This window comes from Comamonas sp. JNW (assembly GCF_003105075.1).
In the GTDB taxonomy this organism is placed as follows: domain Bacteria; phylum Pseudomonadota; class Gammaproteobacteria; order Burkholderiales; family Burkholderiaceae_C; genus Comamonas; species Comamonas squillarum.
Map to the genome: position 1 here is coordinate 1 of NZ_QETI01000014.1, position 57,536 is coordinate 57,536.

50 protein-coding genes, 2 tRNA genes and 2 pseudogenes (1 of these 54 running past the window's edge) are annotated in these 57,536 nt (G+C 62.4%); 35 read left to right on the forward strand and 19 right to left on the reverse strand.

Going from position 1 to position 57,536, the window contains the following annotated elements; genetic code table 11:
* Positions 1-720 precede the first annotated feature (720 nt).
* Genes DCO45_RS17990 through DCO45_RS18005 form a run of 4 tightly spaced genes read left to right on the forward strand, consistent with a single transcriptional unit; the run spans position 721 to position 3,172 of the window.
* Positions 721-1,737 carry a CsgG/HfaB family protein gene (locus DCO45_RS17990; protein WP_207788096.1) on the forward strand — a complete coding sequence of 339 codons (1,017 nt, stop codon included), beginning with the start codon at positions 721-723 and terminating at the stop codon, positions 1,735-1,737.
* The gene (locus DCO45_RS17995) at positions 1,734-2,078 is read left to right on the forward strand and encodes a hypothetical protein (RefSeq protein WP_165841224.1); all 345 of its coding nucleotides are present in this window, start codon (positions 1,734-1,736) and stop codon (positions 2,076-2,078) included. The genes DCO45_RS17990 and DCO45_RS17995 overlap by 4 nt, the downstream gene beginning before the upstream one ends.
* Positions 2,079-2,090: 12 nt before the next feature.
* Positions 2,091-2,525, forward strand: coding sequence for a DUF4810 domain-containing protein (locus DCO45_RS18000; protein ID WP_116927116.1), 435 nt, complete (start codon positions 2,091-2,093; stop codon positions 2,523-2,525).
* Positions 2,522-3,172: a GNA1162 family protein gene (locus DCO45_RS18005; RefSeq protein ID WP_116927117.1), complete on the forward strand. Its 651-nt coding sequence runs from the start codon at positions 2,522-2,524 to the stop codon at positions 3,170-3,172. The genes DCO45_RS18000 and DCO45_RS18005 overlap by 4 nt, the downstream gene beginning before the upstream one ends.
* A 274-nt stretch (positions 3,173-3,446) precedes the next feature.
* On the opposite strand, the gene DCO45_RS18010 is transcribed toward DCO45_RS18005, so the two are convergent.
* Both DCO45_RS18010 and DCO45_RS18015 read right to left on the reverse strand, forming a co-directional pair.
* Positions 3,447-4,370: a hypothetical protein gene (locus DCO45_RS18010; RefSeq protein WP_133248196.1), complete on the reverse strand. Its 924-nt coding sequence runs from the start codon at positions 4,368-4,370 to the stop codon at positions 3,447-3,449.
* Positions 4,371-4,634: 264 nt separating this feature from the next.
* Positions 4,635-5,153, reverse strand: a complete 519-nt coding sequence (locus DCO45_RS18015) for a MarR family transcriptional regulator (RefSeq protein ID WP_116927119.1) — start codon at positions 5,151-5,153, stop codon at positions 4,635-4,637.
* 81 nt (positions 5,154-5,234) lie between these two features.
* Here DCO45_RS18015 and DCO45_RS18020 point away from each other — a divergent pair, with 81 nt between their 5' ends.
* The 4 genes from DCO45_RS18020 to aliA are packed head-to-tail and all read left to right on the forward strand — an operon-like array spanning position 5,235 to position 9,682.
* The gene (locus DCO45_RS18020) at positions 5,235-5,999 is read left to right on the forward strand and encodes a glucose 1-dehydrogenase (protein WP_116927216.1); all 765 of its coding nucleotides are present in this window, start codon (positions 5,235-5,237) and stop codon (positions 5,997-5,999) included.
* Between the two features lie 29 nt (positions 6,000-6,028).
* Positions 6,029-6,811: a 2-ketocyclohexanecarboxyl-CoA hydrolase gene (badI, locus tag DCO45_RS18025; RefSeq protein WP_116927120.1), complete on the forward strand. Its 783-nt coding sequence runs from the start codon at positions 6,029-6,031 to the stop codon at positions 6,809-6,811.
* A 24-nt stretch (positions 6,812-6,835) separates the two neighbouring features.
* Positions 6,836-7,987: a cyclohexanecarboxyl-CoA dehydrogenase gene (gene aliB / locus DCO45_RS18030; RefSeq protein WP_116927121.1), complete on the forward strand. Its 1,152-nt coding sequence runs from the start codon at positions 6,836-6,838 to the stop codon at positions 7,985-7,987.
* Between the two features lie 60 nt (positions 7,988-8,047).
* The gene (aliA, locus tag DCO45_RS18035) at positions 8,048-9,682 is read left to right on the forward strand and encodes a cyclohexanecarboxylate-CoA ligase (RefSeq protein ID WP_116927122.1); all 1,635 of its coding nucleotides are present in this window, start codon (positions 8,048-8,050) and stop codon (positions 9,680-9,682) included.
* Here aliA and DCO45_RS18040 read toward each other — a convergent pair.
* From DCO45_RS18040 to DCO45_RS22760, 3 genes are all read right to left on the reverse strand, one after another.
* Entirely contained in the window at positions 9,679-10,176 is a 498-nt protein-coding gene (locus DCO45_RS18040) for a YetF domain-containing protein (RefSeq protein WP_116927123.1), read from the reverse strand. The two genes, aliA and DCO45_RS18040, sit on opposite strands and share 4 nt — an antisense overlap.
* Before the next feature lie 250 nt (positions 10,177-10,426).
* Positions 10,427-11,692 (reverse strand): glutamate carboxypeptidase, encoded by a 1,266-nt coding sequence (locus tag DCO45_RS18045; protein ID WP_232539418.1) that lies wholly within the window; start codon positions 11,690-11,692, stop codon positions 10,427-10,429.
* A 515-nt stretch (positions 11,693-12,207) separates the two neighbouring features.
* Positions 12,208-12,465: a hypothetical protein gene (locus DCO45_RS22760; protein ID WP_133248197.1), complete on the reverse strand. Its 258-nt coding sequence runs from the start codon at positions 12,463-12,465 to the stop codon at positions 12,208-12,210.
* Positions 12,466-13,226: 761 nt separating this feature from the next.
* Between DCO45_RS22760 and DCO45_RS18055 the strand changes: the two are divergent.
* Positions 13,227-13,493: pseudogene (locus DCO45_RS18055) on the forward strand (integrase core domain-containing protein); the annotation flags it as partial.
* A gap of 720 nt (positions 13,494-14,213) precedes the next feature.
* Complete coding sequence (locus DCO45_RS23395; RefSeq protein ID WP_347707648.1) at positions 14,214-14,468, forward strand: mechanosensitive ion channel domain-containing protein; 255 nt, start codon at positions 14,214-14,216, stop codon at positions 14,466-14,468.
* Between the two features lie 1,221 nt (positions 14,469-15,689).
* Here DCO45_RS23395 and DCO45_RS18065 read toward each other — a convergent pair.
* Positions 15,690-17,831 (reverse strand): IPTL-CTERM sorting domain-containing protein, encoded by a 2,142-nt coding sequence (locus DCO45_RS18065; RefSeq protein ID WP_165841226.1) that lies wholly within the window; start codon positions 17,829-17,831, stop codon positions 15,690-15,692.
* Positions 17,832-19,084: 1,253 nt separating this feature from the next.
* Here DCO45_RS18065 and DCO45_RS18070 point away from each other — a divergent pair.
* Positions 19,085-19,957 (forward strand): annotated as a pseudogene (locus DCO45_RS18070) (IS3 family transposase); the annotation flags it as partial.
* A 468-nt stretch (positions 19,958-20,425) separates the two neighbouring features.
* On the opposite strand, the gene DCO45_RS18075 reads toward DCO45_RS18070, so the two are convergent.
* Positions 20,426-21,121, reverse strand: coding sequence for a VIT family protein (locus DCO45_RS18075; protein WP_116927128.1), 696 nt, complete (start codon positions 21,119-21,121; stop codon positions 20,426-20,428).
* A 36-nt stretch (positions 21,122-21,157) separates the two neighbouring features.
* Complete coding sequence (locus tag DCO45_RS18080; RefSeq protein WP_347707649.1) at positions 21,158-21,664, reverse strand: cytochrome b; 507 nt, start codon at positions 21,662-21,664, stop codon at positions 21,158-21,160.
* Between the two features lie 1,054 nt (positions 21,665-22,718).
* Between DCO45_RS18080 and DCO45_RS22765 the strand changes: the two genes are divergently transcribed.
* The 5 genes from DCO45_RS22765 to DCO45_RS18105 all read left to right on the forward strand — a co-directional run bounded on the left by DCO45_RS22765 (position 22,719) and on the right by DCO45_RS18105 (position 25,720).
* Positions 22,719-23,735 carry a hypothetical protein gene (locus DCO45_RS22765; protein WP_133248198.1) on the forward strand — a complete coding sequence of 339 codons (1,017 nt, stop codon included), beginning with the start codon at positions 22,719-22,721 and terminating at the stop codon, positions 23,733-23,735.
* 14 nt (positions 23,736-23,749) lie between these two features.
* Positions 23,750-24,520, forward strand: coding sequence for an IPTL-CTERM sorting domain-containing protein (locus tag DCO45_RS18090; RefSeq protein ID WP_116927130.1), 771 nt, complete (start codon positions 23,750-23,752; stop codon positions 24,518-24,520).
* A 310-nt stretch (positions 24,521-24,830) separates the two neighbouring features.
* Positions 24,831-24,920 (forward strand) — tRNA-Ser (locus DCO45_RS18095).
* Between the two features lie 15 nt (positions 24,921-24,935).
* Positions 24,936-25,012: transfer RNA gene (locus tag DCO45_RS18100), tRNA-Arg, on the forward strand.
* A gap of 336 nt (positions 25,013-25,348) precedes the next feature.
* Positions 25,349-25,720 (forward strand): response regulator, encoded by a 372-nt coding sequence (locus DCO45_RS18105; RefSeq protein ID WP_182343134.1) that lies wholly within the window; start codon positions 25,349-25,351, stop codon positions 25,718-25,720.
* 3 nt (positions 25,721-25,723) lie between these two features.
* Here DCO45_RS18105 and DCO45_RS18110 read toward each other — a convergent pair whose 3' ends face one another.
* From DCO45_RS18110 to DCO45_RS18145, 8 genes are all read right to left on the reverse strand, one after another.
* Positions 25,724-27,703 carry a response regulator gene (locus DCO45_RS18110; protein ID WP_116927131.1) on the reverse strand — a complete coding sequence of 660 codons (1,980 nt, stop codon included), beginning with the start codon at positions 27,701-27,703 and terminating at the stop codon, positions 25,724-25,726.
* 5 nt (positions 27,704-27,708) lie between these two features.
* Positions 27,709-28,557, reverse strand: coding sequence for an ATP-binding protein (locus DCO45_RS18115; RefSeq protein WP_243419420.1), 849 nt, complete (start codon positions 28,555-28,557; stop codon positions 27,709-27,711).
* A 94-nt stretch (positions 28,558-28,651) separates the two neighbouring features.
* Entirely contained in the window at positions 28,652-29,668 is a 1,017-nt protein-coding gene (locus DCO45_RS18120) for an ATP-binding protein (RefSeq protein WP_116927133.1), read from the reverse strand.
* Entirely contained in the window at positions 29,659-30,063 is a 405-nt protein-coding gene (locus DCO45_RS18125; RefSeq protein ID WP_207788097.1) for an anti-sigma regulatory factor, read from the reverse strand. Before DCO45_RS18125 ends, DCO45_RS18120 begins: the two co-directional genes overlap by 10 nt.
* Positions 30,053-30,427: an STAS domain-containing protein gene (locus tag DCO45_RS18130; protein WP_116927135.1), complete on the reverse strand. Its 375-nt coding sequence runs from the start codon at positions 30,425-30,427 to the stop codon at positions 30,053-30,055. Before DCO45_RS18130 ends, DCO45_RS18125 begins: the two co-directional genes overlap by 11 nt.
* A 2-nt stretch (positions 30,428-30,429) precedes the next feature.
* Positions 30,430-31,275, reverse strand: coding sequence for an STAS domain-containing protein (locus tag DCO45_RS18135; protein WP_116927136.1), 846 nt, complete (start codon positions 31,273-31,275; stop codon positions 30,430-30,432).
* A gap of 403 nt (positions 31,276-31,678) precedes the next feature.
* The gene (locus DCO45_RS18140; RefSeq protein ID WP_116927137.1) at positions 31,679-32,311 is read right to left on the reverse strand and encodes a LysE family transporter; all 633 of its coding nucleotides are present in this window, start codon (positions 32,309-32,311) and stop codon (positions 31,679-31,681) included.
* A gap of 92 nt (positions 32,312-32,403) precedes the next feature.
* On the reverse strand, positions 32,404-33,240 hold the full coding sequence (locus tag DCO45_RS18145) for an AraC family transcriptional regulator (RefSeq protein ID WP_116927138.1): 837 nt from the start codon (positions 33,238-33,240) through the stop codon (positions 32,404-32,406).
* Positions 33,241-33,545: 305 nt separating this feature from the next.
* Between DCO45_RS18145 and DCO45_RS18150 the strand changes: the two genes are divergently transcribed.
* From DCO45_RS18150 to DCO45_RS18180, 7 genes are all read left to right on the forward strand, one after another.
* The gene (locus DCO45_RS18150; protein WP_116927139.1) at positions 33,546-35,906 is read left to right on the forward strand and encodes a catecholate siderophore receptor Fiu; all 2,361 of its coding nucleotides are present in this window, start codon (positions 33,546-33,548) and stop codon (positions 35,904-35,906) included.
* A gap of 63 nt (positions 35,907-35,969) precedes the next feature.
* The gene (locus DCO45_RS18155; protein WP_116927140.1) at positions 35,970-36,650 is read left to right on the forward strand and encodes a Fe2+-dependent dioxygenase; all 681 of its coding nucleotides are present in this window, start codon (positions 35,970-35,972) and stop codon (positions 36,648-36,650) included.
* A gap of 131 nt (positions 36,651-36,781) precedes the next feature.
* A complete protein-coding gene (locus DCO45_RS18160) occupies positions 36,782-37,429 on the forward strand; it encodes a PepSY-associated TM helix domain-containing protein (protein WP_116927141.1) in 648 nt (215 codons plus the stop codon).
* 34 nt (positions 37,430-37,463) lie between these two features.
* Positions 37,464-37,985: a DUF2271 domain-containing protein gene (locus DCO45_RS18165; protein ID WP_116927142.1), complete on the forward strand. Its 522-nt coding sequence runs from the start codon at positions 37,464-37,466 to the stop codon at positions 37,983-37,985.
* 33 nt (positions 37,986-38,018) lie between these two features.
* On the forward strand, positions 38,019-38,819 hold the full coding sequence (locus DCO45_RS18170; RefSeq protein WP_116927143.1) for a DUF4198 domain-containing protein: 801 nt from the start codon (positions 38,019-38,021) through the stop codon (positions 38,817-38,819).
* Positions 38,820-38,876: 57 nt separating this feature from the next.
* Positions 38,877-40,007, forward strand: a complete 1,131-nt coding sequence (locus DCO45_RS18175) for an FAD:protein FMN transferase (RefSeq protein ID WP_232539417.1) — start codon at positions 38,877-38,879, stop codon at positions 40,005-40,007.
* Positions 40,007-41,392, forward strand: a complete 1,386-nt coding sequence (locus DCO45_RS18180) for a sulfite reductase subunit alpha (protein ID WP_313900088.1) — start codon at positions 40,007-40,009, stop codon at positions 41,390-41,392. Before DCO45_RS18175 ends, DCO45_RS18180 begins: the two co-directional genes overlap by 1 nt.
* Positions 41,393-41,413: 21 nt before the next feature.
* Here the strand turns inward: DCO45_RS18180 and DCO45_RS18185 are convergent, their stop codons facing one another.
* Positions 41,414-42,205 carry a VOC family protein gene (locus DCO45_RS18185; protein ID WP_116927145.1) on the reverse strand — a complete coding sequence of 264 codons (792 nt, stop codon included), beginning with the start codon at positions 42,203-42,205 and terminating at the stop codon, positions 41,414-41,416.
* Between the two features lie 31 nt (positions 42,206-42,236).
* Positions 42,237-42,803, reverse strand: coding sequence for an OsmC family protein (locus DCO45_RS18190; RefSeq protein ID WP_116927146.1), 567 nt, complete (start codon positions 42,801-42,803; stop codon positions 42,237-42,239).
* Between the two features lie 344 nt (positions 42,804-43,147).
* Between DCO45_RS18190 and DCO45_RS18195 the strand changes: the two genes are divergently transcribed.
* From DCO45_RS18195 to DCO45_RS18250, 12 genes are all read left to right on the forward strand, one after another.
* Positions 43,148-44,815, forward strand: a complete 1,668-nt coding sequence (locus DCO45_RS18195) for a TIGR04028 family ABC transporter substrate-binding protein (RefSeq protein ID WP_116927220.1) — start codon at positions 43,148-43,150, stop codon at positions 44,813-44,815.
* A gap of 34 nt (positions 44,816-44,849) precedes the next feature.
* A complete protein-coding gene (locus DCO45_RS18200) occupies positions 44,850-45,794 on the forward strand; it encodes an ABC transporter permease (RefSeq protein ID WP_116927147.1) in 945 nt (314 codons plus the stop codon).
* 2 nt (positions 45,795-45,796) lie between these two features.
* On the forward strand, positions 45,797-46,756 hold the full coding sequence (locus DCO45_RS18205) for an ABC transporter permease (protein WP_116927148.1): 960 nt from the start codon (positions 45,797-45,799) through the stop codon (positions 46,754-46,756).
* Entirely contained in the window at positions 46,753-48,396 is a 1,644-nt protein-coding gene (locus tag DCO45_RS18210; RefSeq protein WP_116927149.1) for an ABC transporter ATP-binding protein, read from the forward strand. The genes DCO45_RS18205 and DCO45_RS18210 overlap by 4 nt, the downstream gene beginning before the upstream one ends.
* Complete coding sequence (locus DCO45_RS18215; RefSeq protein ID WP_116927150.1) at positions 48,362-49,462, forward strand: putative FMN-dependent luciferase-like monooxygenase; 1,101 nt, start codon at positions 48,362-48,364, stop codon at positions 49,460-49,462. Before DCO45_RS18210 ends, DCO45_RS18215 begins: the two co-directional genes overlap by 35 nt.
* Positions 49,463-49,482: 20 nt before the next feature.
* On the forward strand, positions 49,483-50,151 hold the full coding sequence (locus DCO45_RS18220; RefSeq protein WP_116927151.1) for a CMD domain protein: 669 nt from the start codon (positions 49,483-49,485) through the stop codon (positions 50,149-50,151).
* A gap of 11 nt (positions 50,152-50,162) precedes the next feature.
* Complete coding sequence (locus DCO45_RS18225) at positions 50,163-50,759, forward strand: alkylhydroperoxidase domain protein (protein WP_116927221.1); 597 nt, start codon at positions 50,163-50,165, stop codon at positions 50,757-50,759.
* A 218-nt stretch (positions 50,760-50,977) separates the two neighbouring features.
* Positions 50,978-53,122, forward strand: a complete 2,145-nt coding sequence (locus DCO45_RS18230) for a tripartite tricarboxylate transporter substrate-binding protein (RefSeq protein WP_116927152.1) — start codon at positions 50,978-50,980, stop codon at positions 53,120-53,122.
* Between the two features lie 205 nt (positions 53,123-53,327).
* Positions 53,328-54,413, forward strand: a complete 1,086-nt coding sequence (locus tag DCO45_RS18235) for an acyl-CoA dehydrogenase family protein (protein WP_116927153.1) — start codon at positions 53,328-53,330, stop codon at positions 54,411-54,413.
* Positions 54,410-55,216 carry an ABC transporter ATP-binding protein gene (locus DCO45_RS18240; RefSeq protein WP_116927154.1) on the forward strand — a complete coding sequence of 269 codons (807 nt, stop codon included), beginning with the start codon at positions 54,410-54,412 and terminating at the stop codon, positions 55,214-55,216. Before DCO45_RS18235 ends, DCO45_RS18240 begins: the two co-directional genes overlap by 4 nt.
* A 39-nt stretch (positions 55,217-55,255) precedes the next feature.
* Complete coding sequence (locus tag DCO45_RS18245; RefSeq protein ID WP_116927155.1) at positions 55,256-56,476, forward strand: ABC transporter substrate-binding protein; 1,221 nt, start codon at positions 55,256-55,258, stop codon at positions 56,474-56,476.
* Entirely contained in the window at positions 56,473-57,252 is a 780-nt protein-coding gene (locus DCO45_RS18250; RefSeq protein ID WP_232539415.1) for an ABC transporter permease, read from the forward strand. The genes DCO45_RS18245 and DCO45_RS18250 overlap by 4 nt, the downstream gene beginning before the upstream one ends.
* 37 nt (positions 57,253-57,289) lie before the next feature.
* Here the strand turns inward: DCO45_RS18250 and DCO45_RS23380 are convergent, their stop codons facing one another.
* Positions 57,290-57,536 carry the 3' end of an ATP-binding protein gene (locus DCO45_RS23380; RefSeq protein ID WP_347707650.1) on the reverse strand. 389 nt of this gene lie beyond the right edge of the window, so only the last 247 of its 636 coding nucleotides appear in the window; its start codon lies beyond the right edge, outside the window; its stop codon occupies positions 57,290-57,292.

Genomic DNA, 57,536 nt, shown 5'->3' on the forward strand with positions numbered 1-57,536 from the left:
TGCGGGTAGAAGCTTGGCTGCAAAACCGCGCATAAGCGGGCAAATCGGCTGTGAGCTAACTGGCCAGTCTGAATTCAGCGGTTTTGCAGAGGATCCCTAGAGAGCGTCGCTCCTCAATTTGTTTTTGTGAATAAATAACAATATAGAAGCATGGAGATAAGCAAGGCAGATCGTTTATGGGACTCTGATCAGATCGTGAAAATGGCGACTTCCATCTAGGCGATTACTGAAGAAGCGATGGAATGGAAACATTCGGTTGCACAAGTAATGTATTGGTATGCATCGTGGTTTGTGAACCATTGAATATGGAACACTTTGCCGCTGCTGTTCCATGACAGTGTTGCGTGTGAGGAACGATAAGACTTGGATGTCGAGGTTCAATTCTTAAAATTTGTTAACTACGCCTTTCTTGATGCGCTGTATTTCTATGATGCATGGCGAAGACGGGAGTCTTAGACGCGCATGTCGCAGATAGTGTCAGGACAGGGCTTCCAGCCCATGCTGACCAATCAAGATTTCACCAATCTGCATGAGTCCACGGCAAAGCAACAGTGCTGGGCGGATCAGGTCAAGCTGCAGTTACTATTTGTTACAAAAGCAATGAAGACTAACGCGCACGGTTTGCGTCAGTCCAGCGCTTTTTAGCCGGTAAGACGAACGTCCCACATTGATTCACTAGGACATGTGAAATTGTCCGGTTGCTGAGGCTAGAGCTAAGTTATGGGATTGAACGCAAAAGGAAAAGCAATGCAATTTGCATTAAAAGCGGGTAGTACAAGTGCGCTGGTGGCAGCATTGCTGACCATCGGAGGTTGCGCGACGCAACAAGCACCGGTAGAGACAAAGCAGGCTCCACCATCGCAAGCCGAGCAAAAAACAGCGCAGGCCAACACGCTCGCTCAGGCGACGGCCACCCCAACGCTCAAGCGCAAGGTGGCCTTGGGCCGTTTGTCCAACGAAACGGCCTATGGCCAGTCCCTGCTGCGCGACAAGGATGGTGATCCGTTGGGCAAGCAGGTGACGGATCTGTTCAGCAAGGCGTTGACGGAATCGGGTGCGTATCTGGTGTTCGAGCGCCCAGACATCAGCAAGGTGCAGGCAGAAAGCCAACTGGCCCAGCAAAAGCTCGACTTGATCGGCGTTGATGCCCTCATCGTCGGCTCGCTCTCGGAGTTTGGCCGAAAGACGGTGGGGAGTTCGGGCTTTGCGTCAGCTTCGAAAAAGCAGGTCGCATTTGCCAAGATAGATATCCGTTTGGTGGATACGCGCACGGGCCATGTATTTTTTGCCACATCTGGTGCGGGTGAAGCATCCAACGAGGTGTCGTCCACTTTTGGCTTTGGCTCGCGGGCCGGCTATGACGGCACGCTCAATGATGCTGCCATCCGTCAGGCTGTGTCCGAAGCGGTGAGCAAGCTCTCCACTGAAATGAATCGCCGCCCCTGGTCGACCGCGATTCTCAAAGTGGAAGGCGGCCGCATCTACATCAGTGGTGGCAAGAGCCAGGGGCTGCAACCGGGCATGACGCTGGCGGTGCAGACGGCTGGCGAGCAGATCAAGTCGCCGCAGACTGGTGCCATCATCACCTTGCCAGGTCAGAAGATTGCACAGCTGCGCGTGGATGCGCTGTTTGGTGACAACGAACTCAACGAAGGTGCCGTCACCAGTGTGGTGTCGGGCGATCTGGGCAAGCACCCAGCCAATTCGCTGGTCGTGTTGCATGAGGGAGGAAAGTGAAAATGATGTTCAAGGGATTGCGTGGAGCCACGCTGGTGCTAGGTGCACTGATTGCAGGCGCAAGCCTCACCGCCTGTGTTCAGATGCCCACCGAAAAACAGGGTGTGGTGTCCCTCAAGCCACAGATCACTTTCCGTCTGGCCCATGAAAGCTTGGGCAATGCAGCCGTGGTGCTGGACGGTCTGCAGGTCGGAACGGCAGGTCAGTTCCAGGCAGGGCAAGCGGCCCTGCAAGTGGAGCCCGGAACGCATCAGCTCGTGGTGCAAGGCAGCGGCAACACTTTCATCAACGAGAAGTTCTACGTTGGTGACGGTGTGACCAAGACGTTCGACATTCGCTAAAAGTCAGTACACATGAAGTTTTTCGACAAGCATGTTCAAGGGCTGCGATCCGCTGCCCGGTATGCGGCTGCGGGAGCGGCGCTCGCGTTGATGACGGGTTGCGCAACCAATCAGAATCTGTACGAGTGGGGTGGCTACGATGCCGCGCTCTACAGCACCTACAAGAGCCCAGAAACGGTGGTAGAGCTGCAAACCAAGCTGGAAACCCATATTGCTGCGATGACACAGGCCAATCAAAAGGTGGCCCCAGGTCTGTACGCTGAGCTGGGATCGCTCTACCTGCAGGCGGGCAAGACCGATGAGGCCATCGCGCAGTACAACAAGGAGCGCGAACTCTGGCCGGAAAGCCGCACGCTCATGGATTCAATGATCAAGACGCTGGAGAGCCGCGCCAAAGCGACCCCGGCAACCAGCGAGAAGAAGACGAACGGAGAGGTCACATCATGAAGGGTTTCATCTCTCGTATCTCCACTTTGCTGCTGCTCGCAACCAGCGCTTTATTGGTAGGCTGCCAAACCACGGCTCCCAAACGCGATCTGGCCGCCTATGAAGCCGCCAATCCGCGCTCGATTGTCGTCGTGCCGATCGTCAACAAGTCGCTGGATGTGGATGCACCCAACTATGTGCTGAGCGCATTGCCCGTGCCGATTGCGGAAAAAGGCTACTACGTCTTCCCGGTGAACACGACCAAGATGGTGCTGGAGCAGGAAGGCTTTTACGAGCCCGAGCGCGTGCATGAGCAACCGCCCGAGACCATCGCCAAGATGTTTGGGGCCGATGCGGTGCTGTTCGTGACCATCAACCAGTGGGATGCCCAATACATCATTCTGTCGACGACAGTGACGGTGGATTTCGAGTACCGGCTTGTCAGCAAGACGGGCGAAGAGCTCTGGAAAAATACGCAGCGCATGCAGTATTCGCCGAACAATTCCAATGGTGGCTTGATCGGGATGTTGGTCAGCGCAGCGATTGCCCGCGCTGCGCCCAACTACATGCCGCTGACAATACAGGCCAATAGCATGGCCCTGCGGACCGGGCAAAACGCGCTGCTTGATGGCCCTTATCTGAAAGAGAAGCTGCCGCAGCAAAAGTAAGAAAGCGCGTCAAGCACCTTCGGTGCGCATGCTTTGGAAGGCTCGGTGGTACCGAGCCTTTTTGTATTGCTCGTTATCTCCAGGCTGCAGCACCCCCCTGGCTTGGACGGCGCATCGGAGTCTCCACCATGTACTCCTTTTCGGTGCCCGGAGTGGCAGCTCTTCCACCCAATCGCGGTAGCCAGAAAAAAGGAGAGCTTGCGCTCTCCTGAATTCTTCCATCTCAGTGTGCACCGGTTAAAGGGTGGGCGCTGACGGGCAATGGCGCTTGAGGCTAGGACGAGCGCGGAGCCAGTGCCTTGCCGTCTTGCGACATCGTGCGCAGATGGCGTTCCACACGCAGGAAGACCACGATCATCATCAAGAACACGAATGACCACAGCAGCACCGTAAATACCAGCAGATTGCTGGGTTCGATCAGGCGCTCCAGCCAGCCAGATTTTTCCGTCTGCATATCGCTTTCACCCGCCTTGGCGCTGAACACAATGCCATAGTTGAGCAGCAGATTGGTCACCACCATCGACGTGGTTTGCTTGCTGATTCCCTTTTGTACTTGTGGGTCGGCCAGCAGGGCTTTGAGCGCCTGCGGTGCGCCCAGTGAGAACGAGCGGCCTGCCTCATAGCCATAGCTGCTGATAATGCTGCGTGTCTGCTGCAGCAGCACCTCGCCAATGCTGGTGGGCTGGGGTTTCCAGCCGTCGCTGTCGGCCGCATCCGAGGCCGCTGCAGTGGCCGCCGCCGCGTCTACCGCGTCCATCTCCTGGCTGGCGCGTTCTTTGGCCTGCATGGTTTCCACCAACGCGGGCAGTGCCTGCACGGGCGCCAGGCCTGGCTCGTCGTTATCACGCTCCAGCTTTTTACGCTGCGCAGGGTCGCGCTCGATCGCGGCGCGCAATACCGCATCTACCTCGGCAAAGGCCGCTACTACCGCAGGGTCGGCGGCCAGTTTGGCATCGCTCAGGGTCTGGTTGGTATCGTCATAGCCAAAGTCTGAATAGGTAATCTTCTTGAGTTCTTCTTCGCTGATTTTGAGCGCAGCCCAGTCACGGTTTTGGTGGGTTTCTTCGATGGCTCCAGGGGTGGGTTTGTGCGCAGCGCCCCAACTCCACAGCGCAAAGTTGAACAAGGTGAACAACACCAGCACCACCATCACCAGCCGCATCAGGTAGAGCAGCGCACTTTCTAGTTTTCCGAGCATATATTCCATCCCTCATGGATTTTGACAACCCACGAGTGTGGCATGTGGCTATGGCGAGATGGCAGTTATTGCTCGTTGCGATGGTTACTGATTGTTTGATTCTTGATGACGCTGACAGAGCTTTATGGACTCGATTATCGAGAGGACGTCGCCGTCAGCGGTGCCGAATATTGAAAATTTGGCTAGTGCCATGCAGTCGAGCTGTTTTGTACGGCATAGGCGGCCTTGATGTTTGAAGCTGCGCGGGTTCGGGCATTTTGGCGCTCAACTCTCCTCCTTGCCCGCATTCTGCTGCGCATCGATCGCCTTCATGTTGTCCAGCAGCTTGAGCAGGTAGTGCAGGGTGTGAACCATGTCATTGCTCGAGAACCCCTCGAGCGCCTGCTCGTAATAGCGGCCAATCGACTCGGCTGCATCGTGCTGCCACACCTGCTGCCCGGCTGGCGTCAATTGCACCAGACGGGAGCGTTTGTCTGCCGGGTCGGGCACGCTGTGCACATAGCCGGCGGCCTCCATGCGTGACAGCAGGCCGGTGAGGTTCTGGCGGCTCACCAACAGGTAGCGGGCCAGGTCGCCCATGCCCATGCCCTGCTCTGATTCGGGCCGCGACAGCGCGCCCATCACCGCCCACTGTTGTGTGGTCAGGCCCTGGGCTTCAACGGCCTTGGTCCCAGTTTTATGCAACATGTTGGCGCATTGGTAGAGCTTGAAATACAGACGATTGGCCAGGTCGGTGCGCAGTTGCTGCGGGTTTTCTCTAGGGTCTTTGGCGAGTTTGCTCATGATTCCGATATTGCCATGGCATGGCATTTGTGTAAATATATTGTCTAATTAAACGATGCAATGCAAAAGAAAGGTGGGATCATGGCACGTTTTGATGGGCAACATGTTGTAGTAACCGGTGGGGGTGGCGGCATTGGTGGGGCTACCTGCAAACGCTTTGCCGCTGAAGGCGCCCGGGTGACCGTGCTCGACAAGCAGCTGGGCGCCGCACAGGCGGTGGCCGATGCGATTGCAGCGGCGGGCGGCTTGGCGCAGGCGCTGGCCTGTGATATCACCGACCGGGCGAGTGTCGATGCGGCAGTGCAGCAGGCCGAGCAATGGGCTGCGATTGATGTGCTCGTCAACAACGCGGGCTGGGATGTGTTCAAGCCCTTCACCAAGACCCATGAGGGCGAATGGCAGCAGCTCATTGCCATCAACCTGGTGGGTGCCCTGCACATGCACCACGCGGTGCTGCCGCACATGGCAGAGCGCAAGGCGGGGCGCATCGTCAACATCGCGTCTGACGCGGCGCGCGTGGGCTCCTCAGGCGAGGCGGTGTATGCCGCCTGCAAGGGCGGGCTGGTGGCGCTGTCCAAAACCCTGGCACGCGAGCATGCCCGCCACAACATCACCGTGAACGTGGTTTGCCCCGGCCCCACCGATACCGCCTTGTTTGCCAGCTACAAGGAGGGCGCGGGCAACCCCGACAGGCTGCTCGAGGCCTTTACCCGTGCGATCCCGCTGGGCCGCATCGGCCAGCCCGAGGACCTGCCCGGCGCAATCCTGTTCTTTGCCTCGGGCGACGCCGCCTATGTGACCGGCCAGGTCATCAGCGTATCGGGCGGCTTGACGATGGCCGGCTGAAGGCCCCCCCAATAAATAAGGAGACTGGTATGGAATTTGAAGACATCCTCTACGACGTGCGCAACCATGTGGCCTGGATCACCATCAACCGGCCCGAGAAGATGAACGCCTTTCGCGGCACCACCTGCGACGAGCTGATCCGCGCGCTGAACAAGGCGGGCTATGACAAAAGCGTGGGTTGCATCGTGCTGGCCGGCGCGGGCGACAAGGCTTTTTGTACCGGCGGCGACCAGTCGGCGCACGATGGCAACTACGATGGCCGTGGCACCATCGGCCTGCCGATGGAAGAGCTGCACGACGCCATCCGCAATGTGCCCAAGCCGGTGATTGCCCGCGTGCAGGGCTATGCGATTGGCGGCGGCAATGTGCTGTGCACCATCTGTGATCTGACGATCTGCTCGGACAAGGCCATCTTTGGCCAGGTAGGCCCCAAGATGGGCTCGGTCGACCCGGGCTATGGCACGGCATTCCTGGCGCGCGTGGTGGGCGAGAAAAAGGCCCGCGAGATCTGGTACCTGAACAAGTGCTACTCCGGCGAAGAGGCGGTCGCCATGGGGCTGGCCAATATCTGCGTGGCGCCAGAGCAGCTCGATGCCACCGTGCAGGAATGGGCCGAGACTATCTGCGAGCGCAGCCCCACCGCGATTGCGATTGCCAAGCGCAGCTTCAACATGGACACCGCGCACCAGGCGGGCATTGCCGGCATGGGCATGTACGCGCTCAAGCTGTATTACGACACCGACGAGTCGCGCGAAGGCGTGGCTGCACTCAAGGAAAAGCGCAAGCCCGATTTCCGCAAACACGCCAAGTAACGCAGCCTGCCGCGAGAGGTGTCCATGAATCCGTACTTGAACGATGACTTGATGAGCCTGGCTGCATCGGTGCGCCGGTTTGCCGATGCGCGCGTGGCGCCGGGCTTTTTGGAGCGCGACCGGACCCGCGTGCTGGACCGTGCGCTGATGCGTGAGATGGGCGCCATGGGCCTGATCGCCCCTGAGCTGCCCGAGCAGTTGGGCGGGCAGGGCCTGGGTTGCCTGGCCGCTGGCGTGGTGCATGAGGAGCTGGCGCGCGCCGATCTGAGCATGTCCTATGTGCCGCTGCTGGCCTCGCTCAATGCGCAGATTCTGGCCGCCCACGGCCAGCCGGAGGTGGCGGAGCGCTGGTTGCAAAAAATGGTGGCGGGCGAGGCGCTGTGTGCCATTGCGCTGACCGAGCCGCGCGGTGGCTCGGACGCGGCCAACCTGCGCCTGCGCGTAGAGCGCGATGCACAAGGCTATGTGATCAACGGCGAGAAGACCTCGATCTCTGCCGCAGACCAGTGCGATATCGCCGTGGTGTTTGGCCGCACCGGCACGGTGGAATCGGGCGCGCATGGCGTGACGGCGTTGCTGGTGCCGATGGACTTGCCTGGCATCACGCGCAGCCGCTTGGATTGCCATGGCCAGCGCGCCATTGGCAGGGGCTCGCTGTTTTTTGACCATGTGCGTGTGCCGCTCTCGCATCGCCTGGGTGAGGAGAACCAGGGCTTTGTGCAGGTGATGCAGGGCTTTGACTATTCACGCGCGCTGATCGGCTTGCAGGTTCTGGCCGTGGCGCGTGCGGCGCTCGACGATGCCTGGCAGTACGTCACCCAGCGCCAGGCCTTTGGCAAGCCCTTGTCGGCGTTCCAGGGCGTGTCGCACCCTTTGGCGGATTTGGATACGCAGGTCAGCGCCGCACGCCTTTTGTGCCTGCAGGCGCTGTGGCTCAAGGACCAGCGCAAGCCCCACAGCGCCGAAGCGGCGATGTGCAAATGGTGGGCCCCCAAGCTGGCCTATGACTGCATCCACCAGTGCCTCTTGATGTTGGGACATGGCGGCTATGACCGGGGCGTGATGGAGCAGCGCCTGCGCGATGTGCTGGGCTTTCAGATTGGTGACGGCACCGCCCAGGTCATGAAGACCATCATTGCCCGCGACCGGGCGGGCAGGCAGGCCGTGCCGGCATAGCCGTGATTTGCTCCCAAGCGCGGCCCACCAGCGCGGAGCCCCAACCCACAGGAGACAAGCATGCAATTTGATGCCGTATTGCTGGCGCCGCGCCGTGCGCAGATGCGCAGCCAGGGCTGGTGGCGCGACACTACCATCAACGATGCGCTGGACCAGGCGGCGCAGCACTGGCCCGACCGGCTGGCACTGGTGGCGCAGCGCACGGGCGAGGACACTGCGCAGTCCTTCAACTATGCGCAGTTGGCGCGCATGGCCGACCGCGTGGCCATCGGTTTGTGGCGACTGGGTGTGCGGCCTGCCGATGTGGTGGCCTGCCAGTTGCCCAATGTCTGGCAGTTCACGGTGCTGTACCTGGCATGCGCACGCATCGGCGCGGTGCTCAACCCCCTGATGCCCATTTTTCGGGAGCGCGAGTTGCTCTTCATGCTGGGCCACGGGGAGGCCAAGCTGGTCGTGGTGCTGAAGGACTTTCGCAATGTCGATTACGAGGCGATGCTCAAAGGCATTCAGCCACAGTTGCCGCAGCTCCAGCATGTGGTCGCCATCGGTGGTGCCGGTGTAGACAGTTTTGAGGCGCTGCTGACCCAGCCCGCCTGGGAGCGCGATGCCGATGCCGCGCAGGTCCTGAGCTCACACCGGGTCCCGCCCGATGCCATCACCCAGCTCATCTACACCAGCGGCACCACGGGTGAGCCCAAGGGCGTGATGCACTCCTCCAATACCTTGAGGGCCAACATCAACGCCTATGCCGAGCGCCTGGCGCTGGGGCGTGACGATGTGGTGCTGATGGCGTCGCCCATGGCGCACCAGACCGGCTTTATGTACGGGCTGATGATGCCGGTGATGCTGGGCGCCACGGCGGTGCTGCTGGATGTGTGGAACGCCGCCACGGCGGCGCAACTGATACGGCAATGGCACTGTACGTTCACGATGGCGTCGACGCCGTTTCTGGCCGATCTGTCACGCGAAGTGGCTGCCAGTGGGGCGGTGCCCAGCCTGCGCACTTTTTTGTGTGCCGGCGCGCCCATCCCCGGCCCCTTGGTGGAGCAGGCGCAAACGGCCTTGGGCGCGCAGATCATCTCGGCCTGGGGCATGTCGGAGAACGGCGCTGTTACCACCACCTTGCCCGGCGATGGCGCGCAGCGCGCGGTGGAGACCGACGGTCTGCCCTTGCCCGGCGCCGAGGTCAAGGTGCTGGACGACCTGGGCCAGGAGCGCCCGCGCGGCGAGATTGGCCAGTTGTGGGTACGGGCCAACTCCAACTTTGGTGGCTATCTGAAACGCCCGCATCTCAATGCCACCACCGATGACGGCTGGTTCGATACCGGCGACCAGGCGCGCATGGATGCGCAAGGCTATATCCGTATCACCGGCCGCAGCAAGGATGTGATCATCCGAGGTGGCGAGAACATTCCGGTGGTGGAGGTGGAGTCTCTGCTCTACAAGCACCCGGCCGTGGCGCAGGCCGCGGTGGTGGCTTATGCGGACGAGCGCCTGGGTGAGCGGGCTTGCGCGGTGATCGTGCTCAAGCCCGGCGCAGCCGAGCCGGCGCTGGCCGATGTGACCGCGTTCTTGCGGACGCAGAAGCTGGCGCCGCACTACCTGCCCGAACGCCTGGTGGTGCTCGCAGACATGCCGGCCACGCCATCGGGCAAGATCCAGAAGTTCAAGCTGCGCGAGCAGCTCAAGGCCTAGACCGCGTCCGACGCGCCCGAGGAGCTGTCGCGGTTGCGCAGCACAATCGTTATCTGCCCGTTGGTCTCAATGGTCGCCTGCTCCACCTCGTAGGTGTGCAGGCAGCCTGCGCCGCGCAGCGCCGCTTTCAGGTCATCACTGGTGAGGAGTTCGGCATCCATCACCTGGCGGTTGACCTGGCCGTTGGATATCAATCGCTTGGGAATGCCATCGACCCAGCGCGACACCCGCCTGCTGCGGTAGCTCAGCTGCGCCACGATGGAGTGGCAGGCGATCAAAGTCGTGGCTGAGATCAGCCCGCCGATCAGCGAGTTGTCGCCTGCATTCATCGAGTTCTGCACGGCGTTGGACAGGATCAGCAGCAGGATGAGATCGAAGGGGTCGTATTGCCCAATCTGGCGCCGGCCGGTCAGCCGCAGAAACACCAGCAGGAATGCGTAGACGACAAAGCCGCGAACGACAAATTCCCACCAAGGAACACTCATAGAGAACATGGCATGACTCCTCAAGCTGGGGGCGGGCAGCGCCTGCATGAACCCTCGGGCTGCCCACTGACCCGGCCATCATAGTCCGCAGTGGCCGCCGGGCGCGATACTGCCGCGTACGCTGGCAGGCCCCGGCATCGTCGTCTTTTTTCGCCAGTTCCGCTGACGCATCAGTGCCGCGCGTGCATGGGGCGGGCCCCATAAATAAAAAGGCGCCAGTGTTGGCTGGCGCCTGCACAGGGGAGGTGGGCTGGGTGGATTACATGCCCTGTCCCAGATCGGAGATCAGCTGTGCCGACAGGTAGAGGCGCCGCGCGATGGGCTCGGTCAGCACATACTCGGCCAGGTTGGAGTGGTAGTTGGCGCCGGGCAGACCCAGACCCTCAATGACTGGCTTGCCCGACAGCGCGGCATAGGCAGCGTCCGAGCCGCCACCGCCGCGCGTGGTGTACATCTGCGATTTACCGCCCACATCGGCATAGATGGTGATCGCCTTCTGGATCAGCTTGACGCCCTCGTCGTTGGCGTTGAAGGCGGGGCGGCCCCGGGTCAGGTTGATGTCGATGGTGGCGCCGTGCACATGGGGCGTCGATGCGGCTTTGTCGAGCATGCCCTTCATCAGGTCCAGATCCTCATTCTTGCCATAGCGCACGTCGGCATTGACCACGGCCTTGTCCGGGATGATGTTGGTGGCGCTGCCGCCAGCGGTCATCGTGGTCCAGTTAAAGCCGCGTTCCTTGGATTTGTCCTGGATGTCCTGCGTGCGCAGCACCAGGGCCGAGGCCTCGGTCAGCGCATTGATGCCCGCCTCCGGTGCCACACCTGCGTGCGATGCCTTGCCATGCACCACCGCCTGTACATAGGCAATGCCGGAGGTCGCAGTGCCAAAGCCTTCTTCCAGGCCGGAAGGCTCGTAGGACAGCACATAGTCGTGCGAGGCGGCCAGCTTCTGGATCAGGTCGCGCGAACCGAAGGAGCCCTTTTCCTCATCGGTGTTGAACATCACCGTGATGGTCTTGAACTTGCTGAAATTCTGCGCCTTGAGCAGGCCCAGGCTGTGCAAGATGACGGCGATGCCGCCCTTGGCATCGGCAATGCCGGCGCCATAGGCCTTGTCGCCTTCGACCTTGAAAGGCGCCGTAGCCAGGATACCGCTCGCATACACGGTATCCATGTGGGCCATCAGCAGCAGGCTCTTGGTGCCGCTGCCCTGGAAAGTGCCGACAATGTTGTCGCCCACCACACCCGCCTCTGCCTTATGGCGCACCACATTGGCGCCGAGTGCCTGTAGGCGGGCTTCGAGGTAGTTGCCCATCTGCGGAATGCCAACGGGGTCATTGGTACCTGTCTCGATGTTGACCAGCTCCTGCAGTGTTTGGAGGACGGCCGCCTTCTCGGCCTGCGAAGCCTGGTCCAGCGTGGCGTTGTAGCGCAGCGAGGAGGCGCTGCTGTCGGAGCAGCCCGATACGCTCAAAGAAAGGGCCGCAGCAGCGGCGATGGCCAGCAAGGTTTTTTTCATGTTCATTTTGGGTGAGGGAGGAGACCGCGGAAAGGGTCACGGGATTGTCATGCGACGGATGCAAGGATAAGAACGGCACCCCGTCAACGCGGTCACGGCTGAGACAAGCGCTGTGGCCATTGCCCCTGTCATCGCGTTGGCCCATTCCGGGCTGCTACGGCGCGATGCCGGCGCTGACGACGCGGATGCAGCGATATGGCCATACCCATGGTCCTGCGTGACCACGGCCAAGCAATGGGTTTCGTTGTCTCCATCGTTGATCGTGTAGCCGTCCGCGGCTGCGGCACGACCTTCCCCTGGGACCGAATCAGAGCGCTCAGGTCGACGCAAAGAGGACACTCCTTGCCTGCGTTTGTGCAGCCATCGCCCTAGGGTGTCGCCCCAGGGAGAGGCTGGCGAATGCCGCCTAGGCTTCCCGTTCTGGTGCGTGCAGTAGATTGCGCCCCGTATGGCGATTAAGCCATCCCGCACAGCCCGCACATGGCCTGCACCGCTGCTGCACCAGACACAGCCATGCGGACTTACTGGCGGTCGCGGCGTTCGCCATGTTGGCCTTCACGAAGCTGCGGGTGGGCGCTTGACTGCGCTTGCTGGTGCATCTGTTGCTGGCGCATTTGCGCTGCTTGTGCATGCTGTTGGGCTCTTATTTGTTGTTGCATCTGTTCATATTGGGCGCGTTGCTGCGCCATCAGTTGTTGGCGTGATTGCTGCTGCTCGGCCCGTTGCTGCGCCATCTGCTGTTGGCGCATCTGGTCTTGCTGTGCGCGCTGCTGTGCCATTTGCTGCTGGCGCGCTTGCGCTTGCTGTGTGTGCTGTGCTTCCAGGGGTTGGCCGTGTGCTGGCGGCTGTGCCATCGGTTGTGGCATGGTCAACCCGCCGGGCCGTTGATGGGCAGGTGCCGGGGTTGTCTGGGCATGGGAGTCTGGAAGCGGCTGCATGGGTGCCACGGCACGGGGGCGGACCATAGGCTGCACGCCCGGGCTGATTGGCATCTTAGCCGGGTCGATGGTCTGGCGTTGGCTGAGTGCGTAGCCGCCTGCCGCTGCTACGCCGGCTGCCAGCGCGGCCCCGTGGCCGTCCGGGAGCTCGCCAGTGGTCATTGCAGGTCGGGCTGACTCTGCCACTGGAGCCGTGTTGACTACATGCACATGGGTGCTGTTGTGGATGTTTTCCACAACGGTGCGGGAGTTGGATATGTAGGTCTGGTCGTTGTAGACAACGGCTGGACGAGCCAGAGGTGGGGGTGGGCGCTTATCCCTGATCCACTAGCCAGACTGACCCGGCTCTCCCCAATGCAAATGCAATGCGTCTTCCTTTTAACTTTACGTTGTCTGCGCTGGAGGAAGGCAGCCTCGAAGAGGACGATGACCTCCACGATCTCTGGGTCCGGCTGACGTCACGGATGCAGGGGTGGGTGATTCTCCGAGGCTTGCCTACATGTGATGTTTCAATAGCTTGTTCAGCTGGACAAGTCTGGCAAACTAGTGTGACCACGCTTCAGCAACTCCGAGGAATTCTGCCGGATGAGCAGCCTTAAGAATTCGCGCGTATCTGCCAAGCCATGGGTATCAAATACACCCTCAAACGGCCCTATGGCCCGCAAACCAATGACAAGGCCGAGCGTTTCATCCAGACGTGCCTGCGTGAATGGACTTACGGGTGCATATGGGAGAACAGCCAAGAGCGCACTGCGTGGTTCCCCGCCTTCTTGTCTCACTACATCGCCCGAAAACCGCACTCAGCCTTCGGCCGCAAGCCTCCAGCCTCCCGACGTGGATTGAACAACCTATTACAGATCAACAGCTAGTTTGCGCGCTGTACTTCGGTACCTCACCATGCAACTTCGTGGCTATCGCGGGTTGATGGCTCGCTGGCTTGAACTCCAATGTCGGCACTTGGGCGTGTTCGCTGGCTATAAATTGTGTCCTGCAGTCGGTTAGCCTTGCGAGATGCATGCGCGCTACCCTTGTAGCCACTTCCCCACTCGTTTCCCCCCCGCCACGCCTTTCAGGGGTGGAGGGTGGGGGGTACCGGATGCAGGAGGTATGAGTGCGCTGCGATCGTGGGAGCTAGGAGGAGGAGATAGTGGCTGGATTGCACTGTATGCGACCTGTGTGCTCGCTCCGGCTTCACTTATGTATGTTCAGCATTTCTTTAAGTTCAGGGCATGGTAGCTATGACTATCTTCGTGTCAATAGCTGTTATGCAAGGTACACTTCATGTATCGAACACTGAGTTGATTTGTATGAGTGCTTACTTAGAGTTATTCGGTACCGCTTTATCTCCCAGATCTCCTGTTGGTGCACTGCTAATTGGTGCTTTGATTCTGGGATTGATACTTGTCGTCGTCTTGTTGATACGTAGAAGTGTCCGACACGTAGCACTACACCTATCAGACACTACGGCATTGCAATTTGTGAGCGAGTTTGCACAGCTATTAACTTGCGTCTTTGGGTTTGTTCTCTACGCGCACTTAATACCGGAGTTGAGAGCTTTGGGTACAGCGCTACTTGCAGGAGTAAGCGTTGTGTCTGTAGTTGTCGGGATGGCAGCTCAGAGTACGCTGGGCAACGTAATTGCTGGCTTTTCATTGGTGCTATATAGACAAATTCGTGTTGGGGATACTATTCAAATTAATTCCCCTCTTGGGGTAGTGACCGCTAAGGTTGAAGTCATCTCTCTAGGGTTTACGCAGTTGATTAATGCTGACGGGCATGAATTAATTGTGCCCAACAGCGTAATGATGGGTAATTCTATTATAAGATTGAGCCGCGGTCTCTGATCATTAGTATTTGTTTGTTAGCTCCCTCCCTGTAGGCTATTTATGATTTATCGGCACCCGAGGAGGTCTAGGCGATTTTTTTTGGATGCGTAGACTTTGGAAGTGCCGCCTAGGTCTTTCGTGCTGCGCTGTGGTAACTCTGCATGCAACCTCGTAACAAGTGCAGTTTGATAGCTCTCTGGCTTGACTTTCGACTCCGCACTGGGCATGTTCACAAGTTACGTACCGTGTACTGCAGCCGTTTAGCCTTCCGGGGTGCAGGAGGTTCGAGTGCGCTACCAGGGTTAGTCATGGCGCACTTGTTATGCTAAGGTGAATCTGCGTCTCCCTTGGATGGGGCTGTCTGGCTCAGCGCTCTGTGATTCACTTGCACCATGATGCTAGCCTGGGGGATGGACGCTTGTTTCCGTCATTCAATGATCGAGACGGTCGGAGACAGACAGCTGCCAGTAATGCTTTGGCTGCTTTCGGGCTTGAGCCAACTATTTTGCAACTCATGCATGCGCTTCGTAAGGGGAGCGCTTCCATCGACGCAGGAAGCAATAGCCATAACAATACACAACATGCCAGCAGCAACCACCGAGAAACCGATACTTGGCACTACTGCCCAGCTTCTCGATCCTTGCTCATGCACGGCGGTTGATTTCGTGCACCAATAAATGATGGTTGTTATAGTGAGCAGGGCCGGACAGCCTATGTTCTTCATGGAGGAGGGCAAGCATGCACTCATGGGTCATCGCCCGTATTTCCTGGATCATAAGCATGGACGATAGGTCTTGCGCTACGAGGTTGTGGTTGTTTCTGACTATTTTTTCGAGCTTGGGCACTTTGATGCCATGTTTCGAATCTTCTATATGGACTCCAGAAAAAAGAGCATAATTTTATACAGCCTTCGGAGAGTCAAGCTCTAAGAATTGCTGCCCTAATTTAATCGAACCTGAAATTTCCCATGCTACACATCTTGAGCAAATGATGCTGGTAGTCATGGCGACCTGCATCTACCGTGTGAATTCCATCCCTCCTAATTAAAGGCTTCATTTGGAGGGCCAATAGATCGTGCAGCGACGTATCAGTTTGTGGATCTTCCAGCATACTGAGCATCATGGGAGGTGCCGTAATAAAACGCGATAAGGGAATGCTTAGGCTTGCACCCGAAAATAGAAAAAGCCTCCCCTGCGCCACTACGGCACTGGTGAGGCTTATTGTTTATTAACTAACCTGTTAGGCGCGGCGACGGAAGCCCACCAAGCCCAGCATCGCAGCCAACATGGCCAGTGACCAGGTTCCCAGCGTCGGCACAGGGGTTGCAGCAGGCAGCGCAGTGACAGTGATGGACTGAGTCACAGGCTCAGCCACCGTGAAATAGTCGTTGCCTTCCTGGTTGGCTTCAATGGTGCAGGTACCGGTTGTCAGCACGCGCACAGAGCTTCCAGCCACTGTGCATACGGTAGGCGTCAGACTGGTGTAGCTCACCGCCAGGCCAGAGCTAGCCGTTGCAGCAGGTTCCAGCGTAAAGCTGTTGCCCGTCACCACGCTGTGGGCAGACTGGGACGGGAAGGTGATGGTCTGCGCGCTTTGCACAGTCACGCTCTGAGTCACCTGCGCGGCAGCGTTGAAAGCCACTATGCCCACAGTGCCCCCCGGCTGGTCGGCAGCGATGGTGCACAGACCACCAGCCAGTGGCGTCACCGTGGTACCTGATACGGTGCAGATGGATGGGGTTAGGCTTGTGTAGCTCACCGCCAGGGTTGAGCTGGCCGTCGCTGCCGGGTCAATGCTGAACGCCCCATCGGCCACATTGCGCTGCAAGGTCTGTGCTGGGAAGGTGATGCTTTGGTCCGGTGGCGCGTCGATCTGCATGCTTTGGCGCACCGCAGGTGCGGGGTCGACGTCGTAGGTCAGACCACCTATCGTTTGGGTACCCGCTGCGGCGTTGGCCTCGATCGTGCACAGCCCGGTCACTGCCGGTGTGACCAATGTAGCAGCGCCTGTGGTGGAGTCCACCGTGCACACGGAGGGGGTCACGCTGCTGTAAGTCACTGGCAAATTGGCACTGCTGGTGGTTGGCGGCGTCGGGTTCCAGGAAACCGAAGCGCCATTCATCGCCGAATAGGTACCAGGCTCAGGTGCCAGAAAGTTGATGACCTGCTTAGTAGGATCGAGCTCGGCCAGACGTGCAATTCCACGGCGCGCCATGCCGGCAACGCTGGTGAACTTCCCGCCCAGATAGACGGTTCCATCATTGTTGGGCAGCACGGCCCATACCCAGCTATTGGCGCTAAAGGAAGTATCGAACTCGGTATCTAACGAGCCATCCGCATTGAAGCGCGCAATACGCTGGCGCGGAGCGTCGGTCAGGACAGCACCATTGACAGGGTTGGTCACACCGGCCCGGCCATAATCGCCACCGACCACAATCTTCTGCTCGCCACCCACGTTCTGCAGGGCCACCGATGAGGCCCACCAGTTCACATAGGACTGGAAGCTGCTATCCACCGTGCCATCGGTATTCAAGCGCGCAATGCGCCAGTGTATTTCATCGGCATAGCGATGCGTGCCGCCAGCATATACGATCTTGCCGTCATCCTGCAACGCCAGCTGATATACGGGCCAGGAGCCGTCCCAAGCGCCATTGCGCCCTGCAATGGCCTGACCAGCGTCAAAGCTGGTATCCACGGAACCATCGGTATTCAGGCGCGCCACGCTCATACGATTGACGCCATTGACTTGCGAGAAAGTTCCCGAGATCAGAATCTTGCCGTCTGCCTGCAGCTTGACATCTTCAATGCCATTGTTCGGGCCGGTGCCGACGTTGAAGCTGGCATCGAGCGTGCCGTCCGCATTCAGACGGGCCACCCGGTTGGCGACCGTGCCATCGACACGGTTGAAATAACCACCAATAATGATCTTACCATCTGGCTGCAGCGCAATGCCACGCACATTGCCATTGGCCTTGACCGAGCCGGCTGGTGCATTCTGGAAGGCCGCATCCAAAGTGCCATCGGCATTGAGGCGCGCAATGCCCCAGAAGGTGGTGAAGCTGGCAGCGCCTTTGGGCTTGACTGACGTGAATTCGCCGCCAATCAGCAGCTTGCCGTCTGGCTGCACCGCAATGGCCTTGACGAAGTCATTGGTCGCCACCTTGAAGCCGGTATCAAGCGAATCGTCGGTATTGAAACGTGCCACGCCCTGGTAGCCAGCTTGGCCTTCCACGGTGTTGAACAAGCCACCAATAACCACCCGACCACTGCCGTCCTTGACCATCACCATGGTCTCCAGATTGGTGCCTCCTCCAGAAGCGAACGTATCTGGAGCGTATACCGCCCCATAGGCCATGCCGAGCGCGCCAGCGAGAGCGGTCACTACAATACTTTTGAGTAGTGTTTTAATTGAGGCTGAATGATTAAAGTTAGTAGGCATGTCGTTGTTCCATTTGGCATTAGCAGTAAAACTCAGTTGAAATTTTGTCTATGTTTGCTATTTTGCTTTTTTGTTTTTCTTGATATTCATTTGCTTTTTGTTATTGTCTCAAGATTAAATAAATTCTTGATGAAAATGGCTGTTGTGATAGAAAAAATAACATGCAAATCTCTGCATCAAGAAGTGGGCTGCTCACCACTGACATGCCTGCTTTGACCACTTCTACCGCCAGTTTTAAGTCGCAAATGTGGATTTTGATTCGCTCAGGTTATTCACAGGCGTACTTATCCTTCCACCCCCTTAATTGATCGCGTGCAAACCGTAGATTGGCTCAGGCAAACATCGTCTGCACCTTGTTGTCGTTCTTCGACATGCCACAGCCAAGCACCTTGTTGAATCCGGCGTGCTAAAGCAGGCGGATGAGGGGCATGGGTTGATTTCCAACACAGAAGTGATCCACCAACTTGATAGGGTCAGATTACGTGGTAATCAACAGTGTCCGGCTGGTGCAGCACCCACATCCGCGTGCGTCGGCAGTTACCCAATAGGACGCTGATCAGGCGGGTGTCACCCATCTCCGAGTTTCAATTTTTTCGCTTTAACGCGTTCGCAGATGCCGGCCGCTTGCGCCTAGCTTCGGCATGCGAGGTGGTACCTAGGCATATTTCTCAGGTACTTGGACTATGGGGGTAGCGGCTAGGTCTTTCGAGCTGCGCATCGGTAACTCCTCGTGCAACCTCGGCGCTAGCGTGGTTTCATAGATCTTTGGCGCTGGCCTACACACCCGGAAGATATTGCGCCGTTTGGACTGGTCGCACCGCCTGGTCCCGCAGGGTTCGACGGCGGCTCGTCCTTTCAGAAAAGAGCCGAATGCTAAATCTTGTGATTGCTGCCAACCCTGATGCTCCGCTGCATCGCGTACCATCATCCATACGTAGGGTTTCTGAAGAGCATGCTCAGAAGTCGTTGCGATTTGATCTGTTTGTAGACTAGGTAGATGGGGCCCAGTAGCAGCATCCATAGCCATGTGGCTTCCCCGAATTCTTCAATTTGTCCGCTGGCTGGGTTACGAAATCGCATGATGTGGGCTGCCGCTGGTTTCAAAGACACTTTGTCAAGGTGGAAGATGAAACCTGAGGTGGTTTATGGGAGCGAGAAGGCAGTTCAGCTGAGAGTCCAAGCTTGAAGCAGTCAAGCTGGTTAAGGAGCGAGGCGTGGCGGTGGCGCAGGCAGCACGCGACCTTGATGTGCACGAGAACGTGATGCGCAAGTGGATACGCGATGCGACGGTCGACCCGCAGCATGCATTCCCCGGGCAAGGGATCATGAGGCCCAGCAGCCAACGCAGTCCGGCCGGTGAGGTGCTCGGCAGCCAGGTGCGCCAAAGCTTTCTGGGCAGCGACCGCATCTATGTCGCGCGGCGCGTGTGGCATGACGTGCTGGCACTGGGTCAACAATGCGGATTGCATCGCATTGAACGGCTCATGCGAGAACAGCCCCTGCGCGCGAAGCCACAACGTCGAGGCTTGCCGCAGGACCGAGACCAACGCAGCGCCATCGCCGACAACGTGTTGGACCGTCAGTTCCAGGCCGATGCACCCAACCAGAAATGGGTGGCCGACTTCACCTACATCTGGACGGCCGAGGGCTGGCTATATGCCGCTGCGGCGCTGGACCTGTACTCGCGTCGCATCGTTGGCTGGTCGATGCAGGACAGCATGACCTCGCAACTCGTGGCCGATGCGTTGATGATGGCCGTGTGGCGCCAGGGCAAGCCGGTGGCGTTGCTGCATCACTCGGACTAGGGCAGCCAATACACCAGCGAGCACTTCCAGGAATTGCTCAAGGAGCAAGGCATTACCTGCAGCATGAGCCGCGCGGGCGAGGTCTGGGGCAACTCGGCAATGGAAAGCTTCTTCAGTTCATTGAAGACCGAGCGCACGGCCAAGAAAGTGTATCGCTCCAGGGAGCAGGCTCGTGCTGACGTGTCCGACTACATCGAGCGGTTCTACAACCCGACGCGTCGTCATTCCACGCTCGGCTATGTCAGTCCGATAGAGTTCGAGAAAGCTCAAGAAGCTGAGGTCAGTGTCCATGATTCCGGCAGCAGCCCAATTTGCTGTAGTCTCTACTCGGTGCGTTTTCTATTCCACGAACGATGGAAGAGAGCATGGCGAGCTCGTTTTCGGTTGGGGGGCCACTGTTTATGGTTAAGGTCATCCCTGCGTCTGCGAAGACTTCGTTAGTGCTTGATATTCTTGCGCCTCTAGTTTGTCCATCTACATCTCCAAATTTGCCGCGGCGCGGCTAGCTCATTGCGTATTCTGATAGAGATTGCGTGCTTCATGGGCGAGCTTTGTCACCGCAATGCAAGCGACTGCCAATCTGAGGTAGGTAGGGCGATAGGTAGCATTTGACCGATTGCGGCTCACCCATGCCGGATGCTGCTTCTTAGCGGCGAGGATAGCTACTTTGTGAACTTCAAATTGGCAGATTGCTCACTGTGGGTGCCTAGCTGCAGTACGGTTGTCGTTGCTCTATACAATGGTGCTGAACATTGCCCCTACCCCGGTTGTCATGGCCATAGCGAAGGTGCCCCAGAACGATACCCGGATAGCGCTCCTGAGGACTGGCGTGTTTCCCACAGAGGCAGCCGCAGCTCCGAGCATTGCTAAGAAAATTATGGCTGTCGCGACAATCCAATAAAGCAGGCTGCTTTGAGGTGCGAGCAGCACCACTACTAAAGGCATTATCGCGCCTGCGGCAAAACTTGCCGCTGATGCCAACGCCGCTTGCACTGGACGAGCATTCAAGGTCTCGGATATGCCTAATTCATCTCGTGCATGAGCGCCCAATGCATCGTGAGCCATTAGTTGTGTGGCAAGCTGATGATCAAGACCGCGTTGAATGTAAATTACTGTGAGCTCCTTGTGCTCTGCTTCTGGATTGTTTAATAGTTCTTCCGACTCTCGTGAAAGATCTGCTTTTTCTGTATCAGCCTGAGAATAAACAGATACGAACTCACCTGCAGCCATGGACATAGCACCTGCAACTAGAGCCGCAATCGCCGTGGTGATGATGCTGGCATGACTCGCACTGGCTGCAGTTACTCCGACGAACAGACTGGCAGTAGAAATAATGCCATCATTTGCTCCTAATACGGCAGCGCGGAGCCAGCCAATATCTTCAGTGCGATGAGCCTCAAGATGGGCGCGATAGAAAAGCTTGCTCATAGTCAAATATAGGGTTGTGTAATTCTATTTACTAGCTTATGCGCGATTCGCTGGAAGCATGCGAGTGAGAGTGTTATCTCGCATTATATAATGATGAATAAGAGCTGCTGCTGCATGCCCGGCAATAAGGTAATAACCTAGGTTGCCAATCGTCTCGTGTACATCTTTCAACTGACGAGATAGTTGGATATCTGGGTTGATTACGCTAGGTATAGATAAGCCAAAGAGGACGATCGGCTTTCCTGACGCGCTCAAAGTGAGCCATCCCAGTAGTGGCATAGCAAACATAAATAAGTACAAAGCGTAATGCATCGCACTCGCAAGCCTGGTTTGCCATTTAGATGGTGGTGGCACAATATCAGGCCCTACCCCAGATTGACTGCGAACAAGAATTCTTATAAAAACCACCGCTAAAACGCTCAGGCCCAAAAGAAAGTGCAATAACTTCATGACATCTTGTGCAATATTTCCTTTGGGAAATAGTCCATGCAGTTCCATGCTCGCATACACTGCAACGATGAGAATTACGGTTAGCCAGTGCACAAATATAACCCGCTAGCTATATCGTTGTTGCGAATTTTTAATGCTCATGTTAAACATCTCCGGTGATCAATTGAAAAAGGCTGCTAGAAGATATGCCCATAGTATAGGTGGATGTGCTGCATTCTATTTCGACATCCACTTAAGCGGGCGATTATATGAATGCGAAAGATTATCAATCGCTATCACTGCCTAGCCTTATCCGCTGCGTGATCATTTAGACGTGGCTGGGTTATGTAGACCTTAACGCATTAGGTGAAATAGAGGCAATGTCACCTGAGATCGTTTCTCCCAGTGCGGTACTGGCGACGATGGACGAGTAGATGGGTGAAGCACTGGTGCACGTGGAGGCTTTAGAGGTTCAATGATTGTTATCTTGTTGAAATCTTTGATAAATATCGAGGATGCTATGGCATAGTAACAATACGTACTACCGCAAGGATTTCTAATGAGCCAGTCACTCACTCATCCTGTTCGTAACGCCATCGCTCTAGCTGTTCTATCGCTCTCTTGTACGGCTTACTCTTGGGCCGCCTGCTCTGATGCAGCATCAGGCAATCCTGCTCTAACGGCCTCCGCAGGCAGCACGTGTAGTGCCGGTCTCACAGCCTACACTGGCAACAATGTGGCAGGTGCATATCAGGATGGTTCAGTACTGAATCTACAGGCAGGCACCAGCATCACGACCACCAGCAACTCCGGTACCTACACCTTGAGTTCAGGAGGGATGAATATCGGAGGTATCGGTGCGCAACCGGCTGCTGCCTTGGTTCATGCGCTAGGGATGCTCTGCAAAACCCTCGCCAAGCGGGATGGACGCGGATCGGGATGAAACGCAAGGCGTCTTTTGCAGTCAATAGCAATAGCTATTGACAAGGAAGACAACGCAGCGGATCGCCCGAGTCTGCGTTCAGACCACGGCAGGGAGTTTTGCAGAGGGTCCCTAGGTAACTTGAATGTCACATCCCGTGGAGCTAATAGTCGAGGCGTATACATCTATGGCGGTGCAAATGCTGCCAGCCAACGATCCAAGTTGCAGGTGGATGGAAATCTCGTAGTGATGCGCTCACTGGGTGCTGGTGGGGCTGTAGTACAGAACGTCGGTGGCGTAATAGATGTCACAGGCAGCGTGCGAATTGGTGCGGATGCGTCAACCACAACCCCGGCGCCGGTGGATGGAATTCGTAACCGCGGCTCAAGTGGTACCGTTGGAACTAATCTGTTCAACAATGGGCTTACGCTTTATACCTCTGCCACTGGCATTTCGAACAGTGCCGGGTTGGTTCAGGTGCTAGGGTCATCCGCCAGCGTCAATAGCACTGCAGGCACGGCCATCAATATTTCTGCCGGGACTATCGATATGCCAATACCGGCATCAATCGTTAGTGGAGCCGGTACTTCAATCATTGCCAGTGGTGGGCAAGTTGCGCTGGGCAATAGCTCGCTCACATTAGCTAATCCAGCAGCAGGAACGAGCCTTATCACCATTGGTACGCAGCCGGTGACGGTACAGGGTGCCAATGGGATCCAGGCTGTAGCCGCTGCGGGTAACACGGTTGAAGTGCATGGAGGCAATGTAGTTGCCACTACTGGTGACGCGATCGCAGTGAACTCTACGGCTGCGACCAACAGTATCAACATCCTTGCAGGTCAGCTGACTGCTACCTCAGGCCGAGCGATTTTTGATGGCCCGGGCAATGGCAATACCAGCGTCACTTTGGCCAGTGGCGCGGTTGTCAGCGGCAACGTCGTTCTGGGTGACGGCTCCGACAGCCTCACGATCAACGGCACGGATATCAGTCAGATAGCGCTAATTGACGGAGGAGACGATGTCTCCCTTGCGGATGGATACATAGATCGCCTGACCTTGGTAGGTATCAATGGTCCGCAGCCCGGCTCCAAATTTCTTAACTGGGAACGTATCAGTTTGACAGGCAATAGTGACCTATCCTTGACTGGCAGCACTTTGGTTACCGGCGGTGGCTCTGTGGCGGGCGAGGCTATGGGCCTTGTGGTGGACGCAGGCAGTAGCTTACGTGTGCAAGAAACGGCCTTACCGTTAGCGGTGATTTAAGCAATCAAGGCCAGTTGGTTCTGACCAATGGCCAGGCAGGAGAGACCTTGACGGTCATAGGTAACTACACTGGTGGTGGCAGCTTGGCTTTGGACACCGTGCTGGGAGACAGCAGCTCTGCTTCGGATGTTCTGCACGTCTCGGGAGGCACGACGGGTACAACCATTTTGCAGGTTAATAATCTGGGTGGAACGGGCGCGCTTACTACCGGCGATGGCATCCTGGTTGTGCAGGTTGACGGAAGCTCTTCGGGTACGTTTGCCTTGCCCGGTGGGTCACTGATAGCCGGTCAGTTTCTCTATTCTCTCCAGAAGATCGGTAACAACTGGTACCTGCAATCCCAGGCTAATACGGGCACGGTACAGGTGTCCAAGACGGTCGTGGGCCCTGAGGGTGCTCCAGCATTTAGTGGCAGCATTCCGTTCACACTCACCTGTGTCTCGCCCGACCTCAGCCAGCAAGGCAGCATCGCCGTCGTGAACAATGCAGGCGCAGCCGATCCGATCACGGTTACTGCTGGCAGCTCCTGCTCGGTAGCAGAGGGTGCGTTGCCTGCTGCGCCCAGTGGTTATGGGTGGGGAGCTGCCACGCTGCCCGCAGCGACTGGGCCTGTGCCATTGGGAGGCAACTTGACTCTGGCCATCACAAACACGCTCGTCAAGCAGAATACCCCGACTGCAACCCCCACACCAGTGCCTTCGCTCAGCCAATGGGCACTTGCACTGCTGTCCTTGGTTATGGCCGGCTTCACCGCGATGGGCTTGCGCCGCTCCAGAATGCGCTGACCTGTTGAGGGTGGAGACTGCTCGTTGCCCCAGGCGGTACTCGTCAGCTCCACCCCTTCAACTCACCCATCCCTGGTCTAGCCAGGGTAGTAGCTACAGAGACGCAGGCACCGGAGAGCATCTTCGCAGTGCTTGCCCGTCACCAGCCGCCATGGCCCCCTTGCCCGCTGTTCCAGGTTGGTCCGTCCGTAGCAGGCGAGGTGCTCACCCCGCTCAATCACCACCCTCCTGCACATCACAATTTCCAAGAAATCTGCGTTTCTTCCCGAGACCCTCAAATTGCCTGCTACAATTGCAGCTTCGGCGCTGCGGAGAGGTGGCAGAGTGGTCGAATGTACCTGACTCGAAATCAGGCGTACGTGCAAACGTACCGAGGGTTCGAATCCCTCCCTCTCCGCCATAGCATCGGAAATTAGCGGCTGTAGCTCAGCTGGATAGAGTACTTGGCTACGAACCAAGGGGTCGTGGGTTCGATTCCTGCCAGCCGCACCAAAACGTCAAGCCTCAGAGTAGCAATGCTCTGAGGCTTTTTCGTTGAGATATTCGCGTTGCCTGAATGCCGTTGCGGCCCATGGCTGGCCGAGTTCGCCGTCTTCTGGCGCGGGCAGGGCAGGGGCCGGCGCTTTGCATTCCATCAGCTCCCGTGATGCAGGGGCGTTCCTCACCCACCTTTGTCCAGGTCACCAGTGCTTTGAACGTTCAACTCACAACACCAGGGCATGGGTATCGCTTCTGTCCCACACGCATATAGGCACAGGAGCGCCAATAATCAACAAGGCCTCTCCAGCGCTGCGGGCGCCGAGTGTATCTCCTTCATATTCTTCATAAATGATTGCATATCTGTACGTCGAGGATGACGAGGACATCCGCGAGGGCTTTATGGCGGTGATGGACGCACCGCATCGCCAGATTGTTGGCGCCGAGAGCGCAGAAGCGGCGCTGGACCTCGGCAACCAAGGGCGCTTTGATGTCTTGGTGACGGATGTGAGTTTGCCGGGCATGTCCGGTACGGATCTGGCAAGGCAGTGGCTCGCTCAGGACCAACAGCGCCATGTGCTGCTGATATCAGGCTATGCGTTCAACCACGGCCTGGCCAGCATCGGTCCCAACGTGCGGGCGCTGCTCAAAAGCTGCGAGCCCGAAGAGCTGGAGGCGATGCTTGAGAGCATCGAGGCGCAGCTACTGGCGCGCCCCTCCTGAAGGTCAAGCGTCTTTTCCGCGCGGGCTGATCAGGGTCTTGATCAAGTCCAGCAGTTTTTGCGGCTGCAGCGGTTTGGCCAGGTGGAAGTTAAATCCGGCAGCGAGAGCGGCTTGGCGGTCTGCCTCGCGTCCAAAGGCGGTGAGTGCGATGGCTGGCACTTGGCAAAAATAGGCGGGTGCTGCGCGCACCTGGCGCATCAGCGCATAGCCATCCTTGCCAGGCAGGCCAATGTCACTGACCAACAGGTCTGCGCCTAGCGAATGCAGCGACGCCATCGCGCTGTCCACATCCGCCGCTCTGGCTACCGTGGCGCCGCGCTCCTGGAGAATCAGCACCAGTAGATGGGCGACTTCTTCGTCGTCTTCCACCACCAAGATCCGGATTCCACGCAGCTCATCGTGGCCGGCATCCTGGCTCAGCCCTGCTTGCTCACCTTTGGACGCGTCTTCGGGTGCGCCACTGCCCAAAGGCAGGCGAACGGTGACCGTCGTGCCCTTACCCAAGCCTTCACTGGCCACGTCGATATCGCCGGCGTGCAGGTCAACCAGGTGTTTGACAATCGACATCCCCAAGCCCAGGCCACCGGAAGAGCGGCTGCCTGGGCTGGCTGCCTGGGTGAATTTTTCGAAAATGCGCTCCAGAAAGCTGGCCTCGATGCCCTTGCCATGGTCGCGCACCTGCATTATCAGATTGGTGCCCTCCACCGCCAGATGCACTTGCAGCAGGCCCGCGTCGTGTGAAAACTTCACCGCATTGCTCAGAATGTTCCAGAAGATCTGTTGGAACCGCGCGGGATCGACCAGCGCTTTGCGGCCCTGCGTCTGCAACTGCACCTCCAGCACCAGGTGCTTGGCGTCGATAGCCGACTTGAGTGAATCCAGCGAGGAGGTGATCAGCGTAGCCGGGTCCACCCATTCGCGCTCCAAGGTGAGCTTGCCGGAATTGATGCGTGAGACATCGAGGATGTCGCTGATGATGCGCGCTTGCGTGCTGGCATTGCGTTTGATCGCGTCCAGGTTCTTGGCAAACTCGGGCGGCGGGGATTTGCGCAGCACTTGGTGCACGTTCATCATGATGGCGCTCAGGGGATTGCGCAGCTCATGGGAGAGCACCGCGACAAAGTCGTCCTTGGAGCGGCTGTAGCGCTCTGCGGTTGCGCGTGCGGCCTGCTCCCGCTCCAGCAGCTGTTTGCGTTCGAGCTCCAGCTGGATGCGGTTGGAGACGTTGGCCACTGCGGCCACGCGCAGCTCGCCCTTGACGCTGGCGGCCATGCTCCATTCCACATGCAGCAGCTGGCCATGGGCGTCCAGCAAGGCCACTTCTTCGCGCCAGACAGCATCCTTGCTGTGCGGCGAGCACAGGGACCCGATGCGCTCTTCGTGGCCTGTTGCGGCGAATGCCGATACCGCCTGCCCCAGCACCTCGGAGGCGGGGCGGCCCAGCATTTCCAGCATGGCGGGGTTGGCATCCACAAAGCGGCCCTGGTCGTCGATCAGCGCAATACCGCTTTGGGCCTGCTCATAGATCGAGCGGAACTTCGCCTCGCTCTGGTGTACACGCACTTCTGCCATACGCGCGCGCACCAGCGCCTGGATGGTCGCCACCAGCATCGCCGGCTCGGCCGGGTGCGTCAGGTAGGCATCGGCGCCCGCGTTGAGGCCTGCGACCTTGTCGGTGTCGGCTACAAACGCCGCCGACAAATGCACAATCGGCAGTGAGGTGGTCAGCGTGCGCTCGCGGATCATGCGGCACACCTCGAAGCCACCAATGTCGGGCAAATGCACATCCAGCACGACCGCGGAGATATCGCCCAGCGACAGGTCCAGGGCATCCTGCCCGGTGCCCGCTTCCACGGTTTTGAAGCCAGCGGCGCGCAGCGCACGGGCCGTGGCATAGCAGGTGGCAGGGTTGTCATCGACCACCAGGACCGTGTGCTGGGATCGGTCGATGCTGACATTGAGTCTGGCAGTGACGGAGGGCATGGTGTTTACCGGGATGAACGCTCAGCGGCCGCTGGGCTGGGGGCGGCCACCACACTGATCGGAATGGTGACGAAGAACGTGGAGCCTTTTTGCGGCTCACTCTCCATGGCCACGTCGCCTCCCAGAATCTCTGCCAGGCGCTTGCTGAGCGACAAGCCCAGACCGGTGCCCCGCAGACGTTTCTGGATGGGAGAGTCGATTTGCGAATAGTCCTGAAAGATGGCGTGGTGGAACTCTGGTGCAATGCCGATGCCCGTGTCGGCTACGGCAAACTGCACGGCCGTGTCCGAGATGCGCCTGGCGCTCACGCGGATCTCTCCGTGCTGGGTGAACTTCAAGGCATTGCTGATGAAGTTGCGCAGAATCTGCGCCAGCTTGCGGTCGTCGGAGAACAGCTTGGGCACGTTCTGCGGCTCTTCAAAGATCAGCATCACATCCGGGTTGGTGATCACCGGCTTGAACATGCCGCGCAGCGCCGAAAACAGATCCACCATTTCGAACCAGGCGGGCGATACATCAATGCGACCGGCCTCGACCTTGGCCAGGTCCAGCAGGTCGTTGACCATATCGGCAAACTCGGCCGAGGTCGTCTGGATGAAGCGGACCTGTTTTTGCTGCTCTTCCGTCAGGGGCCCGTCGACCTGGTCTTGCAAAATGCGTGCAATGCTCTGGATCGCCCCGATGGGGGTGCGGAACTCGTGGCTCATATAGGCCAGGAAGCGGCTTTTCAGCTCGGTCGCCTGGCGCAGATTGTCGGCCTGGGCATCGAGTTCGGCATACAGCGCCAGCACCCCCCGGTTGGTCTCATCGAGCTCGGCGCGCAACGCTTCCACCTCGGCCTGGGTGGCTGCCATCGCGTGTGCAAGCTCGCTCTCAGGCGCCGGCGCAGCGGAGGTGGCGCCATGCGGTGCGCTGTCTTGTCGGCTTATGTCATTCATTCGTGCCCTCTCAGTCTGCACGGCGCACGATCAGCACGGTCACATCGTCCCGGCCACGGCCATAGTCACGCAGCAGCACCGCCGCTGCCAAAGCCGGGTCACGCCCGAGCAAGGCGGTGATGGCATCCGGGGACCAGCGGGACTGCAAGCCATCGCTGTGACACACCACGATCGCGTGTTCGGGCCAGGCCATCGTCGTCACCTCCACCTGCCGCATCTGCACGCCCACAGTGCCGTTCTGTACCAGCACCGAGCGGTTGTAAATGCCGCTCATCACCCGAATGGCGACATTGCCCGCCCCAGCCGCCAACAAGCTGTTGGCAGCCGCATCCAGCTGCAGACAGCTGATCGCTGCGCCGCGCGTCATGCGCAGAACCTGGTGGGCTTGTTCCAGGCCAGCCTTCATCTCGGCAAAGGGTTGCCTGGCAAACAAATCAACGGCAGCCTCAGAGGCCTCTGCAGCGAGCACGCCGTGCCCCAGGCCATCAGCCACCAACAAGGCGGCACGCTGTCCATCCAGGGCTATCGCCCAGGCATCGCCGCAGACCACCTCGCCCGGCGCCGGCAGCGCCATCGCTGCCACCCGGAACGCGCGCGCGCTCGGGGGCTGGCTCGAAGGCGGCCGAAAGCGCGCCAGCACCACCGTGCCCTTGTCCATGTCTGAATGGATGTCAAAGTCCGTGGCCAGCCGCTGCACGGCGCCCAGGCCTGTGCCGGGCGTGCCTCCGGTCGAATAGCCGTCGCTCATCGCCAAAGGCAGGTTGCCGATGCCCGGCCCGCTGTCTACCGACACGATCTCCAGCTCCGGCTGCGCGCCCTTGCGCGTGGCAATCCATAACTGGCCCTGGCGTGCGTGCTTGCAAAGATTGCTGCCCAGCTCGTTGACCACAATCGCAGCCTGGCCCGCCAGAACCTCGTCAAAACCCAGATCCTGGCACAAGGCGGCTGCATGGCGTCTGGCTTCACCCACGCAGCTGGGGTCGTCGATCGGAAACGACCGGTGGCTGGTGCCTCTGATTATTTCCATCGGGTCACGCTCACACAGGTGCCAACACCGACGGCCGATTCCAACTCGAACTCATGCACCAGTCTTTTGCTGCCCGACAGGCCCAGGCCCATGCCGTTGCCCGAGGTCCAGCCGTCTTTGAGCGCCAGATCCAGGTCGGCAATGCCCGGGCCCTGGTCGCGGAAGCGCAGGCGCAGCCCTTGTTTGATGCCATCGGTCAGCAACTCCCATTCCATCTCGCCGCCGCCGCCATAGACCACGGTGTTGCGTGACAGCTCACTGGCTGCGGTGATCATCTTGGTCTGGTCCACCAGCGAGAACTTCAGCTGTACGGCCAATTTGCGCACCACTTGGCGGCTGGCGACGATGTCGGCTTCTACACGCAAAGGCACTGAGCCCTGTGTTTCATTCGACACGGTGGTCTCCATCGGAGGCCGCTTCCAGCAGCGCCATGCCCCGGCTGACGTTGAGCGCGGTTCTGACGCCGTCCAGCGACATGCCCAGCTCCACCAGCGTGATTGCGACGGCTGGCTTCATGCCGACGACCACGGTGGTGGCATCCAGGATCTGGCCAATGCCCGAGATGGCGGCCAGCATGCGCCCGACAAACGAATCCACGATCTCCAGCGCCGAGATATCGATCAGCACGCCATTGGCGCCCGTCTTGGAGATCTGTTCGGCCAGGTCATCCTGCAGCGCCATGGCGGTCTGGTCTTCCATGTCGATCTGGATGGTGACCAGCAGGGTCCGCCCCATGCGCAAAATAGGAATGCGATACATGGTCAAACGCCTATCTTGGTCTTGGCAACGGTATAGCCATTGCGCTTGAGCGCCAGCGACAAGGCGTCAGCCAAGGTGGCCTTGGTGGTGACCGATTGCAGATCAATGCCCAGGTGAACGATGGTTTGCGCGATTTGCGGACGGATGCCGCAGATGATGCAGTCGGCGCCCATCAGGCGGATGGCCGACACCGTTTTGAGCAGGTGCTGTGCCACCAGCGTGTCCACGGTGGGCACGCCGGTGATGTCGATGATGGCCAGCGACGATTCGGTCTCGACGATGCGCTCCAGCAGCGATTCCATCACCAGCTGGGTTCTGCTTGAATCGAGCGTGCCAATCATGGGCACTGCCAGCACGCCCTCCCAGAGCTTGATGACCGGCGTCGACAGCTCCAACAGGTCTGCCTGCTGGCGCGAGATCAACTGCTCGCGCGTGCGCTGGTAGGCATCCACGGTCCACTGCGCCATGCCATCGACATGGAGCGACACGCTGGAGATGGCATCGAGCAAGCCTTGTGAGTCGGCAGACAGTGCGCGCTGCAGGGCGTCGAACACCGGCTGCTTGAGCCCCAGCACAAAGGCACTGGTATTTCCTGCCGTGCTGCCTTGGGCAGCGCGAGAGGCAGACAGGCTCTCCAACACGTTCTTGAGTGCCTGCCAAGCACTGGAGCCCGAGTTTTGTGCGTCGTTGGATTGGAGGGCGGGCAAGAAGGCGGTGAAAATCTCGGTCGCCTCGGCTCGCACCTTGGCCGAGGCCTGGGGCCCGTTGGTTGCCAGAACCCAGTTGTCAAGAATGGAGGATTTCTCCCGCTCCAACAACCCAACCAAAAACTGCTGATTTGTACTCACGGAAACCCCCTAGCGTATGTGAAGTGCGTTTATATCTGTAACAATTATGAGGGACTGTGCCAGCCTGCAAAGCCTGCGCGGCGCACGCGGATGCATGTCGGCGCTTTGGCTTACAAGCGCTAGGGGTGCCCAATAGCGCGGGGCCCACAAGAAACATTCCGGGGAGTGCTTACAGCGCGCATATTCCCGGTGGACGGACACGGGCCAGCCACCGGTCATCGCGCGAAGGCCATCAGCGCAGCCCTGCGTGCGCGGCCTGCATGGCAAGCCCAAGTTCCGTTCGGCGGCGATTCCCGCCGGTGTAGCCGCTCTAGGAATGCCGCATTGCGCGATCAACGCCGTATGCGCGAATTCATTGTTCGGTGGCCGGACCCATGTCAGCGCTTGGATGGCCGAGTGGCCATCAACGCAGCCACAGCGCCGCGATCACCCCCAGGGCCAGCACGATCAGCACCCCACCCGAGATGCGCTCCAACCACGGCAGCGCCCGCGCAAAGCGCCGCAGCACCGCCGGGTTGCCGATCAGCGCGGCAATCAGCAGATCCCAGAGCAGCACGATGCTGAACATCCAGCTGCCATACGCCAGCTTCCAGCCCACGCTGGCATGCGGGCCCGTCAGCATGGCCGCCAGACTGGCGTAGAACAGCGCGTTCTTGGGGTTGAGGATGCCTGAGAGAAACCCCATGCAGGCAGCGCGGCGCCAGGTGGTGGCAGCTGAGGCCGCCCGGCCCGGGCTGGCCACGACGCCCAGCGCACTTTTGCCCGCATGGCGGATAAACAGCAGGCCCAGGTAGAGCAGATAGCCGCAGCCGGCCATCTGCAGCAGGGTGAACAGCCGGCTGCCCGGCTGGAGCACGGCGACACCGGCAAAGGCGGTGGCGATAAACACGCCATTGGCCAAGGCGATACCGAGGCAGGCGGCGCCAGCGCTGCGGCAACCGCTGGCCAGCGAGGTGCGGGCGATCAAAAAGAAATCAGGACCGGGGGAGAGCAGCGCCAGAAAATGGACGGCGGCGATCAGGAAAAACTGTTGCATGCAAAGGGGCCAGGCGGGTGATGACCTTGCATGGTGGCGGCTGCCGACTGCCTTGTATTGAACGAAATTGCAGCGGTTGCTATGGGCTACGACTAATGAGCCTTACGAAAGCAGCCCGGCGTGACGCCCGTATGCGCCTTGAACACCCGCTGAAAATGCGCCTGGTCGGCAAAGCCCAGTTGCTGCGCCACCGCGGCGATACCGTCCGGCCCGCGCAGCTGCTGCTTGGCCAGATTGATGCGGTGGTTGAGCTGCCAGGCATGGGGCGCCATGCCTGTTACTTTGCGAAAGGCGCGGATGGTCTGGTAGCGGCCCATGCCTGCCAGATCGGCCAGCTGGTCCAGCGGGATGCTGGCGCAGGGACTGGTACGCAGGCAGTCTAGCGCCGGGCGGATCTGCCGCGCCAATTGCGTTGGCACCGCTGGGGCGCAGATGTGCAGGCCTTGCTGGCTGTCGAGGTCGCCGATGAACGCGATCAAGCTGGCCTCCTTGTCGGCCGCTTCTGCCTGTGAAAACAGCAGGGCATTGAGCTGGCAAAAGCGCGCGTAGCGGGCCGGGTCATTGACGATGCGCACTGGCTCGTTGGCCATGCTGGCCGGGTCGACGTATTCCTCGCGCAGCGCCTGCAGCCAGCTGGCATCGAGGTGCAGCATCTGGTAGCTCCAGGCGGCATCGGGCGCAGGGTTGCAGGCATGCACGCGCTCGGCCGGCACAAAGACCAGCGCGCCAGGTGATAGCCGGACGGGGCCGGCCTCGGCCCCGGTAAAGACGCTGTGGCCGCCATCGACCGCGCCAATGGAAAAGCTCGGGTGGTGGTGCGGCTTGTAGCAGGCCCGGCTCTGGCTGGCGCGGCGGCTTTCCACAAAGGGCAGGGCCGGGTCGCGCCAGAACGCCTGGGGTGCATTGCTGACTGGCGTTGTGGAGGACATGCAAGGGCTTTGACAGGGTCAGGGGGCAGTCAGCCGGGATTCTCGCATGGCCGCGCCCAGCCCCACCGCAGCGCCTGCCGCCCCCGTGCGATGGAACGACTGACGTCGTCAGCAGCGATGTCGGGTCAGCGGCCTGTTGCCACTTCGCGACAGAAGACGGGGTTTGCCGAAAGCAAAGTGAAATTAGTAACGAGAATCGTTATCATTGCGAGTTAGCGCTTGCTCATCTTCTGCGGTGTGGACGGGTATTTCCGATCCAAGCCGATGGATCTGCAAGCGTTTTGTTTACTTTGCTTTCCTCGTTTATGACAACACAAACCTATATCAAAAGTCGCAAACATGGTGCTCCCGTTCCTGCCCCCAAGGCCGGTCTGGTGGCAGCGACTGCCATCGCGGTACTGGGCATGCCGGCTTTGGCGCAGAACGCACCCGCACCGACCGTGACGCTGAAAGAAGTGACCGTGGAGGCACCGCGGGAGACCGGCTATGAGCCCAGCCAGCTGTCCTCGCCCAAGTTCACCCAGCCGCTGGTGAACACCACGCAGACGATCTCGGTGGTCAAGGAACAGGTCATGAAGGAGCAGGGCGCCACCACCCTGACCGAAGCGCTGCGCAATGTGCCGGGTGTTGGCACTTTCTACGCGGGCGAGAACGGCAACACCAGCACGGGTGATGCCATCTACATGCGCGGCTTTGACACCTCGAGCAGCATCTATGTGGACGGTGTGCGCGACGTCGGCGCGCTGTCGCGCGATGTGTTCAACACCGACCAGGTCGAAGTGACCAAGGGCCCCGCCGGCACCGATTACGGCCGCAGCGCGCCCACTGGCGCGATCAATATGGTCACCAAACAGCCCAACATGACCGACAGCTTTGGCGGCTCGCTGGGCTTTGGCAGCGGCAGCTACAAGCGCAGCACCATCGATCTGAACCGCAGCCTGAGCCACGAGAATGGCACGGCATTCCGCCTCAATGCGATGGTGCAGGATGCCGGGGTCGCCGGCCGCGACCAGGTCAAGAACGACCGCTGGGGCCTGGCGCCATCGTTCGCCTTTGGTCTGAACACCGATACGCGCGTCTTCCTGAACCTGCTGCACGTCAAGCAAAGCAATGTGCCCGACGGCGGTGTACTGACCATGGGCCTGCCCGGCTACAGTGCGCCCGACCGCAGCAACTATCCCGGCTATCGCAGCTTCCTGAACAGCGCATCGCGCGTGGATTCGAGCAATTTCTACGGCACGGCCTCGGACCACGACGATGTGACCGCCGACATGGTCACCTTGCGCCTGGAGCATGACATTGCACCGGGCAGCACCTTGCGCAACACCACGCGCTGGGGGCAGACCAAGCAGGATTACCTGCTGTCGGCCTTCATGGCGACCGGCTATTCGCAGAACGCCACCACCGGCGCCTGGACGCCGGGCTCCTTGCTGACGCCCAATCCTGCGGATCCCTCCACCTGGACGATGTCGCGCAACATCAATACCAAGGACCAGGTCAACCGCATCCTGACCAACCAGACCAACCTGACCACGGCTTTTGCGACCGGCTCGGTCAAGCACAGCCTGAGCACCGGCCTGGAGCTGACGCGCGAGGAGCAAACCAATTACGGCCTGGCGACGACGGGCGTGGTGCCCACCGTCAGCATCTACCACCCGGATTCCAGCGTGTCGCTGCCGTCCTATACGCGCAACGGTGCGGACAGCAAGGGCACGACCGACACCGTCGCGCTGTATGCCTTTGACACCTTGCAGTTCAATGACCAGTGGCAAGCCAACATGGGCCTGCGCTGGGACCACTACAAGACCAAGTACAACGCAATGGCCGTGTGCACGGCGACCTCCACCACCCAGCCTTGCGGCGCGAACCCGGCTGGCACCGTGGTGCCCACCACGTCGGATGGCCTGCAGGCTTCGGGCAATCTGCTGAGCTGGAAGGCCGGCCTGCTGTACAAGCCCGCACCCAATGGCAGCGTGTATGTGAACTATGCGCTGTCCCAGCAACCACCGGGCGGCAGCAACTTCACGCTGTCTGCGGTGGGCAACAATGCCGGCAATCCCAACCTGGCCCCACAAAAGGCCAAGACGGCGGAAGTGGGCACCAAGTGGGAGCTGCTTGACAAGCGGGTGCTGCTGACCGGCGCACTGTTCCGTACCGAGATCACCAACGAGATCGTGACCGACTCGGACGGCTCGGTGAACCAGACCGGCAAGAAGACGGTACAAGGCCTGGAGCTGGGCGCCACCGGCCAGATCACCCCCGCCTGGGGCGTGACTGCGGGCTACACCATCCAGAACACCAAGGTGGCCACGGGCGCCAACGTGGCGCAGGACGGTTCCAGCGGCCTGACCTACACGCCCAAGAATGCGCTGTCGCTGTGGAGCAGCTACCAGTTCTCCTCGGGCCTGACCATCGGCGGTGGTGCACGCTATTCCAGCGGCCTCAAGCGCGGCACCGATGGCGCCGTGGGCACGCCCAACTTCACCGAGTCCTACTGGGTGTTTGACGCACTTGCCAGCTACCGCATCAACAAGAACGTGGACATCCAGCTGAACGTCTACAACCTGTTTGACAAGCGCTATGTGGCAGCCATCAACAAGAGCGGCTACCGCTACTTCCCCGGTATTCCACGCTCGGCGCGCGTGACGGCGAACTTTAGTTTCTAATTCGTCTTTTTGGGTACCAGCCCCGCGTCTGCCGGGGCTTTTTTTCATGGAGGAGCTCTAACCATGATGCTGCACATTCCCCATGTACTCACGCGCGACGAGGTGGCCGCCATGCGCGCTGCCATCGATGCGGCCGACTGGATAGACGGCCGAGCCACCGTTGGCAGCCAGGGCGCGCAGGTCAAGCGCAACCGGCAACTGCCCGAGACCTCACCGGTGGCGCTGGAGCAGGGGCGCATCATCGAACGCGCGCTGGCGGCCAATACGCTGTTCTTTCAGGCCGCGTTGCCGGCGCGCACGATGGCGCCGCTGTTCAACCGCTATGCCGAAAGCGAAACCTATGGCCTGCATGTGGACGGCGCTGCGCGCCGGGAGGCCGGACAGGCGCAGTGGCTGCGCACCGATGTGTCCTCGACCTTGTTCCTGTCGGACCCCGAGGACTACGACGGCGGCGAGCTGGTGGTGGTCGATACCTACGGCACGCACGAAGTCAAGCTGCCTGCCGGCGACCTGATCCTCTACCCCTCATCCAGCCTGCACCGGGTCGAGCCGGTCACGCGAGGTGAGCGGGTCAGCTCGTTCTTCTGGACCCAGAGCCTCGTGCGCGATGATGCGCGGCGCACGATGCTGTTCGAACTGGACCAGAGCATCCAGCGGCTGCGCAACCAGCTGGGCGAGACGGAAGACACCGTCGCCCTGACGGGCCACTACCACAACCTGCTGCGCATGTGGGCAGAGACCTGAGCTCTGCCCATGTCTCCACTGGGTAAAGTATTTGAAAATGAGAGTCATTAGCATTTATTTTCCTTAAAATCCCTGCTTTTGCCCGGCGCAGGCATTCCCCTCTGCCGGGTCCGAAACCTGCCTCTCTCCGCATGAAAGCCAACGCGTCTTCCTCCTCGCAGCGGGCCTACTGGCTCAAGACCTTGCATGAATGGCACTGGGTCAGCTCCGCCATCTGCCTGGTGGGCATGCTGCTGTTTGCGGTGACGGGCTTTACGCTCAACCATGCCGGGCAGATAGAGGCCAAGCCGACCGTGGTATTGCGCGAGGGCAGCTTGCCCGCGCCGCTGCTGCAGGGCCTGCAGCAGGCTGCAACGCGCCACAAAGAGGGCGCAGACGCAGCCCAGGCGCTGCCCGCCGACGTGCAAGGCTGGCTGCGCGCCGAGCTGGGCGCCGACACCCGCCAGCGTGCGGTGGAGTGGAATGAGGATGAGGTCTATGTGGCCTTGCCTCGGCCAGGCGGTGATGCCTGGGTGCGCATTGCGCTGGGCGATGGGCAGGCCGAGCATGAATCCACCGACCGGGGCTGGATCTCCTACTTCAACGATTTGCACAAGGGCCGCCATGCCGGCCTGGCCTGGACCTGGTTCATCGACATTTTTGCGGGCGCCTGCCTGGTGTTCTGCATCACGGGTTTGTTCATCTTGCAGATGCATGCCGGCCGCCGCCCGATGACCTGGCCCATGGTGGGCCTGGGGCTGCTGGTCCCGGCGCTGCTGGCGCTGCTGTTGGTGCACTGACCCCACCCACACCGACTTTTTCTGAGGAGAGCACATGACAAGCACTGTTTCGCGTTTCACCGTGGCCTTGACGGCGGTGGCTGGGCTGCCGGCCGTTGCCGGTGGGCTGAATCTGGGGGTGGAGCTGCCACGCCTGGAGGTGGCCGAATACCACCGCCCCTATGTGGCCGTCTGGCTGGAGCGCGCCGATGGAACAGTGGCGGCCAACCTGTCGGTCTGGTACGAAGTGAAAAAGCGCGATGCCGAAGGCGCCAAATGGCTCAAGGACATGCGCCAGTGGTGGCGCCGCACAGGCCGCGAGCTGAGCGTGCCCATCGATGGCGTGACCCAGCCGACCAAGCCGGCAGGCAAGCATGCGCTGTCGTTCTCCGAAGGCAGCAACCCGCTGCCCAAGCTGGAGCCGGGCCAGTACAAGCTGCAGATCGAGGCCGCACGCGAAGTCGGTGGCCGCGAGCTGCTGAGCATTCCTTTTGAGTGGCCCGCCAAGCAGGCCACCAGCCTGTCGGCCCAGGGCAAGACGGAGCTGGGCGAGATCAAGCTCGAACTCAAGCCCTGATCCACCACACCTACATTTTTGAGGAGAGTCCCCATGTTTTCTGCCACCCGTATTGCCGCCGCGCTGGCGCTCGGCTGCGCCGCCATCGGCGCCCAGGCCCACAGCGTCTGGATGAAGCCTTCGAGCACCGTGCTGTCCAAGGCGGACTGGGTCACGGTCGATGCCGCCGTGTCCAATGACATGTTCTTCTTCAACCACCGCCCGCTGGGCCTGGACAAACTGGTGATCACGGCGCCCGATGGCAGCACGGTGGAGCCCAAGAATGCGCACAAGGGCGAGCTGCGCAGCGTGTTTGACCTCAAACCCGAGCAAGCGGGCACCTACCAGCTGGCCATCGTCAACAGCGGCGTCATGGGTTCCTACAAGGATTCGGCCGGCCAGATGAAGCGGCTGCGCGGCAGCGCCGACGAGATCGCCAAGCAGATCCCCGCCGATGCCAAGGAAGTGCGCGTCGCAGAAAGCATCAGCCGCATCGAGACCTTTGTGACCATGGGCAAGCCCAGCCCGCTGCGTTTGAGCGGCAAGGGCCTGGAGCTGGTGCCTGTGACCCACCCCAACGATCTGGTCACCGGTGAGGAAGCCACCTTTGCCTTCCACGTCGATGGCAAGCCGGCTGCCGATGTCGAAGTGGTGCTGGTGCCCGATGGCAAGCGCTATCGCGATGCCGTCAACGAGATCAAGCTCAAGACCGATGCCCAGGGCCAGGTCAAGGTCAAGTTCCCCACCGCCGGCATGTACTGGCTGGACGCCGACGTCAAGGACGACAAGACCTCGACCCCCATCGCCAAGGAACGCCGCCTGGCCTATGTCGCGACCTTGGAAGTGCTGCCTTAAGGCGCAGTGGCCGGTGACTGCACAACGGGCATGCGCCAGGCTGAACGCGGAGCCGCTGTGAGCACGGCACCGCGCATCCACTATGGCGCCGGCATCTGGCAGATCCCCCAGGCCCAGGCCAGGGGGGAAGGCCAGCTGGCCCCGGCAAGCCCTGCGCTGGCCGGCCACTCCTTTGCATCCCCCGCCTGGAGGGCGCCTGCGATGCACCATGCGCAGGATGCCAGCCTGCACCGCCTGCAGGGCGCGACGATGGGCACCACCTGGTCGCTGCGCCTGGCCAACCCCGACTACGCCCCGCTGGCGCCGGTACAGGCGCTTGTGCAGCAAACGCTGGAGGCCGTCATCGCGCAGATGAGCAACTGGGAGGCGGACTCCTGCCTCTCGCGCTTCAATGGCGCCGCTGCAGATACCTGGCACGCGCTGCCCCTCGAGTTGGCACAGGTGCTGGATGCGGCCCTTTACTGGGCCCGCGCCTGCGATGGCGCCTATGACCCGACCGTCGGCGCGCTGGTGTCGCTCTGGGGCTTTGGCCCGCGTGCAGACCCGCACGCGCCGCACAGCGGCCAGCCACCTGCGCAGGCCGCTATTGACCGCGCGCTGCAGGTCTGCGGCCACCAGCGCCTGCAGTGGCAGCCGCAGCTGCGGCGATTGCTGCAGCCCGGTGGCCTGCAGCTGGACCTGAGCGGCATCGCCAAGGGCTATGCCGTCGACTGGGTCGCCGAGCGCTTGCGCGCCGCGGGCTGGCAGCATGCGCTGCTGGAGATTGGCGGAGAGATTCGGACCTGGGGGCACAAGCCCGGCGGACAGCCTTGGCGCGTGGCCGTGGCGGGTGTGGCCGGCGATGAGCCGCTGGCGGTGCCGCTGGTCGATGGCGCGCTGGCCAGCTCGGGCGACCACTGGCATGTGTTCATGCATGGGGGCCGGCGCTTTTCGCACAGCTTGGATCCGCGCACCGGCCAAGCAGTGGCCCATGCACTGACCAGCGTGACCGTCTACCACGACGAATGCATGCATGCCGATGCGCTGGCCACCGTGCTCACGGTGCTGGGGCCCGAGGACGGCTGGCAGTTTGCGCTGCAGCAGCAGCTGGCGGCCGTCTTTCACAGCCATCCCGATGCCGGGCAGCCGCAAGGCCTGCGCCGGATGACGCCGGCCTGGCAGCAGCGTTTTGCAGGCAGCATGCAGTGATGATCGATTGGATAGCAAGCCCTGCGCGGGTGGCAGGTGCCGCCGCCTTGGTGGCTGGATATACGCTCTTGTGCGCCGCTGTGGCCGGGCGCTTGTGGCGCCAGCGCCGGGCCGAGCGCCAGGAGCAGCTCGCGCTGCAAGCGGGTACGCAGCAGGGCGCGCCGGTGCTGGTGGCCTATGCCAGCCAGACCGGCCGGGCCGAGGCCCTGGCGCATGAGACCGCGCGCGTGCTGCATGCCGGCGGCTGCGCGGTGCAACTGCGGCCGGTGCAGGCGCTGCGCCTGGCCGACCTGCAGGCCTGCGCGCAGAGCCTGTGGCTGCTGTCCACCACCGGCGAGGGCGATGCGCCCGACGACGCGCTGCCATTTGTGCGCCAGGTGCTGGAGCAGGCGCTGCCGCTGCCCGGGCACAACGCCCATGTGCTGGCGCTGGGCGACAGCGAATACGCCGCCTTCTGCGCCTTTGGCCTGCGCGTGCAGCAGTGGCTGCAGCAGCAAGGCGCCAAGGCCGATGTGCTGTGCATGGACAACGGGGATGAGGCCAGCTTGATGGCCTGGCAGGGCCAGACGGCCGAGTTGCTGCAGTCGCTGACCGGCCAGGCCGGCGATGGCTGGAGCCAGCCGGAAGCCGCCCAGCCCTGGGTGCTGCGCCGCCGCCAGTTGCTCAACCCCGGCAGCCAGGGCGGCCCGGTGTACCTGCTCGACTGGCAGCCGCAGTCGGGCTCGTTGCCGCTTTGGGAATCCGGCGACCTGGTATCGCTGGCGGTGCCGGCCGATCCGCAGCGCAGCCGCGATTACTCCATCGCCTCGGTGCCCGAAGATGGCTGCCTGCAATTGCTGGTGCGCCAAAGCAGGCGTGCCGATGGCACACCGGGCCTGGCATCGGGCTGGTTGTGCGAGGGCATGGCCGTGGGTGATGTGCTGCCGATGCGGCTGCGTGCGCACAGTGGATTCAGGTTGGGTGACAACGCCGAGCGCCCTTTGCTGCTGATCGGCAATGGCACCGGCTTGGCAGGGCTGTGCAGCCATATCCGCGCGCGCATGGTGCAAGGGCGCTCTGACCAGTGGCTGGTGTTTGGCGAGCGCCGTGCTGATGAGGATGCGCTGCTGGACGCACAACTGCAGCAGTGGCTGGCCGCTGGCCAGCTGGAGCGCCTGGACCGCGCCTGGTCCCGCGATGCCACCGACCCTTGCTATGTGCAGCAGTTGCTGGAGCGCCAAGCGCAGCGCCTGCGCGACTGGGTCGCGTGCGGCGCTGCGATCTATGTCTGCGGCAGCCAGCAGGGCATGGCGCAGGGCGTGGATGCGGTGCTGCGCCAGGTTCTGGGTGCCGCGGAGGTGGATGCGCTGGCGCTGGCCGGGCGCTACCGGCGTGATGTGTATTGAGAGCTCGTCTGGCTTGACAGCTTAGGCGGTGGCCAGGCTGCTGTTGGCCTTGCTCGCCGGCTCCGTTTTCTCAAACGCAATGGCTGCCCCATGCGCCAGCTTGGCAGCAGCCTGGTCCCAGCTGCCCGTGCCACCCTTGAGCGCAATCACGAACGGCCCTTCGCCCTTGCTCTGCAGTTGCGGCGCCGTCTGCGTCAGCTCCAGCACGCTGTTGCCCAGCGCAATCGTGGCGCTGCTGCCGCCGTCAGCCGCGTGGATGTGCGCGCCATCGCCCAGCAAGGCGCGGTAGCGCTCCAGGCTTTGCAGCAGGTCGCTGACGGCGACGGTCAGGCGCGCCACACCGGTGGCGCCGTTGGCATGCTGGCGCACTTCACCTTCGGGCACGCGCAGCTTGCGTGGTGTGATGTCGCCGCAGAGGAAGGGCAGGTCATGCGTGTGCGGGCGGCCGGTCTGCCATTGCAGCTTTTCGCCATCGGGGCGCAGGCGGCCGCCATCCAGCGGGCCTTGCAACTCCAGGCCGCGCGCCTTGGCCGCAATAATCACCTCGGCGGTGCTGGTGGGCAGCAGCGCAAAGTCGATGATGCCTTCGCCATGCTGGTCCAGCAGCTGCCACCAGCGGTCCTGCGGCGCGGGGCTGCGCCAGGCGATCAGCTCGAAATAGGCGCCGTCCTCAAACACCACCAGCGCATTGTGGGTGGGGCGGCCGGGGTGTTCACCGCCGCGCACAACGGTAAAGCCAAGGGCCGCGTAGTCGTCAATGGTTTTGTCGAGGTCGTGGACCGCGATCACGATGTGGTCAAGTGTCAGTGCCATGGGAGATATCCGTAAAAGGGGAGGAGGGGAATCAGGCCGCTTGCTTGTGTGTCTGGGCCAGCGAATCGCTGTGCTCGACGGTGGCGCGGATGGTCTGCGGCTGGCGCAGCAGGTTCAGGATTGGGCAGGTCTGCTCGACGGCGGCAAACAGCGCATCGATGTCGGCGCGCGGCGCGGGCGAGTCGATATGCACGGTGTAGGCAATGTCGTGGGGCCATACCGGCGTGGCCTCGTGGCCGGGCTTGCCCGCGCGCGGGTCGATCACGCCGCTCACCTCCACCTCCAGGCTGGTCAGCGGCACCTGCTGCGCCGATGCCTGGATCAGAAAGATATGGGTGACGCAGCTGCCCAGCACACCCAGCTGCAGCTCGGGCGAACTGGGCCCCAGGTTGTAGCCGGCAAAGCTCGGCGGGCTGTCGCTGATGACCTGGTGCTCGCGGATACGGATGCGGCGCACGCCGCTGCGCCCTTCGGCGCTCACGGTGGCACGCAGGGCCGTGGCCTGGGCCGTGCCGGCATCGATCTGGGCATCGCGGGCCAACACGGCGCCGCGCTTTTCAGCCAGGTAGTCATTCAAGGTAGCAGGGCTTGCACTCATGGAGTCTCTTGGAAATGTGCTGCATCGGCGGGAGGTGATGCATGCCGAAGACCATTGTTGGTGTTGAGAGCCTGCGCGTGAACTGCGCAGATCGCATGTGCATATGCAGCCGCTGCGCATGTGCTTATGCGCAAACCCTCTATGCGGCAGCGGGCCTGGTGGCCGCGCGCTTCCTTGGTTTGCGCATATCGATGCTCCGAAAAATACCTTCTCGCCACGCGCTAAATGTCTAGCATGACAAACCCAGATGGCGGCATTTTCAACAAAGGTGCTGCTGGCCGGTGGCCGCGGTTGGCGCGCCGGTGCAGGCAAGGTTGCCCGATGGTTAGCGAGGGTGGTGTGTGGTGGTGAAAGCAAATAAATTCAAAAAATTGGCGCTATGGAGTGCGGCGCTGCTGGCGCTGGGCGGGCTGCTGTCGGCCTGCTCCAAGAACGAGGGCGTGGCCGAGGCCAAGACCGATACCGGCCCTGTCAGCGGTGGCGCGCTGGTGTACCTGGAGCAGCAGGCGCATACCAACCTCTACCCGCCAGCCGGTGGCTTCTACCCCAATGGCGGTGTGCTCAACCAGATAACAGACAAGCTCACCTACCAGGACCCCAAGACGCTGGAGATCCAGCCCTGGATTGCCAAGAGCTGGACCATCAACGACACGGCTACCGAGTTCACGTTCGAGCTGCGCCCGGGCGTGACTTTCTCCGACGGCACGCCGCTCGATGCAGCAGCGGTGGCCAAGAACTTTGACACCTATGGGCGCGGCAACAAGGCGCTCAAGCTGCCGGTGTCCGAGGTCATCAACAACTACGAGCGCAGCGAGGTGCTGGGCCCGCTGACGGTGAAGTTCTATTTCAGCAAGCCCTCGCCGGGCTTCCTGCAGGGCACCTCGGTGATCGGCTCGGGCCTGGTTGCTTTGCAGACGCTGGAGCGCCCGTTTGACGAGCTGGGTGACGCCACCAAGATCATTGGCTCGGGCCCCTTTGTGGTGGCGAGCGAAACGCTGGGCAAGGAGCTGCTGCTGTCGGCCCGCAAGGACTACAGCTGGGGCCCGGCGCAGCTGGCGCACCAGGGCCGAGCGCGGCTCGATGAAGTGCGCTTTATCGTGACGCCGGAAGACAGCGTGCGCATTGGCGCGCTGCTGTCGGGTCAGGCCGGCGTGATCCGCCAGGTGCAGGCCTATGACGAAAAGCGGGTGGAGGAGCAGAAGTTCGTCATCTACGCGCCGTCCACACGTGGCGTGAACAACAGCATTGTTTTCCGCCCCGACAACGCGCTGGTGGCAGATCTGAAAGTGCGCCAGGCGCTGCTGCACGCCACCAATACCCAGGAGGTCGTGCAGACCCTGTTCTCGCACAACTACCCGCAGGCCACCTCGGTGATCGCGGCCAGCGCGCAGGGCTATGTCAACCTGGCGGGCAAGCTGGCCTACGACCCGCAAAAGGCCCAGCAGCTGCTTGACAGCGCGGGCTGGACGCCCGGGCCCGATGGCATCCGCCAAAAGGACGGCCGCGCGCTGGTGCTGGCTGCCTACGATTCGCTGCCCCAGCCGCAGAACAAGGAAACCCTGCAACTGGTGGCCCAGCAGTGGGGCAAGGTGGGGGTCAAACTGCAGGTGCTGAGTGGCGATGCCGGCGTGCGCGTTGTCGACAACCTGGACCCGGAAAAAACCCCGGTCGCCCCCGGCATGGTGGGCCGCGCCGATCCCGATGTGATCAAGAGCAACTACTACCCGACCAACCGCAACGTGCTGCTGCAGCAAGGCGGCGTGAGCCAGAAGGTCAAGGGCTTTGTCGATCCGCAGCTCAATGGCTTGCTGGAGGCGATTGCCGCGCAGACCGATACGCAAAAGCGCCTGGCGCTGACGGCCGATGTGCAGAACTACCTGATCGACCAGGCCTATGTGATCCCCATTTTTGAAGAGCCGCAGGCCTTTGCCGCAGCCCCCTGGGTGCGCGAGGTGGGCTTTGAGGCGGTGGGGCGCCCGAGCTTTTACAGCACCTGGCTGGCCAAGCGCTAAGGCGCAGCCCCGCTGAGCGGCAAGGAGCATCCCGATGTCCTTCTATCCCTACCTGGCCCGGCGCAGTGCCCAGGCGCTCTTGGTGCTGTGGGCGGCGTTCACCGCGTCCTTCGTGCTGCTGCAGCTGCTGCCGGGCGATGCGCTGCTGATCAAGTTCTTGAGCCCCGAGCTGGGCCTGAGCCCGCAGGAGGTGGCCGACATCCGCGCCGCCTATGGCGCGGACCAGCCCGTGTGGCAGCAGTACTGGCACAGCCTGACGGGCTTTGTCAGCGGCAACTTTGGTTACTCGCTGCAGGCGGGCGTGCCGGTCAGCCAGGGGCTGGCCACCAGCCTGCCGCCCACCTTGCGGCTGGCGGGGCTGGGCTTTGCCTTGGCGCTGGTGCTGGCCCTGGTGCTGGCGCTGCTGGCCCAGTTGGCACCCTGGCGCTGGCTGCGCGGCGCGCTCTATGCGCTGCCTTCGGTGTTTGTCTCGGTGCCCGTGTTCTGGCTGGGCATTGTGCTGATCCAGCTGGTCTCGTTCCGCCTGGGCTGGATCCCCGTGATCAACCCCGGCAAATGGCAGGGCCTGGTGCTGCCGACCTTGACCTTGGCGATCCCCATTGCCGCGCCGCTGGCGCAGATCCTGCTGCGCAATGTGGACGAGGTGCTGACCCAGCCCTTTGTGGCCGTGGCCCGCGCCAAGGGCGCGCCGCGCCTGTGGGTGTTGCTGCGCCATGTGGCCGGCAACGCTGCACTGCCGATGCTGACGATGGCCGGCGTGCTGTTTGGCGAGCTGCTGGGCGGCGCCGTCGTGACCGAGGCCGTCTTTGGGCTCAATGGCCTGGGGAGCCTCACGCAGCAGGCTGTCGGCAACCAGGACAGCGCCGTGCTGCAGGCGGTCGTGGTCATCTCTGCCACCGCCTTTGTTTTGATCAATCTGGTGGTGGACTTGCTCTACCCGCTGTTCGATCCGCGTTTGCGCAACCGTTTGGGAGTTTGACCATGTCTGCAAGCACTTCATCACCCGCCGGCCTGGGGGCCCTGGCCGCCGAGCCGGCCCTGTTGGGCGCAGCCCGTGGCGCTGCCAGTGCGGCGGTGCAGGCGCCGCCGCAGCGGCTTGCCGCGCCGCGCCGCGCTGCGATCTTTGCTGCCGCCTTGCAGCGCCTGCGCGCCGCACCGCTGGGCCTGTTGCTGGCCTGGGGTGTGCTGGCGCTGGTGGCCTTGTGGGCCATCGCACCGGGCCTGTTTACCAGCTACAACCCGGTGCTGGGCACCGCCGGCCAGCAGCTGCAGGCGCCCAGCGCCGCCCATTGGCTGGGAACGGACGCGCTGGGCCGCGACAGCTATGCGCGTCTGGTCTATGGCGCGGTGCACTCGCTCAGCGGCGCCTTTGTGGCCGTCAGTGTGGGCCTGGTGCTGGGCAGTCTGCTGGGCCTGGTCGCAGGCGCTACGGGCGGCTGGGTGGAGGATGTGGTGATGCGCATCGTCGGTGTGCTGCTGTCGGTGCCCTCGCTGCTGCTGTCGCTGTCGGTGATCATCATCCTGGGCTTTGGCACGGTGAATGCCGCGCTGGCCGTGGGGGTCGTATCGGTGGCCAGCTTTGCGCGGCTGCTGCGCTCGGAAGTGGTGCGGGTGCGCCGCTCTGACTATGTGGAGGCCGCACTGGGCAGTGGCGGGCGCTTTGCCGCCGTGCTCTGGCGCCATGTGCTGCCCAATTCGCTGACCTCGGTGATCGCGCTGGCGGCGCTGCAGTTTGGCTCGGCCATTCTGGCGATCTCCACCTTGGGCTTTCTGGGCTATGGCGCGCCACCACCCACACCCGAGTGGGGTCTGTTGATTGCCGAAGGCCGTAACTACATCTCCACCGCCTGGTGGCTGACGGCCGCGCCCGGCCTGCTGGTGGCAGCGGTGGTGCTGGCGGCCAACCATATCAGCGCCGATCTGACCCGGAGGCGCGCATGACGGACACTGCCATTCCCGTTTTGCAGGTGGAGAACCTGTCGATCGCCTACCACGATGGCCAGGCCGAGCAGCGCACTGTGCACGAGGTCTCGTTTTCCATCGCCGCCGGCGAGGTGCTGGCCCTGGTGGGCGAGTCCGGCTCGGGCAAGACGACCACCGCACAGTCCATCATGGGCCTGCTGGCCGACAACGGCCGGGTACAGGCTGGCAGCATCCGCATCAACGGCCAGGACGTGGCCGGCTGGTCGCAGCGCCAACTGCAAGTACTGCGTGGCAAGGTGGTCAGCCTGATTCCGCAGGACCCGACCACCTCGCTGAACCCGGTGCGCACCGTGGGCGACCAGGTCGGCGAGATGCTGCGCCTGCATGGCTGGCGCGACAAACAGCAGATTGCCCAGCGCGTGCTGGAGCTGCTGCAAAAAGTGGGGCTGTCGCAGCCCGAGCTGCGCGCACGCCAGTTTCCGCATGAGCTCTCGGGCGGCATGAAGCAGCGCGTGCTGATCGCCATCGCGATTGCGCTGCAGCCAGCGCTGATCATTGCCGATGAACCGACCAGCGCGCTCGATGTGACGGTGCAGCGCCGCATTCTGGACCTGATCGACGACCTGCGCCGCGAGTTTGGCACTGCCGTGCTGCTGGTCACGCACGACCTGGGCGTGGCCGCCGACCGCGCCAACCGCCTGGTCGTTCTGCAGGCCGGCCGCATCCAGGAGCAGGGGCCCACGGCCGATGTGCTGCGCAATCCGCAAAGCCGCTATACGCGCCAGTTGCTGGCCGATGCGCCATCGCTCGGCACGGCGCCGGCGCGGACGCCAAGGGCCCTGGATGCGGAGCCGGCGATTGTGGTGCGCGATCTGGTGCATGACTTTGCGGTGGCGGGCCAGCGGGGTCTGTTCCGGGCGGTCGATGGCATCTCGTTTGACGTGCCCCGGGGCAGCACGCATGCCATCGTGGGCGAGTCCGGCTCCGGCAAGACCACGACCATCCGCGACGTGGTCGGCTTTGGCAAGCCCACATCGGGCAGCATCATGGTGGAGGGCGTGGATGTGACGGCCTTGCGCGGCGAGGCCTTGCGCCAGTTCCGCAAGACGGTGCAGCTGGTCTACCAGAACCCGTTCAGCTCGCTCGATCCGCGCCAGAGCATTTACGCGATCATCGAAGAGCCACTGCTGAACTTTGAGCGCCTGGCGCCGGCCGAGCGCGAGCGCCGCGTGCATGACATGCTGGCCCGCGTGGGCCTGCCGCCTTCGGTGCTGACACGCCGGCCGCGCGCGCTCTCGGGCGGCCAGCGCCAGCGTGTGGCCATTGCCCGGGCGCTGATTCTGCAGCCCCGCGTGCTGGTGCTGGACGAGGCCGTGTCCGCCCTTGATGTGACCGTGCAGGCGCAGATTCTGGCACTGCTCGACCAGCTCCAGCGCGAGCTGCAGCTGACCTATCTCTTTATCTCGCACGACCTGGCCGTGGTGCGCCAGATTGCCGACACCGTCTCGGTGCTGCAGGGCGGCCGCCAGGTGGATGCCGGGCCGGTGGACGAGGTGTTCTCGCGCCCCAGCAGTGCCTATACGCGCGAGTTGATCGCCGCCATTCCCGGAAAAAAACACCAGCATGAACCCGAGCCCCTCTCACAACTCGCCGCCTAGAAAACGTCTGGGCTTTTTCAGCCGCCTGCTGGACCAGGCCAGCGCGGCCGAGCGCTACCGCCTGGTGACCGCGCAGATCCAGCATGCCGAAGCCCATGGCTTTGACACGGCCTGGGTCGCGCAGCACCACTTTCATGAAGCCGAAGGCGGCCTGCCTGCACCGCTGGTGTTTCTGAGCCATGTGGCCGCGCGCACGCAGCGCATCCGCCTGGGCACCGGCATTGTCACCTTGCCGATGGAAAACCCGATCCGCGTTGCCGAAGACGCGGTGGTGCTCGATCTGCTCTCGGGCGGCCGGCTGGAATTTGGCGTGGGCACCGGTGGCACGCCCGAATCCTTTAGCGCCTTTGGCCTGCGCAGCGACGACCGCGCCCGCATCTATGCGCAGCACCTGGCCGTGCTGCGCAATGCCTGGGCGGGGCTGCCGCTGCCCGGCGGCGATCGTCTCTACCCAGCAGGGCCGCAGCTGTTGTCGCGCATCTGGCAGGCCACGTTCTCGGCCGCCGGCGCCGAGCGCGCCGGCCTGGCTGGCGACGGGCTGATGCTGTCACGCACCCAGCCGCGCAGCGCCGAGGCACCGCATGCCAGCCTGGCCGATATCCAGAACCCCTTGATCGACACCTACCTGGCGGCATTGCCGGCAGGTGCTGCGCCGCGCATCCTGGGATCGCGCACCCTGTTTGTGGCCGAGGACCGCCAGCGTGCCTTGCAGCTGGCCGAGCTGGGCCTGCGCCGCAGCCTGGCGCGTGCAGCCGCTGCCAACCCGGGCGGCCCGGCCAGCCAGTGGGGACCGGATGCACCGCTGGCGCAGCTGCTGGCCGCCTACGACGTACATGTGGGCAAGCCCGATGAGGTGATTGCCTCGCTGCGCGCTGACACGGCGCTGGCGCGGGCGACCGATATCTCCTTCCAGGTGCATTCGATCGACCCGCCGCATGCCGACATCCTGCGCTCGATTGCGCTGACCGCGCAGTACGTGGCGCCGGCGCTGGGCTGGCAGCGCGAGGATGCACTGGTGCCACCGGCGGCCGCCTCTTATCCCCTGCCAGTACCGGCGCTGGCCTGATTTTTTGGAGTGAAGACGTTATGACTTCTGCATGGAACCCATCGCCTGGCGATGATGTGATTGACCAGCTCGCCGGCATAGCGCCGGGCAGCCATCTGGATGCCGTGCGCCGCCACCGCCTGCAGGCGCGCGAGCAGGCCCAGCAAAGCTTTCTGGCGCTGTTGGCGCCGCGCGCGCCGCTCAGCAGCGATTGGCCGCTGGCAGAGCGCCTGGCCGTCGCCGCCTTTGTGGCCGGCCTGCACCAGCAGCCGCAGGTGCAGCGCTTTTACCGCGATGCGCTGGCGGCCCAGGCCAGCCTGGCGCTGGGCAAAGCCGTGGATGCCGAAGTGGCACAAGGCCTGGCCCGGGGGCCTTACGGCCAGTACCCGCAAGGCCCCTTGAGCGCCGAAGACCAGGCAGGCCCGGTCTATGCGGTGGGCGCGCAGAGCCGTGCCGTGCTGGGCGAGCGCCTGTCCGCCGGCCTGGCGCATGCGCATTTGCTCGCCTTCCATCCCCGCGATGCCCAGCCCGCGCATCTGCAGGCCTTGCTCGATGCCGGCTGGAGCGAGACCGACATCGTGGTGCTGTCGCAGCTGGTGTCCTTCCTGGCCTTTCAGATCCGCGTGGTGGCGGGCCTGCGCCTGTTGCAGGCCCATCCGGATCCAGCCACATCCGCCCAACAACCCACCGCCGAGGAAAGCGCAGCATGAGCAAGCACACCCTGCACTACCCGAACAGTACCGCGCCCCAGGTCTTCACCCAGGCCCAGCTGGACTGGCTGCCCTGGATTGAACCGCTGCCCGAGGCCGAGCTGACCCCCAGGCATTTTGACGGCCTGGTCGATGCATCGCGCGCCAAATCGCCGTACTTTCGGTTGCTGGCGCGCGATCCTGACACCCTGGGCGCGCGCACCCGCACCGACAAGGATATCTTCTACAACCCCGAGGGTGGCCTGCCCCGCGCCGAGCGTGAGCTGGCCGCTGCAGCCACATCCCGCCTCAACGGCTGTATTTACTGCGCCTCGGTGCACGCGCGCTTTGCCTCGCATTTCTCGCGCCGCGAGGAAGTTGTGCAAAAGCTGCTGGATGATGGCGTGCAGGCCGATCTGGGCCCACGCTGGAATGCGATTGTTGCCGCCTCGGTCGCCTTGACCGAGACCCCCCTGGCGCTGGATGCTTCGCATATCGATGGCCTGCGCCAGGCCGGGCTGGATGACTATGCGATTGCCGATGCGCTGCAAGGCGCGGCCTTCTTTAACTGGGCCAACCGGCTGATGCTGAGCCTGGGCGAGCCTGCGCTGGAGACGGCGCCGGCCTAGGCTGGCTGAGCGCTGCGAACAGGGCCACTGCGCAACAGGGCGCAGACACCCAGGGCTGCTTCTTGACGAGGCCGCTGCCGGGCGGCAGAAGAAAAAGCGGATACTTTGGCGCTGTATCCCTTTTGGTCCATGGCCTCCATGCTCTTTCCTCTGCATCCTTCTAGTTGCGATATGCCGCAGCAGCTGTCCGTGCCCGGGCGGCGGGCCAGGGGCTCGGTATGAGCGCCTTGCAAGTCTTGCGCGCCTGGCTGGGGTTGCTCGCGCTCAGCCTGGGCCTCGCCGGTGCCCAGGCTGCACCGCCTGACACCCAGGATCTGTATGCCCACCCCGAGCGCGCCTTGCCGATGCAGCAGCACTGGCAGATGCAGCCGGTGTCGTCGTCTGCGCCACCCTGGGCAGAGATCTTCATGTTCCAGACCCGCTTTGATCCCCGCCTGGTCGATCGCCTGCGCTGGCTCAGCCTGAACCCCGACCCGCACACGGCACTGTCCCCCGCCTTGTTCGATGCCCTGGACGGCCGCACGCTGTTTCTGGCGCCGTCCGCGCGCAGCCTCTGCAATGGACGCTGGCAGGTGCTGCGGGTGGAATCCATCAGCAACTCCAGCGTCAACAAGGTGCTGCAGCCCGCTACCAAGGTCTGGCTGGTGCAGCACAAGCCAGGCGGCACACTGGAGGCCACCACCGCCTACGGGCGCCTGGATGCGCAAGGCCATTGGGCCGTGCCGCCGCTCACCTGCGACGGCAGCACCACCAACGCGGTGTTCTCTGCCGATGCGCTCGCCTATCTGATGCCGGACGATGCCCAGTCCCTGCCCTCGGACCTCCAACTGGACCTGGTGTATGCACAGCCGGGCCTGCGCGATGCCCGGGGCCGCTGGCTGGCGCCAGTGCCGCCCAGCGATATCACCACGGCGCAGTGGATGGACTACAAAAAGCAGATCGTCACACCGGGCTCGACCGGCTCGGGCCTGATCGATCCGCAAGGGCGCATGGTGATTCCGTTCATCTTTGGCAAGCTGCCCGATGCGACGGCGCAGCGCCGCATCCAGCTGTGCAGCAACGCCGGGCTGCGCCTGCTGCGCGATGCCCAAACGCCCCGGGTGTGCCGCTGGCAGCGCCTGCAGCGCAGCCAGGGCGGCGAGGCGCTGCGCCCCGCCAAGGATGCGGCGACCGGGCGCTGGGGCTACCAGAATGCGCGCGGCCACTGGGTGATTGCGCCGCAGTTCCACGAGGCGCGCCGCTTTCGCCATGGCTACGCGGTGGTGGCGGCGCCGTTTGCCGAGGACTGGCGCCCGCCCGGCTGGCAAGACGCGTGGCCGATGGTCCGGCAGTACTGGCGCATGGGCCGCTATTGGGTGGCCGAGGCGCTGGTGCGCAATCCATCGACCGCCGGGCAGTGGGCCATCCGCTATGGCCTGATGAACGATGCCGGCCAGTGGCTGGCGCCGCAGGCGCAGCTGCCGCTGCAGATCACCGTGCCATCGCCCGCCGGTGGCCGCAATGACCACTATGCCCAGATGCTGGCCACCCATTTGCCGGCGCTGCTGGGCCGCCAGGTCGAGGTGACACATCTGCCCGATGCCAGCGTGGCCGACTACGAGCGGCTGGCCGCCCAAGGCGGCGAGCGCCAGGTTCTGTTCACCGCCATGACCCTTCCGCGCGGCGGACTCCCGGGCCTGCACCAAGGACCCCCCATCGATACGGCGCTGCGATCGCTAAAGCCGGTGACCCTGGTCGCGTCGCAGCCCTTGGTGCTGGCCATCGACAGCACCCAAGCCGATGCGCTGGGCATCCATAGCACCGATGATCTGCTGGCCTATGCCCGTGCCCACCCGGGCCGGTTGCGGGTGGGTACGGGTGAGGATGGCTGGATCGGGCAGCTGGCGTTGGCCCAGCTGCTGGCGCGCAGCGGCGTGGACCTGCAGCGCGTGGTGTTTCCCGGCCGCTACCCCGACTCCGATGTGGTGACGAAGGCGCATGCGGTAGAGCTGGTGCTGGCGCCTGTCAATGGCGTAGCCACCGCGGTGCGGCGCGGCCAGCTGCGGGTGCTGGGCACCACGGCCGACCCGGCCCATCCGCAAAGCCTCGATGGCATCACCTGGCCCACGCTGGGCGCCCATGCCTTGCTGGCCGGTTTGGCGGTCTACGACCAATTCGCCCTTTGGGCCGCTGCCAACTCTGATCCCGCCGCCAACCGCGAACTGCAGCAGGCCATCGCCCAGCTGCTGGCCAAGCCCGAGGTTCAGCAGCAGCTGCAAGAGATCCAGGCCGTGGGCGGCGGCGGCTCGCCCGAGAGCCTGCTGGCGCTGGAGGCGCAGATGCGCGAGCAATGGCTGCGCGCCCAGGCCTTGACGGCGCCGTGAGTGTGATGCAGCTGCGATTGGTCAAATAAGCCTATAAGGCAGTTGCGTTAGACTGCAGCATCCTTGCGCGGGGCCTGCCCGCGCTCCCACCATGACTTTTTGCCGGTCCGGCGACTGACCATGCGACGCGTGCTCTCCAACCGCTCTCCTGGGCGGGCTGCGGCAGCCGGTGTGTCTGAGACGACCGTGCGGGCCTCCCAACACGATGAGCACTTCCTCTCCCTTGCTGACCGACAGCGCAAGAACCGATATCGCACAGCGCGCCTATGTGCTCGATACCCAGGCCGAGCTGGCCAGCACCGTGCTGCCGATGCTGGCCCACCATGACCTGCTGCGCACTGGCCTGCCGGTCGCGCAAGGCGGCCATGGCGGTGATGTGCGCGATGCGATTGCAGCAATCGCGGAGGTCGCCAGCCTGTCGCTGACGACGGCCTTTGTGTTCTGGAGCCAGCGCGCCTTTATCCACTACCTGCAAGCCAGCGGCAATGAGGCCGCGCGCGAGCGCTGTTGGGATGCCTTGCTGCGCGGTGAGATCGCGGGCGCAGTGGGCCTCTCCAATGTGATCAAGTTCCTCTCGCGCATCGAGGCCTTGCAGGTGCAGGCCAAGCCACAGGCGCAAGGCTGGAGCCTCGATGGCGTGCTGCCTTGGGTCTCCAACGTGCGCAGCCAGGGTTTTGTCGTGGCTGTCGCCGTGCAGCCCGAAGGTGGCGGCCTGCCGATGGTGATGGCGCTGGAGAGCGGGCTGCCTGGCCTGGTGCGCTCGCCCGATCTGGACCTGCTGGGCATGCGCGCCAGCAATACCGCAGCGCTGCAGCTGAACCAGGTGACGGTGCCAGCGCATGCGCTGCTGGCCCAGGCCGGGCCGCCCTACCTGAAGGCCGCGCGCCCAGGTTTCTTGGGCATGCAATGCGCGCTGTCGATCGGCCTGGCGCGGGCCGCGCTGCAGGCCGCTGCCCAGGGGGGTGGCGCGCGTGGCCCCTTGCACGGACGGGTGGTGGAGGCGCAGAAGCTGCTGGGCCAGATCGAGGCCGAGCTGCTGGACGGTGTGCTGGGTGACCGCTGGGTTGCTGATGTCAGTCCCTTGTTTGCATTGCGCATGCGCCTGGCGGGCCTGGTGCAACAAGCGCTGCAGCTGGAGCTGCAAGCCACCGGCGGCCGCGCCTATCTGCAGGACCAGCAGCCCGATTTTGGCCGCCGCTGGCGCGAGTCGGCCTTTATCCCGATCGTCACGCCCAGCCTGACGCAGCTGGAGGGCGAGCTGGCCCAGCATGCCGCGCAGGTGTCGGCATGACGGCAGCCCTTGCACCCCGCCAGGCCTTGCAGGGCCGGGGCCTGGCCTATGGCTACCGGGCCGGTCAGCCGGTGTTTGCCGGTATCGATATCGATATCGACAGCCAGGAGATTGTGGCGCTGCTGGGCGGCAGTGGCTGCGGCAAATCGACCTTGCTGCGCACGCTGGCGGGGCTGCAGCCGCCCGATGCGGGAACCCTGCAGTTTCTCGATGCGCCTTTGCGGGCGCCGCACCCGCGCGCGGCCGTGGTGTTCCAGCAGGCCAGCCTGCTGCCCTGGCTGAATGTGCAGGACAACGTGGCCTTTGGCCTGGACTTCAAGCACCAGCCCCAGGCCACGCAACCGGTGATTGCGCAGCGCGTGCAGGCCAGCATCGAGGCCGTGGGCCTGCGCGGCAAGGAAAAGCTTTTTCCGGCCCAGCTCTCGGGCGGCATGGCCCAGCGGGCGGCGCTGGCCCGGGCGCTGGCGCGCGAGCCGCGCCTGCTGCTGGCCGATGAGCCTTTCTCGGCGCTCGATGTGCTCACCCGCAGCGACATGCAGGCGCTCTTGGTGGAGGTCGTGCACCGCTGGCATACCGCCGCGCTCCTGGTCACCCACGATATCGACGAGGCCCTGCTGGTGGCAGACCGGGTGCTGCTGATGGGCAGCACACCCGATGTGCAAGCCGGCGCTGGCCGCATTGTGCAGAGCTGGCGCATCGACATTCCGCACCCACGGCGCATGGACGACGAGCGCGTCGCTGCGATGCGGCTGGAGATCTTGCATGCATTGCAAAGCCTGCGCGGGCAGGCCACGGCCGTCTGACAGACCTGAGACACCCCCCAACGACGAGGAGAGAGAACCATGACTTACCAACACATTTGCGCCTCCAGCCACTGCGACTGCGGCATCAGCCGGCGCGACTGGCTGCGCATTGCCGCCATCAGCGGCGCAGCGGCCACGCCTTGGCTGCGCGCGGGCGATGCCTTCGCACAAAAGTTCAAGGGCGACGATGTGCCCGTGCGCATCGGCTACCTGGCCATTACCGATGCCACCCCGTTCTTTGTGGCGCACAGCCGCAAGCTGTTTGAGGCCGAGGGCCTGCAGACGGAAAAGCCGCGCCTGTTTCGCAGCTGGGCGCAGCTGATCGAGGCCTTTATTGCCGGCCAGGTGAACGTGGTGCACTTGCTGTCGCCCACCACCTTGTCCGTGCGCTACGGCTCCAAGTTTGGTGCCAAGGTGGTGGCCTGGAACCATATGAGCGGCTCGGCCATCACGGTGGCCCCCCACATCAACAATGTGGCCGATCTGGCGGGCACCACGTTTGCGATTCCGTTCTGGTACTCGATCCACAACATCCTCATCCAGCAGGTGCTGCGCAAGAACGGGCTCACGCCGGTCAGCAAGCCCAAGGGCACGGCGCTGGGCGCCAAGGAGGTGAACCTGGTGATCGTGCCGCCCGCCGAGATGGTGGCCGCGCTGGCCTCCAAATCGGTGTCCGGCTTTATCGTGGCCGACCCGTTCAACGCGGTGGCCGAGACCATGGGCGTGGGCAAGGTGGCGCGCTTTTTGGGCGATATCTGGAAGGACCATGCCTGCTGCCTGGTGACCTTGTCCGAGCGCGACATTGCCGAGCGCCCCGAATGGGCCCAGCGCGTGACCACGGCCATCGTCAAGGCGCAGCTGTGGACGCGCGACCACATGGGCGAGACGGCCGAGCTGATGTCCAAGGACGGTGCCAACAAGTACACGCCGCACCCGCTGCCGGTGCTGCAAAAGGTGTTTGACCTGAAGGACTTCGAGCAGTACCGCGCCAAGGGCGTGCTGCAGCACCCCGAGTGGAACCAGCGCCGCATCGATTTCCAGCCCTATCCCTTCCCCAGCTACACGCAGGAGCTGGTCAAGGCCATGCAGGGCACCTTGATGGAAGGCAATGTGGACTTTATCCGCGAGCTGGATCCGGCCTTTGCTGCCAAGGACCTGGTCGATGACCGCTTTGTGAAGCAGGCGCTCAGCCAGGTGGGTGGGCTGAAGGCCTTTGGCCATGCCGATGACTTCAGCCGCAAGGAAGTGATCGCCGCATGATGCAGGCTGGCAAACGCTGGGCGGCGCGCCTGGCCTGGCCGCTGCTGGGCATGGCCATCACGCTGGCGCTGTGGGCGGTGGCGGCCCGGCATCTGTCCGATGTGGAGGCCATCCGCGCCGCCTTTGCGCCGCAGGCAGGGCTCCAGGCGCTGGTGCATCTGCTGGGCAGTGGCGAGCTGTGGCCGCATATCCGCATGAGCCTGGAGCGCATTGCCATTGCGCTGGCCCTGGCGCTGGCCATCGGTGTGCCGCTGGGGCTGTGTCTGGGGCTGTCGCCGCTCTTTGCGCGCATCAGCGGGCCCACTTTTCAGTTCTTGCGCATGGTCTCACCGCTGTCGTGGATGCCGCTGGCGGTGATGGCGCTGGGCGTGGGCGAGGCACCGGTGATTTTCTTGCTCAGCTTTGCCACCGTCTGGCCCATCATGCTCAACACCGCCGCTGGTGTGGCTGCGCTGGACCCGGCGTGGATGCGGCTGGCGCACAGCCTGTCGGCCACGCGCTGGGAGACCATTGCCCGCGTGGTGCTGCCCGGCTGCATCAGCCATATCCTCACCGGTTTTCGGCTGGCGGTGGGCATTGGCTGGATTGTGCTGGTGCCCGCTGAAATGCTGGGCGTCTCCAGCGGCATGGGCTATTTTGTGCTGGACACGCGCGATCGCCTGGCCTACGACGAGCTGATGGCCGGCATTGTCGTCATCGGCTGCCTGGGCTTTGTGCTCGACTGGCTGGCCCGGGCCCTCAGCAGCCGCTGGACGCAGCGCGGCCAGCAGGGCTGAGCGCCTGCCCCGCCGCTGCCAGCCTCGCTGCTCCTAATCAGTGCGGCGCGCTGCTGGCGCCGCGCTTGCTGCGCAGCGCCAGTTGGTGGATGCCGGCAAAGTCAAATTGCTCGAGCCGGTCCAGCAGCTGGGCGGTGAACAGCGCATGGGCTGTGTGGTCGGTGTGGCGGTTGATCCAGCCTTCGATATCGGTGAGGCGCCCATGCAGGGCCAGCTCGGCGAGCTCATCGAGCGCTGCATCGCCAGGGGTGGCTATCGCAGCGACGGGCGCCAGCGCTGCGCGG

Coding starts and splice junctions, on each gene's coding strand:
- DCO45_RS18230 (WP_116927152.1), top strand. CDS start 50,978: ATGAGCGCCTTGCAAGTCTTGCGCGCCTGGCTGGGGTTGCTCGCGCTC.
- DCO45_RS18015 (WP_116927119.1), bottom strand. CDS start 5,153: ATGAGCAAACTCGCCAAAGACCCTAGAGAAAACCCGCAGCAACTGCGC.
- DCO45_RS18250 (WP_232539415.1), top strand. CDS start 56,473: ATGATGCAGGCTGGCAAACGCTGGGCGGCGCGCCTGGCCTGGCCGCTG.
- DCO45_RS18045 (WP_232539418.1), bottom strand. CDS start 11,692: ATGAACATGAAAAAAACCTTGCTGGCCATCGCCGCTGCTGCGGCCCTT.
- DCO45_RS18215 (WP_116927150.1), top strand. CDS start 48,362: ATGAACCCGAGCCCCTCTCACAACTCGCCGCCTAGAAAACGTCTGGGC.
- aliA (WP_116927122.1), top strand. CDS start 8,048: ATGCAATTTGATGCCGTATTGCTGGCGCCGCGCCGTGCGCAGATGCGC.
- DCO45_RS18200 (WP_116927147.1), top strand. CDS start 44,850: ATGTCCTTCTATCCCTACCTGGCCCGGCGCAGTGCCCAGGCGCTCTTG.
- DCO45_RS18005 (WP_116927117.1), top strand. CDS start 2,522: ATGAAGGGTTTCATCTCTCGTATCTCCACTTTGCTGCTGCTCGCAACC.
- DCO45_RS18160 (WP_116927141.1), top strand. CDS start 36,782: ATGAAAGCCAACGCGTCTTCCTCCTCGCAGCGGGCCTACTGGCTCAAG.
- DCO45_RS18010 (WP_133248196.1), bottom strand. CDS start 4,370: ATGCTCGGAAAACTAGAAAGTGCGCTGCTCTACCTGATGCGGCTGGTG.
- DCO45_RS18145 (WP_116927138.1), bottom strand. CDS start 33,240: ATGTCCTCCACAACGCCAGTCAGCAATGCACCCCAGGCGTTCTGGCGC.
- DCO45_RS18240 (WP_116927154.1), top strand. CDS start 54,410: ATGACGGCAGCCCTTGCACCCCGCCAGGCCTTGCAGGGCCGGGGCCTG.
- DCO45_RS18155 (WP_116927140.1), top strand. CDS start 35,970: ATGATGCTGCACATTCCCCATGTACTCACGCGCGACGAGGTGGCCGCC.
- DCO45_RS18140 (WP_116927137.1), bottom strand. CDS start 32,311: ATGCAACAGTTTTTCCTGATCGCCGCCGTCCATTTTCTGGCGCTGCTC.
- DCO45_RS18105 (WP_182343134.1), top strand. CDS start 25,349: ATGATTGCATATCTGTACGTCGAGGATGACGAGGACATCCGCGAGGGC.
- DCO45_RS18245 (WP_116927155.1), top strand. CDS start 55,256: ATGACTTACCAACACATTTGCGCCTCCAGCCACTGCGACTGCGGCATC.
- DCO45_RS18180 (WP_313900088.1), top strand. CDS start 40,007: ATGATCGATTGGATAGCAAGCCCTGCGCGGGTGGCAGGTGCCGCCGCC.
- DCO45_RS18115 (WP_243419420.1), bottom strand. CDS start 28,557: ATGGCAGCCACCCAGGCCGAGGTGGAAGCGTTGCGCGCCGAGCTCGAT.
- DCO45_RS18170 (WP_116927143.1), top strand. CDS start 38,019: ATGTTTTCTGCCACCCGTATTGCCGCCGCGCTGGCGCTCGGCTGCGCC.
- DCO45_RS18000 (WP_116927116.1), top strand. CDS start 2,091: ATGAAGTTTTTCGACAAGCATGTTCAAGGGCTGCGATCCGCTGCCCGG.
- DCO45_RS18205 (WP_116927148.1), top strand. CDS start 45,797: ATGTCTGCAAGCACTTCATCACCCGCCGGCCTGGGGGCCCTGGCCGCC.
- DCO45_RS18220 (WP_116927151.1), top strand. CDS start 49,483: ATGACTTCTGCATGGAACCCATCGCCTGGCGATGATGTGATTGACCAG.
- badI (WP_116927120.1), top strand. CDS start 6,029: ATGGAATTTGAAGACATCCTCTACGACGTGCGCAACCATGTGGCCTGG.
- DCO45_RS18110 (WP_116927131.1), bottom strand. CDS start 27,703: ATGCCCTCCGTCACTGCCAGACTCAATGTCAGCATCGACCGATCCCAG.
- DCO45_RS18040 (WP_116927123.1), bottom strand. CDS start 10,176: ATGTTCTCTATGAGTGTTCCTTGGTGGGAATTTGTCGTTCGCGGCTTT.
- DCO45_RS18235 (WP_116927153.1), top strand. CDS start 53,328: ATGAGCACTTCCTCTCCCTTGCTGACCGACAGCGCAAGAACCGATATC.
- DCO45_RS18075 (WP_116927128.1), bottom strand. CDS start 21,121: ATGAGCAAGCTTTTCTATCGCGCCCATCTTGAGGCTCATCGCACTGAA.
- DCO45_RS18185 (WP_116927145.1), bottom strand. CDS start 42,205: ATGGCACTGACACTTGACCACATCGTGATCGCGGTCCACGACCTCGAC.
- DCO45_RS18210 (WP_116927149.1), top strand. CDS start 46,753: ATGACGGACACTGCCATTCCCGTTTTGCAGGTGGAGAACCTGTCGATC.
- aliB (WP_116927121.1), top strand. CDS start 6,836: ATGAATCCGTACTTGAACGATGACTTGATGAGCCTGGCTGCATCGGTG.
- DCO45_RS17990 (WP_207788096.1), top strand. CDS start 721: ATGGGATTGAACGCAAAAGGAAAAGCAATGCAATTTGCATTAAAAGCG.
- DCO45_RS18120 (WP_116927133.1), bottom strand. CDS start 29,668: ATGGAAATAATCAGAGGCACCAGCCACCGGTCGTTTCCGATCGACGAC.
- DCO45_RS22760 (WP_133248197.1), bottom strand. CDS start 12,465: ATGGCACAGCAGCGCGCACAGCAAGACCAGATGCGCCAACAGCAGATG.
- DCO45_RS18165 (WP_116927142.1), top strand. CDS start 37,464: ATGACAAGCACTGTTTCGCGTTTCACCGTGGCCTTGACGGCGGTGGCT.
- DCO45_RS18190 (WP_116927146.1), bottom strand. CDS start 42,803: ATGAGTGCAAGCCCTGCTACCTTGAATGACTACCTGGCTGAAAAGCGC.
- DCO45_RS18020 (WP_116927216.1), top strand. CDS start 5,235: ATGGCACGTTTTGATGGGCAACATGTTGTAGTAACCGGTGGGGGTGGC.
- DCO45_RS18130 (WP_116927135.1), bottom strand. CDS start 30,427: ATGTATCGCATTCCTATTTTGCGCATGGGGCGGACCCTGCTGGTCACC.
- DCO45_RS18150 (WP_116927139.1), top strand. CDS start 33,546: ATGACAACACAAACCTATATCAAAAGTCGCAAACATGGTGCTCCCGTT.